General features: G+C 70.6%; 64 protein-coding genes, 1 tRNA gene and 1 pseudogene (2 of these 66 only partly in view). 8 read left to right on the top strand and 58 right to left on the bottom strand.

The features are described from left to right. The 3 genes from ACQFYA_RS05725 to glmS all read right to left on the bottom strand — a co-directional run. A protein-coding gene (locus ACQFYA_RS05725) for a holo-ACP synthase (protein ID WP_499122127.1) crosses the window boundary here: on the bottom strand, window positions 1–71 show its 5' portion. Its footprint begins 280 nt before the window's first position; 71 of the gene's 351 nt are visible here — the first part of the coding sequence; the start codon lies at window positions 69–71; its stop codon lies beyond the left edge, outside the window. A gap of 112 nt (window positions 72–183) precedes the next feature. After that, entirely contained in the window at window positions 184–531 is a 348-nt protein-coding gene (locus tag ACQFYA_RS05720) for a pyrophosphatase (protein ID WP_499122125.1), read from the bottom strand. 41 nt (window positions 532–572) lie between these two features. Further along, window positions 573–2,468 carry a glutamine--fructose-6-phosphate transaminase (isomerizing) gene (gene glmS / locus ACQFYA_RS05715; protein ID WP_499122123.1) on the bottom strand — a complete coding sequence of 632 codons (1,896 nt, stop codon included), beginning with the start codon at window positions 2,466–2,468 and terminating at the stop codon, window positions 573–575. A gap of 171 nt (window positions 2,469–2,639) precedes the next feature. On the opposite strand from glmS, the gene coaA reads away from it, so the two are divergent. After that, window positions 2,640–3,605 (top strand): type I pantothenate kinase, encoded by a 966-nt coding sequence (coaA, locus tag ACQFYA_RS05710; RefSeq protein WP_499127449.1) that lies wholly within the window; start codon window positions 2,640–2,642, stop codon window positions 3,603–3,605. A 25-nt stretch (window positions 3,606–3,630) separates the two neighbouring features. Here coaA and ACQFYA_RS05705 read toward each other — a convergent pair whose 3' ends face one another. The 5 genes from ACQFYA_RS05705 to rplM form a co-directional block, all read right to left on the bottom strand. Continuing rightward, complete coding sequence (locus tag ACQFYA_RS05705) at window positions 3,631–4,317, bottom strand: DedA family protein (RefSeq protein WP_499122121.1); 687 nt, start codon at window positions 4,315–4,317, stop codon at window positions 3,631–3,633. Window positions 4,318–4,461: 144 nt separating this feature from the next. Then, a complete protein-coding gene (locus tag ACQFYA_RS05700; RefSeq protein WP_499122120.1) occupies window positions 4,462–5,115 on the bottom strand; it encodes a peptide deformylase in 654 nt (217 codons plus the stop codon). After that, complete coding sequence (gene glmM / locus ACQFYA_RS05695; RefSeq protein WP_499127447.1) at window positions 5,112–6,476, bottom strand: phosphoglucosamine mutase; 1,365 nt, start codon at window positions 6,474–6,476, stop codon at window positions 5,112–5,114. The genes ACQFYA_RS05700 and glmM overlap by 4 nt, the downstream gene beginning before the upstream one ends. Window positions 6,477–6,634: 158 nt before the next feature. Continuing rightward, complete coding sequence (gene rpsI, locus ACQFYA_RS05690; protein ID WP_499122118.1) at window positions 6,635–7,123, bottom strand: 30S ribosomal protein S9; 489 nt, start codon at window positions 7,121–7,123, stop codon at window positions 6,635–6,637. Between the two features lie 32 nt (window positions 7,124–7,155). After that, window positions 7,156–7,605 carry a 50S ribosomal protein L13 gene (gene rplM / locus ACQFYA_RS05685; protein WP_499122116.1) on the bottom strand — a complete coding sequence of 150 codons (450 nt, stop codon included), beginning with the start codon at window positions 7,603–7,605 and terminating at the stop codon, window positions 7,156–7,158. Between the two features lie 297 nt (window positions 7,606–7,902). Between rplM and ACQFYA_RS05680 the strand changes: the two genes are divergently transcribed. Next, window positions 7,903–8,319 carry a DUF5709 domain-containing protein gene (locus ACQFYA_RS05680; protein WP_499122115.1) on the top strand — a complete coding sequence of 139 codons (417 nt, stop codon included), beginning with the start codon at window positions 7,903–7,905 and terminating at the stop codon, window positions 8,317–8,319. 16 nt (window positions 8,320–8,335) lie between these two features. Here ACQFYA_RS05680 and truA read toward each other — a convergent pair whose 3' ends face one another. Then, window positions 8,336–9,253 carry a tRNA pseudouridine(38-40) synthase TruA gene (truA, locus tag ACQFYA_RS05675; protein ID WP_499122114.1) on the bottom strand — a complete coding sequence of 306 codons (918 nt, stop codon included), beginning with the start codon at window positions 9,251–9,253 and terminating at the stop codon, window positions 8,336–8,338. A gap of 30 nt (window positions 9,254–9,283) precedes the next feature. On the opposite strand from truA, the gene ACQFYA_RS05670 reads away from it, so the two are divergent. Beyond that, window positions 9,284–10,117: an ROK family protein gene (locus tag ACQFYA_RS05670; protein ID WP_499122112.1), complete on the top strand. Its 834-nt coding sequence runs from the start codon at window positions 9,284–9,286 to the stop codon at window positions 10,115–10,117. A gap of 111 nt (window positions 10,118–10,228) precedes the next feature. On the opposite strand, the pseudogene ACQFYA_RS05665 reads toward ACQFYA_RS05670, so the two are convergent. The 44 genes and pseudogenes from ACQFYA_RS05665 to ACQFYA_RS05450 form a co-directional block, all read right to left on the bottom strand. Beyond that, a pseudogene (locus ACQFYA_RS05665) lies at window positions 10,229–10,798 on the bottom strand (alpha/beta fold hydrolase); the annotation flags it as partial. A 152-nt stretch (window positions 10,799–10,950) separates the two neighbouring features. Continuing rightward, entirely contained in the window at window positions 10,951–11,490 is a 540-nt protein-coding gene (gene rplQ / locus ACQFYA_RS05660) for a 50S ribosomal protein L17 (RefSeq protein WP_499122111.1), read from the bottom strand. Between the two features lie 76 nt (window positions 11,491–11,566). After that, window positions 11,567–12,583 carry a DNA-directed RNA polymerase subunit alpha gene (locus ACQFYA_RS05655; protein ID WP_499122110.1) on the bottom strand — a complete coding sequence of 339 codons (1,017 nt, stop codon included), beginning with the start codon at window positions 12,581–12,583 and terminating at the stop codon, window positions 11,567–11,569. 158 nt (window positions 12,584–12,741) lie between these two features. After that, a complete protein-coding gene (gene rpsK, locus ACQFYA_RS05650; RefSeq protein ID WP_225564409.1) occupies window positions 12,742–13,146 on the bottom strand; it encodes a 30S ribosomal protein S11 in 405 nt (134 codons plus the stop codon). Window positions 13,147–13,226: 80 nt separating this feature from the next. Next, a complete protein-coding gene (rpsM, locus tag ACQFYA_RS05645) occupies window positions 13,227–13,601 on the bottom strand; it encodes a 30S ribosomal protein S13 (RefSeq protein WP_499122109.1) in 375 nt (124 codons plus the stop codon). A 193-nt stretch (window positions 13,602–13,794) separates the two neighbouring features. Then, window positions 13,795–13,908, bottom strand: a complete 114-nt coding sequence (gene rpmJ / locus ACQFYA_RS05640; RefSeq protein ID WP_009740505.1) for a 50S ribosomal protein L36 — start codon at window positions 13,906–13,908, stop codon at window positions 13,795–13,797. Window positions 13,909–13,978: 70 nt separating this feature from the next. Further along, on the bottom strand, window positions 13,979–14,200 hold the full coding sequence (gene infA, locus ACQFYA_RS05635) for a translation initiation factor IF-1 (RefSeq protein ID WP_012867920.1): 222 nt from the start codon (window positions 14,198–14,200) through the stop codon (window positions 13,979–13,981). 242 nt (window positions 14,201–14,442) lie between these two features. Further along, window positions 14,443–15,339, bottom strand: coding sequence for a type I methionyl aminopeptidase (locus tag ACQFYA_RS05630; protein ID WP_499122108.1), 897 nt, complete (start codon window positions 15,337–15,339; stop codon window positions 14,443–14,445). 11 nt (window positions 15,340–15,350) lie between these two features. Then, window positions 15,351–15,908: an adenylate kinase gene (locus ACQFYA_RS05625; protein ID WP_499127445.1), complete on the bottom strand. Its 558-nt coding sequence runs from the start codon at window positions 15,906–15,908 to the stop codon at window positions 15,351–15,353. A gap of 101 nt (window positions 15,909–16,009) precedes the next feature. Then, on the bottom strand, window positions 16,010–17,308 hold the full coding sequence (gene secY, locus ACQFYA_RS05620; RefSeq protein ID WP_499122107.1) for a preprotein translocase subunit SecY: 1,299 nt from the start codon (window positions 17,306–17,308) through the stop codon (window positions 16,010–16,012). A 306-nt stretch (window positions 17,309–17,614) separates the two neighbouring features. Next, window positions 17,615–18,079, bottom strand: a complete 465-nt coding sequence (gene rplO, locus ACQFYA_RS05615) for a 50S ribosomal protein L15 (protein ID WP_499122106.1) — start codon at window positions 18,077–18,079, stop codon at window positions 17,615–17,617. Window positions 18,080–18,081: 2 nt separating this feature from the next. After that, window positions 18,082–18,264 carry a 50S ribosomal protein L30 gene (rpmD, locus tag ACQFYA_RS05610; protein WP_079573239.1) on the bottom strand — a complete coding sequence of 61 codons (183 nt, stop codon included), beginning with the start codon at window positions 18,262–18,264 and terminating at the stop codon, window positions 18,082–18,084. Further along, window positions 18,264–18,938 carry a 30S ribosomal protein S5 gene (gene rpsE / locus ACQFYA_RS05605; protein ID WP_499122105.1) on the bottom strand — a complete coding sequence of 225 codons (675 nt, stop codon included), beginning with the start codon at window positions 18,936–18,938 and terminating at the stop codon, window positions 18,264–18,266. The genes rpmD and rpsE overlap by 1 nt, the downstream gene beginning before the upstream one ends. Window positions 18,939–18,981: 43 nt before the next feature. Beyond that, window positions 18,982–19,353, bottom strand: coding sequence for a 50S ribosomal protein L18 (rplR, locus tag ACQFYA_RS05600; RefSeq protein ID WP_499122104.1), 372 nt, complete (start codon window positions 19,351–19,353; stop codon window positions 18,982–18,984). After that, window positions 19,353–19,889, bottom strand: coding sequence for a 50S ribosomal protein L6 (rplF, locus tag ACQFYA_RS05595; protein ID WP_499122103.1), 537 nt, complete (start codon window positions 19,887–19,889; stop codon window positions 19,353–19,355). Before rplF ends, rplR begins: the two co-directional genes overlap by 1 nt. Before the next feature lie 20 nt (window positions 19,890–19,909). Then, window positions 19,910–20,308: a 30S ribosomal protein S8 gene (gene rpsH / locus ACQFYA_RS05590; protein WP_499122102.1), complete on the bottom strand. Its 399-nt coding sequence runs from the start codon at window positions 20,306–20,308 to the stop codon at window positions 19,910–19,912. A 72-nt stretch (window positions 20,309–20,380) separates the two neighbouring features. Next, a complete protein-coding gene (locus ACQFYA_RS05585; protein ID WP_079572442.1) occupies window positions 20,381–20,566 on the bottom strand; it encodes a type Z 30S ribosomal protein S14 in 186 nt (61 codons plus the stop codon). Window position 20,567: 1 nt separating this feature from the next. Continuing rightward, complete coding sequence (gene rplE, locus ACQFYA_RS05580; RefSeq protein WP_499122101.1) at window positions 20,568–21,140, bottom strand: 50S ribosomal protein L5; 573 nt, start codon at window positions 21,138–21,140, stop codon at window positions 20,568–20,570. Next, a complete protein-coding gene (gene rplX / locus ACQFYA_RS05575) occupies window positions 21,140–21,481 on the bottom strand; it encodes a 50S ribosomal protein L24 (RefSeq protein WP_429764760.1) in 342 nt (113 codons plus the stop codon). Before rplX ends, rplE begins: the two co-directional genes overlap by 1 nt. 2 nt (window positions 21,482–21,483) lie before the next feature. Then, window positions 21,484–21,852 (bottom strand): 50S ribosomal protein L14, encoded by a 369-nt coding sequence (rplN, locus tag ACQFYA_RS05570; protein WP_380321634.1) that lies wholly within the window; start codon window positions 21,850–21,852, stop codon window positions 21,484–21,486. A 145-nt stretch (window positions 21,853–21,997) separates the two neighbouring features. Further along, window positions 21,998–22,288 (bottom strand): 30S ribosomal protein S17, encoded by a 291-nt coding sequence (gene rpsQ / locus ACQFYA_RS05565; RefSeq protein ID WP_499122100.1) that lies wholly within the window; start codon window positions 22,286–22,288, stop codon window positions 21,998–22,000. Window positions 22,289–22,295: 7 nt separating this feature from the next. Beyond that, window positions 22,296–22,535 (bottom strand): 50S ribosomal protein L29, encoded by a 240-nt coding sequence (rpmC, locus tag ACQFYA_RS05560; protein ID WP_079572432.1) that lies wholly within the window; start codon window positions 22,533–22,535, stop codon window positions 22,296–22,298. Next, window positions 22,535–22,954, bottom strand: a complete 420-nt coding sequence (gene rplP / locus ACQFYA_RS05555; RefSeq protein WP_499122099.1) for a 50S ribosomal protein L16 — start codon at window positions 22,952–22,954, stop codon at window positions 22,535–22,537. Before rplP ends, rpmC begins: the two co-directional genes overlap by 1 nt. 3 nt (window positions 22,955–22,957) lie before the next feature. Next, window positions 22,958–23,794, bottom strand: a complete 837-nt coding sequence (rpsC, locus tag ACQFYA_RS05550) for a 30S ribosomal protein S3 (protein ID WP_499122097.1) — start codon at window positions 23,792–23,794, stop codon at window positions 22,958–22,960. Next, on the bottom strand, window positions 23,794–24,162 hold the full coding sequence (rplV, locus tag ACQFYA_RS05545) for a 50S ribosomal protein L22 (RefSeq protein ID WP_079572426.1): 369 nt from the start codon (window positions 24,160–24,162) through the stop codon (window positions 23,794–23,796). Before rplV ends, rpsC begins: the two co-directional genes overlap by 1 nt. 55 nt (window positions 24,163–24,217) lie before the next feature. Continuing rightward, the gene (gene rpsS, locus ACQFYA_RS05540; protein WP_075829208.1) at window positions 24,218–24,499 is read right to left on the bottom strand and encodes a 30S ribosomal protein S19; all 282 of its coding nucleotides are present in this window, start codon (window positions 24,497–24,499) and stop codon (window positions 24,218–24,220) included. 15 nt (window positions 24,500–24,514) lie between these two features. Then, window positions 24,515–25,351 carry a 50S ribosomal protein L2 gene (gene rplB, locus ACQFYA_RS05535; protein WP_499122096.1) on the bottom strand — a complete coding sequence of 279 codons (837 nt, stop codon included), beginning with the start codon at window positions 25,349–25,351 and terminating at the stop codon, window positions 24,515–24,517. Window positions 25,352–25,380: 29 nt separating this feature from the next. Then, entirely contained in the window at window positions 25,381–25,683 is a 303-nt protein-coding gene (gene rplW / locus ACQFYA_RS05530) for a 50S ribosomal protein L23 (protein ID WP_079572420.1), read from the bottom strand. Continuing rightward, window positions 25,680–26,378, bottom strand: coding sequence for a 50S ribosomal protein L4 (rplD, locus tag ACQFYA_RS05525; protein WP_499127444.1), 699 nt, complete (start codon window positions 26,376–26,378; stop codon window positions 25,680–25,682). Before rplD ends, rplW begins: the two co-directional genes overlap by 4 nt. Window positions 26,379–26,383: 5 nt before the next feature. Continuing rightward, entirely contained in the window at window positions 26,384–27,037 is a 654-nt protein-coding gene (gene rplC, locus ACQFYA_RS05520) for a 50S ribosomal protein L3 (protein WP_499122095.1), read from the bottom strand. A gap of 14 nt (window positions 27,038–27,051) precedes the next feature. Next, window positions 27,052–27,360 (bottom strand): 30S ribosomal protein S10, encoded by a 309-nt coding sequence (gene rpsJ / locus ACQFYA_RS05515; RefSeq protein ID WP_013837837.1) that lies wholly within the window; start codon window positions 27,358–27,360, stop codon window positions 27,052–27,054. Between the two features lie 493 nt (window positions 27,361–27,853). Then, window positions 27,854–29,050: an elongation factor Tu gene (tuf, locus tag ACQFYA_RS05510; protein WP_499122094.1), complete on the bottom strand. Its 1,197-nt coding sequence runs from the start codon at window positions 29,048–29,050 to the stop codon at window positions 27,854–27,856. A 127-nt stretch (window positions 29,051–29,177) separates the two neighbouring features. Beyond that, complete coding sequence (gene fusA / locus ACQFYA_RS05505; RefSeq protein ID WP_499122093.1) at window positions 29,178–31,280, bottom strand: elongation factor G; 2,103 nt, start codon at window positions 31,278–31,280, stop codon at window positions 29,178–29,180. Between the two features lie 113 nt (window positions 31,281–31,393). Next, window positions 31,394–31,864, bottom strand: coding sequence for a 30S ribosomal protein S7 (gene rpsG / locus ACQFYA_RS05500; protein ID WP_429764774.1), 471 nt, complete (start codon window positions 31,862–31,864; stop codon window positions 31,394–31,396). Then, a complete protein-coding gene (rpsL, locus tag ACQFYA_RS05495; protein ID WP_079572407.1) occupies window positions 31,864–32,238 on the bottom strand; it encodes a 30S ribosomal protein S12 in 375 nt (124 codons plus the stop codon). Before rpsL ends, rpsG begins: the two co-directional genes overlap by 1 nt. Before the next feature lie 404 nt (window positions 32,239–32,642). Continuing rightward, the gene (locus ACQFYA_RS05490) at window positions 32,643–36,524 is read right to left on the bottom strand and encodes a DNA-directed RNA polymerase subunit beta' (protein ID WP_499122091.1); all 3,882 of its coding nucleotides are present in this window, start codon (window positions 36,522–36,524) and stop codon (window positions 32,643–32,645) included. A gap of 57 nt (window positions 36,525–36,581) precedes the next feature. Then, window positions 36,582–40,094: a DNA-directed RNA polymerase subunit beta gene (gene rpoB, locus ACQFYA_RS05485; protein WP_499122090.1), complete on the bottom strand. Its 3,513-nt coding sequence runs from the start codon at window positions 40,092–40,094 to the stop codon at window positions 36,582–36,584. A gap of 471 nt (window positions 40,095–40,565) precedes the next feature. Further along, window positions 40,566–40,958 carry a 50S ribosomal protein L7/L12 gene (gene rplL, locus ACQFYA_RS05480; protein ID WP_499122089.1) on the bottom strand — a complete coding sequence of 131 codons (393 nt, stop codon included), beginning with the start codon at window positions 40,956–40,958 and terminating at the stop codon, window positions 40,566–40,568. An 83-nt stretch (window positions 40,959–41,041) separates the two neighbouring features. Further along, the gene (gene rplJ / locus ACQFYA_RS05475) at window positions 41,042–41,572 is read right to left on the bottom strand and encodes a 50S ribosomal protein L10 (protein WP_499122088.1); all 531 of its coding nucleotides are present in this window, start codon (window positions 41,570–41,572) and stop codon (window positions 41,042–41,044) included. Between the two features lie 296 nt (window positions 41,573–41,868). After that, window positions 41,869–41,991: a hypothetical protein gene (locus ACQFYA_RS05470; RefSeq protein WP_499122086.1), complete on the bottom strand. Its 123-nt coding sequence runs from the start codon at window positions 41,989–41,991 to the stop codon at window positions 41,869–41,871. Window positions 41,992–42,095: 104 nt separating this feature from the next. Further along, on the bottom strand, window positions 42,096–44,651 hold the full coding sequence (locus tag ACQFYA_RS05465) for a CHAT domain-containing protein (protein WP_499122085.1): 2,556 nt from the start codon (window positions 44,649–44,651) through the stop codon (window positions 42,096–42,098). Window positions 44,652–44,723: 72 nt separating this feature from the next. Further along, window positions 44,724–46,535 carry a S8/S53 family peptidase gene (locus ACQFYA_RS05460; protein WP_499122084.1) on the bottom strand — a complete coding sequence of 604 codons (1,812 nt, stop codon included), beginning with the start codon at window positions 46,533–46,535 and terminating at the stop codon, window positions 44,724–44,726. 69 nt (window positions 46,536–46,604) lie between these two features. Further along, entirely contained in the window at window positions 46,605–47,126 is a 522-nt protein-coding gene (locus ACQFYA_RS05455; protein ID WP_499122083.1) for a peptidase associated/transthyretin-like domain-containing protein, read from the bottom strand. Beyond that, entirely contained in the window at window positions 47,117–47,752 is a 636-nt protein-coding gene (locus ACQFYA_RS05450; RefSeq protein ID WP_499122081.1) for an RNA polymerase sigma factor, read from the bottom strand. Before ACQFYA_RS05450 ends, ACQFYA_RS05455 begins: the two co-directional genes overlap by 10 nt. A gap of 318 nt (window positions 47,753–48,070) precedes the next feature. Between ACQFYA_RS05450 and ACQFYA_RS05445 the strand changes: the two genes are divergently transcribed. Together ACQFYA_RS05445 and ACQFYA_RS05440 are read left to right on the top strand one after the other, a co-directional pair. After that, the gene (locus ACQFYA_RS05445) at window positions 48,071–48,478 is read left to right on the top strand and encodes a DUF4383 domain-containing protein (RefSeq protein ID WP_499122080.1); all 408 of its coding nucleotides are present in this window, start codon (window positions 48,071–48,073) and stop codon (window positions 48,476–48,478) included. A 14-nt stretch (window positions 48,479–48,492) separates the two neighbouring features. After that, window positions 48,493–49,053 (top strand): hypothetical protein, encoded by a 561-nt coding sequence (locus ACQFYA_RS05440; RefSeq protein WP_499122078.1) that lies wholly within the window; start codon window positions 48,493–48,495, stop codon window positions 49,051–49,053. 111 nt (window positions 49,054–49,164) lie between these two features. Here the strand turns inward: ACQFYA_RS05440 and rplA are convergent, their stop codons facing one another. From rplA to ACQFYA_RS05415, 5 genes are all read right to left on the bottom strand, one after another. Next, window positions 49,165–49,875 (bottom strand): 50S ribosomal protein L1, encoded by a 711-nt coding sequence (gene rplA, locus ACQFYA_RS05435; RefSeq protein WP_499122076.1) that lies wholly within the window; start codon window positions 49,873–49,875, stop codon window positions 49,165–49,167. Between the two features lie 130 nt (window positions 49,876–50,005). After that, window positions 50,006–50,440, bottom strand: coding sequence for a 50S ribosomal protein L11 (gene rplK / locus ACQFYA_RS05430; RefSeq protein ID WP_499122074.1), 435 nt, complete (start codon window positions 50,438–50,440; stop codon window positions 50,006–50,008). Window positions 50,441–50,541: 101 nt separating this feature from the next. Further along, complete coding sequence (nusG, locus tag ACQFYA_RS05425; protein WP_499122073.1) at window positions 50,542–51,399, bottom strand: transcription termination/antitermination protein NusG; 858 nt, start codon at window positions 51,397–51,399, stop codon at window positions 50,542–50,544. Between the two features lie 62 nt (window positions 51,400–51,461). Then, on the bottom strand, window positions 51,462–51,722 hold the full coding sequence (gene secE, locus ACQFYA_RS05420; RefSeq protein ID WP_499122072.1) for a preprotein translocase subunit SecE: 261 nt from the start codon (window positions 51,720–51,722) through the stop codon (window positions 51,462–51,464). Between the two features lie 127 nt (window positions 51,723–51,849). Further along, a tRNA-Trp gene (locus tag ACQFYA_RS05415) sits at window positions 51,850–51,925 on the bottom strand. Window positions 51,926–52,123: 198 nt separating this feature from the next. Between ACQFYA_RS05415 and ACQFYA_RS05410 the strand changes: the two genes are divergently transcribed. The 3 genes in view from ACQFYA_RS05410 to ACQFYA_RS05400 are tightly spaced (each overlapping or abutting the next) and all read left to right on the top strand, a layout consistent with a single transcriptional unit that may run on beyond the window. After that, complete coding sequence (locus ACQFYA_RS05410; RefSeq protein WP_499122071.1) at window positions 52,124–53,062, top strand: ABC transporter ATP-binding protein; 939 nt, start codon at window positions 52,124–52,126, stop codon at window positions 53,060–53,062. Beyond that, entirely contained in the window at window positions 53,059–53,922 is an 864-nt protein-coding gene (locus ACQFYA_RS05405) for an ABC transporter permease (RefSeq protein ID WP_499122070.1), read from the top strand. Before ACQFYA_RS05410 ends, ACQFYA_RS05405 begins: the two co-directional genes overlap by 4 nt. After that, window positions 53,909–54,380, top strand: the 5' portion of a protein-coding gene (locus ACQFYA_RS05400) for a sensor histidine kinase (protein ID WP_499122069.1). 779 nt of this gene lie beyond the right edge of the window; the window shows 472 of its 1,251 coding nt (coding positions 1–472); its start codon is at window positions 53,909–53,911; its stop codon lies beyond the right edge, outside the window. Before ACQFYA_RS05405 ends, ACQFYA_RS05400 begins: the two co-directional genes overlap by 14 nt.

The following is a 54,380-nucleotide window of genomic DNA, read 5'->3' as shown; positions in this document are numbered from 1 at the left end:
CGCGGCACCCGCTCGACGGTCGCCATGAACCGGGCGACGTCCACCACGTCGATGCCCACGCCGATGATCATGGGCACAGCCTAGGTGCGTCGGCGGACCCGGGTGCTGGTCCGCGACGCCGGCCTCGTGCGCGACGTCGGGTCGGTCGCCCTCGACGCGGACGCACGCGCGTAGGCGGTCCGCTCAGCCCGGCGACCGCACCCCGGCCTCGTCCTCCGGCTCCACCAGGTGCCGCCAGCGGAACCACTTGCGCTCCAGCTCCGCCTCGAGGTCGACGTCGAACCGGCGCGCCACGAGCAGCAGCTGCGCGAGCACGTCGGCGAGCTCGGCGCGGAAGGCGGCGTCCACCTCGCCGGCGCCCTCGCCCCGGTCGCGCGACCTGCCCGAGCGGGCGAGGTAGGCCTGGGTCAGCTCGCCGACCTCCTCGTGCAGCTTGAGCACCAGCCAGTCGTCGGTGCGCGGGACGCCGAAGCGCCGCTCGTACACGCGCGAGATGATCTCCAGCTCGTCGCCCAGCGCCCTCAGCTCCACGCCCCCACCCTAGGGTCCCGCGGGGCTCCGGGGCCGGCGCCTCACTCGACCGTGACGGACTTCGCGAGGTTGCGCGGCTGGTCGACGTCGAGCCCCTTGGCCCCGGCGAGCGCCATGGCGAAGACCTGCAGCGGCACGACCGCGAGGAGCGGCTGCAGCAGCGACGGCGCCTGCGGGATCCAGAAGATCTCGTCCGCGTACCGGCGCACCTCGTCGTCGCCGTCCTCCGCGATCACCAGGGTGCGGGCGCCGCGGGCCCGGATCTCCTGGATGTTGGACACGATCTTCGAGTGCAGCTGGGCCCGCCCGCGCGGGGACGGCACGACGACGAACACGGGCTGGCCCTCGTCGATCAGCGCGATCGGGCCGTGCTTGAGCTCGCCCGCCGCGAAGCCCTCCGCGTGGATGTACGCGAGCTCCTTGAGCTTGAGCGCGCCCTCGAGCGCCACCGGGTAGCCCACGTGCCGGCCGAGGAACAGGACCTTGTCCGCGGCCGACATCGAGCGGGCCGTGGCGCGCACGTACTCGCTGCGCTCGAGCACCGTCTGCACCTTGCGGGGCATGTCGCGCAGCTCGTCCAGCAGGACGGCGATCTCGTCGGGGAACTTGTTGCCGCGCAGCTGCGCCAGGTAGAGGCCGAGCAGGTAGGCGGCGGTGATCTGCGACAGGAACGCCTTGGTGGACGCGACGGCGATCTCCGGGCCGGCGTGCGTGTACAGGACGGCGTCGGACTCGCGCGGGATGGTCGAGCCGTTCGTGTTGACGATCGACAGCACGGTGGCGCCCTGCTCCCGCGCGTGCCGCACGGCCATGAGGGTGTCCATGGTCTCGCCGGACTGCGAGATCGCGACCACCAGCGTCTTCGCGTCGACGATCGGGTCGCGGTAGCGGAACTCGTGCGCCAGCTCGATCTCGACGGGGATGCGGCACCAGTGCTCGATGGCGTACTTCGCGACGTGCCCCGCGTACGCGGCGGTGCCGCACGCGATCACGATGATCTTGTCGACGGCCCGCAGCACCGACTCGTCGATGCGCAGGTCGTCGAGCACCAGCCGGCCCTGGGCGTCGGAGCGGCCGAGCAGCGTGTCGGCGATGGCCTGCGGCTGGTCGTGGATCTCCTTGTCCATGAAGGACGGGAAGCCGCCCTTCTCGGCGGCGGCCGCGTCCCAGTCGACCGTGAACCGCTTGCCCTCGGCCGGTGCGCCGGCGAAGTCGGTGACCGCGACCGACGTCGGCCGGATGGTCACGACCTGGTCCTGGCCGAGCTCCAGCGCCTCCTTCGTGTGCGCCACGAACGCGGCGACGTCGGAGCCGAGGAAGTTCTCGCCCTCCCCCAGGCCCACGACGAGCGGCGAGTCGTGCCGCGCGCCGACGACGACGTCCGGGGCGTCGGCGTGCACGGCCAGGAGCGTGAAGGTGCCGTCGAGGCGGCGCGCGGTGGCCGCCATCGCGGCGGTGAGGTCGCCGGCGGCGCGGTACTCCGCGGCGAGCAGCTGGGCGGCGACCTCGGTGTCGGTCTCGGAGTCGAAGGTGGCGCCGGCCGCGAGCAGCTCGGCCCGCAGCACGGCGAAGTTCTCGACGATGCCGTTGTGGATCACGGCCAGCCGGCCGTCGTCCGCCAGGTGCGGGTGGGCGTTGACGTCGGTCGGGCCGCCGTGCGTCGCCCACCGCGTGTGCCCGATGGCGGCGGTGGCCGCGGGCAGGGGGTGTGCCGCGATCTCGTCGACGAGGTTGCCCAGCTTGCCCGACTTCTTGGCCGAGCGGACCCGCTCCTGGTCCGGGGAGACCAGCGCCACCCCGGCGGAGTCGTACCCCCGGTACTCCAGGCGCCGCAGCCCCTCCAGGGCCACGTCGAGGGGGCGCCCGCTGGGGGTCGCTGACGCTCCCGCGGCGTTCTCGGAACGCCCCGGGCCGGTGTATCCGACGATGCCGCACATGGCCGCGAGTGTACCGACGAGGCGTCCGCTCCCCGGCACCGAGTTGCGGGACGAACCGGGGACTCGGGCAGAATCGTGCAGGTGGCACCGCAGTCCCCTGAACCCGTACCCGGCGCAGCGCCGCCCGGCCCCGTCAGCCCGGCGTCGGCCGGCGCCGGCGCGCCCGCACCGCTGCCTCTCGGCGAGCACCTCACCCGGCTCGCTCCGGCGTCCCCGTACGTCGACCTCGACCGGGCCGCGTGGAGCCGCCTGTCGGCGTCGACGCCCCTGCCCCTGACGGACGCCGACGTCGAGCGGCTGCGCGGCCTGGGCGACCCGATCGACCTCGCCGAGGTGGACGCCGTCTTCCGCCCGCTGTCCCGCCTGCTCAACCTGTACGTGGCCGCCAGCGCCGGCCTGCACCGCGCCACGTCGACGTTCCTGCACGAGGACCCGCCGCGCACCCCGTACGTCATCGGGGTCGCGGGCTCGGTCGCGGTCGGCAAGTCGACGACGGCGCGCATCCTGCGCGAGATGATGGCCCGCTGGCCGGACACCCCGCACGTCGAGCTGATCACCACCGACGGCTTCCTGTACCCGAACGCGGAGCTGCAGCGCCGCGGGATCATGGACCGCAAGGGCTTCCCGGAGTCGTACGACCGGCGCGCCCTGATCCGGTTCCTGTCCCGGGTGAAGGCCGGGCAGGCCGAGGTGCGGGCGCCCGTCTACTCGCACGTCACGTACGACATCGTGCCGGGCGACGAGGTCGTGGTCCGCAAGCCCGACGTCCTCATCGTCGAGGGCCTCAACGTGCTCCAGCCGGCGCGGCCGTCCGCGATCGACGAGTCGACGGTGGCGGTGAGCGACTTCTTCGACTTCTCGATCTACGTCGACGCGCGCACGCGCAACGTCCGCCAGTGGTACGTGGAGCGCTTCCTGCAGCTGCGCCGGACGGCGTTCAGCAGGCCCGAGTCGTACTTCCGGCGCTACGCCGACCTGTCCGACGCCGAGGCGACGGAACGGGCGCTGTCGATCTGGGAGTCCATCAACGCGCCCAACCTGGAGCACAACGTGCTGCCCACGCGCGGCCGGGCGACGCTCGTGCTCACGAAGGGGTCGGACCACTCCGTCCAGCGGGTGCGCCTGCGCAAGCTCTGACGCGGGGAACCGGTGCTCCGGCGGCTCAGGCCGCCCGGCTCGTCGGCTCGGTGTCGGCCTCGTCCTCGTCCGCCTCGTCGGCGGGCACGGGCTCCGCCTTCGCCGGCCCGGCGATGCGCTGCACCACCTGGTCCACGAGGACGCCGAGCAGGATGCCTGCCGCCACCCCGACCACCATGGCGAGCAGCGTGTTGTGACCGAGCCACGACGCCGCCGCGAGCCCGATGAGCATCGAGTAGATGCCCCAGGTGACCGCGCCGATCGCGGAGTAGGTCATGAAGCGGCGCCGCGGGTAGCCCACCGCGCCGGCGGTCATGTTGACCGCGACGCGGCCGATCGGCACGTACCGGGCCGCGAGGATGAACGACGCCCCGCGGTGGTCGAGGGCGTGCCGCGCCCACGCGACGGACTTGCGGCCGCGCGCGGAGCGCAGGAAGGCGAAGCGCTCCGTGCCGACGGAGCGGCCGATCTGGTAGGCGATCTGGTCGCCCGTCCAGGCCCCGGCGATCGCGAGGGCGAGGATCCCCGGCAACCACGGCTCTCCCTGCGAGTGCGCGAGCACGGTGAGGGTGATGACCACGGACTCGCTGGGGATCGGGGGGAAGAACCCGTCGATCGTCGCGAAGACGTACATGGCGGGGTAGATCCACAGAGACGCGCCCAGGTCGAGGATCCAGCCCTCCAGCTGTGCCAGCATCGTCGACAGGTTCACCAGGTCGGTCCCTCGGTTCGTCGGCCGGGAGGCGGGGCTCCGGCGGTCGCTCGACGCCGGGCGGCGTCATGGCACCAGCCTAGGCAGAACCAGGGCACCGGCTGCATGGGGAATTCCCCCGGTTCCACCCTGAGTGCCGAATGTTCACCCGAGGTCCACGAACCCCGGGTCCGCGACCTGGCCGTAGCGCAGGAGGTTCTCGTTCGAGGTGAGCGTGCGCAGCCGCGCGTGGTCCAGGTACAGCTCCCCCGCCAGGTGGTCCGTCTCGTGCTGCACGATGCGGGCCGGCCAGCCGGCGAGGACCTCGTCGATCGGCGCGCCGTGCTCGTCGCGCCCGGTCAGCCGCACCCGCCGGGGCCGCGCCACCACCGCCTGCCAGCCGCTCACCGACAGGCAGCCCTCGTGGAACTCCACGCGCTCCGGCTCGCCGCCCGGCCCGGGCAGCGGCTCGTACCGCGGGTCGATCAGGACCCGGAACGGCAGGGGCGTCCGCTCGCGCGGGTCGTCGGGCCCGGCGCCGGCGTCCTCGACGACCGCGATCGCCAGCCCGATGCCGACCTGCGGCGCCGCCAGGCCGACTCCCGGCGCCGCGTGCATCGTGCGCCGCATCGCGTCGAGGAGGCGCGGCAGGGCGTCGCCGAGCTGACCCGTGTAGGGGGCGGCCGGGGCGCGCAGCACCGGCATCCCAGCCTGCACGATCGACAGGAGGCCCGTGCCCGGCCCGTCCGCGGCGGCGTCGGTCCGGTCCAGCAGGTCGACGACGGCGGCGCGGAGGGCGTCGTCCACGCCGTCGGTCACAGCGCCAGCCGGTCGCGCACGACCGCGGCGAGGGTGTCCGCCACGCTGTCGGCCTGCGCCTGGGTGGCCGCCTCGACCATGACCCGCACCAGCGGCTCGGTGCCGGACGGGCGCAGCAGCACGCGGCCCGTGTCGCCGAGCCGCGCCTCCGCGCTCTCGACGGCCACGCGCACGCCCTCGTCGTCGCCCGCGCGCGCCTTGTCCACGCCCTTGACGTTGACGAGGGTCTGCGGCAGGCGCGGCACGTCGCCGGCGAGGTCGGCCAGGCGCCGCCCGGTCGACTTCACGCGGGCGGCGAGGTGCAGCGCCGTGAGGACGCCGTCGCCGGTGGTGGCGTGGTCGGCCAGGATGATGTGGCCGGACTGCTCGCCCCCGAGCCCGTACCCGTGCGCGCGCATCTCCTCGAGCACGTACCGGTCGCCGACGCCCGTCTGGACGGTCGCGATGCCCGCCTCCCGCATGGCGAGCAGCAGCCCCAGGTTGCTCATCACCGTCACGACCAGCGTGTCCGACGGGAGCCGGCCCTCGTCCTGGAGCGCGCGGGCGAGGATGCCGAGGATCTGGTCGCCGTCCACGAGGACGCCGCCGTGGTCGACCGCGAGGCAGCGGTCCGCGTCGCCGTCGAACGCCACGCCGAAGTCGGCCTCGGCGGCCACGACCACGGCCTGCAGCTGCTCCGGGTGGGTGGAGCCGGCCTTCTCGTTGATGTTGCGGCCGTCGGGGCTGGCGTTGATGACGACGACGTCGGCGCCGGCCTCGCGCAGGGCCTCCGGCCCCACCTGGCTCGCCGCGCCGTTGGCCGCGTCGACCGCGATTCGCAGGCCCTCCAGGGGCCGCACGTCGGGGGACGTGCCGATGCTCGCCACGAGGTGCTCCACGTACTGCTGCGCGGCGATGCCGGTGTCCGAGCGCATGCGCCCGACGTCCGCGCCGACGGGGCGCTCCCAGTCCTGCCCGAGCCGCGCCTCGATCTCGTCCTCCACGTGGTCGGCCAGCTTGTAGCCGCCGCGCGCGAAGAACTTGATGCCGTTGTCGGGCATCGCGTTGTGGGACGCCGAGATCATGACGCCGAGATCCATGTCCATGGCCCCGACGAGGTGGGCGAGCGCCGGGGTGGGCAGCACGCCGAGGTTGACCACGTCCACCCCGGAGCTGGCCAGGCCCGCGCCGACCGCTGCGGACAGGAACTCGCCCGACGCCCGCGGGTCACGCCCGACGACCGCCCGCGGGCGGTGCCCGGCGAAGTCGCCGGAGGTGCCGAGCACGTGCGCCGCAGCGCTCCCGAGCCCCAGGGCCAGGTCTGCCGTGACGTCCCGGTTGGCCAGGCCACGGACCCCGTCCGTGCCGAACAGTCGCACGATGTCTCCTCCTCCGGGCCCGGCGGAAGCTCCGCACTGGCACCCCACGGACGCCCCCTCGGGCGCCGCACCGATCGTAGCCGGACGTGCGGACGGCCCCGCCGGAGAGTTCCGACGGGGCCGTCCGTGGCGCTGACGCTCCTGTCGACAGGAGCGCTCGATCAGCGCTTCGAGTACTGCGGCGCCTTGCGCGCCTTCTTGAGTCCGGCCTTCTTGGACTCGACCGCACGCGGGTCACGCGTGAGGTAGCCGGCCTTCTTCAGCGCGGCGCGGTTCGCCTCGGAGTCGATCCCGTTGAGCGCGCGGGCGATGCCCAGGCGCACAGCACCGGCCTGGCCCGAGGGGCCACCACCGGTGATGCGGACGATGACGTCGAAGCGACCCTCGACCTCGACCAGCTTCAGGGGCGAGTTCACGAGCTGCTGGTGCACCTTGTTCGGGAAGTAGTCCTCGAGGGTGCGCCCGTTGATCTTCCACTGCCCGGTGCCGGGGACGAGGCGCACGCGCGCCACGGCCTCCTTGCGGCGGCCGACGGCCGCCCCGGGAGCGGTGATGGACTGGCCGCCGTCCGCGACGGGCGCGGCGGACTCAGAGGTGTAGGTGCTGGGCGTGTTCTCGTCCAGCTCGGTGTCGACGGTGGTCTCGGCCACTGTGAATCCTTCGCTTTGCATCCGGCAGCGGCTCAGGCCTGCTGCGAAACCTGGGTGATCTCGAACGGCTTGGGCTGCTGTGCCGCGTGCGGGTGCTCCGCGCCACGGTAGACCTTCAGCTTGCCCAGCTGCTCACGACCGAGGGTGGTCTTCGGGATCATGCCGCGAACGGCCTTCTCCACGGCCCGCTCGGGGTTCTTCTCGAGGAGCTCGCCGTAGGCCACGGAGCGCAGACCGCCCGGGTAGCCGGAGTGGCGGTAGGCCAGCTTGGTCTCCCGCTTGTTGCCGCTCAGGGCGACCTTGTCCGCGTTGATGACGATGACGAAGTCACCGCCGTCGACGTGCGGGGCGAAGGTCGGCTTGTGCTTCCCGCGCAGGAGGGTGGCGACCTGGCTCGCCAGGCGGCCGAGGACGACGTCGGTCGCGTCGACGACGATCCAGTCGCGCTGGACGTCGCCGGGCTTGGGGGTGTACGTACGCACGGTTGCGTCACCTTTTCGTGTTCGGTGTCGTCGGGCGAGAAGCGGCGCCCGATGAGTCAGGTGTTGTGCGCGGGTGCTCCAGGGTGGCGTCCTGGCCGTGGCGTCGTCGGTGCGAGTGGGCGCGCTGACGACGCGGGACGCCGGAGACAAAGCACAACGACTCGCCAGTCTACCGGCGAGCGACGCGAAGGGTCAAAGCGACCGTGGTCACTCTTCGTCACACCCCTGCCACGGGCCTCCGGGACGGGCCCCGGCCACCTCGTTGCAGCCGCGCCGCTCCGGGTGCACCGTAGTGACATGACCCAGGAGACACCCGGCACCTCCCCCGACCCGCTCACCGGCGCGGAGGGGGACGAGGACCAGCTTCCCCAGGAGGACACCCTCCTCGACCCGGACCTCGACGACGTCCTCGACGAGGGCTACTCGCCGCTGGAGCGGTCCCGGTCCAACCACTGGGGCGAGACCGCCTGGGAGGAGTCCGCCGGCGAGCCCCTCGACCGGCGGTTGGCGGAGGAGCAGCCGGACGTGTGGGAGCAGGACCCCCTGGACCGGCCGGACACCACCCGTGCGGGCCGCCTCGCGGAAGACCGCGACGCCGACCCGAACGAGGAGGGCGGCGGCCGGGACAACGACGTCTACGGCGAGGACGCCGGCATCGACGGCGCGGGCGCCAGCGCCGAGGAGGCCGCCGTGCACTGGGTCGAGGAGCCCTGAGCCGGCAGACCTCCTGTCAGTCCACCTCGCCCGGGTCCCGCCGGGCGCGGACCCGATCGGCCCTCGCGGCCAGCGCGTCGTCGTCCGGGTAGGCCACGTGCTCGAGGACGAGCCCGCGCGCCGCGACGACGCCCGCGGCGGCCGACCGCGACCGCCCCGCCAGGACCGCCGCGGGCGCGTCGGCGTCCCGGCGCCCCTCCCCCACCGCCAACGACATCCCGACCAGCGCGCGCACCATCGAGTGGCAGAACGCGTCCGCCTGCACGGTGGCGACGGCGAGCCCGGCGTCCGGCCCGGCGTCCGGCCGGTCCCACGCGAGGTGCGTGAGCTCGCGGATCGTCGTGGCTCCCTCCCGCGGCTTGCAGAAGGCCGCGAAGTCGTGCAGCCCGACCAGCGGCTGCATCGCGCGGTGCATCGCCTCGACGTCGAGCGGCCGCCGGTGCCACAGCACCCAGTCGCGGCGCAGCGGGTCGCGCAGCGCGGGGCGGTCGGCCACGCGGTAGGCGTAGCGGCGGTGCAGCGCGGAGAACCGGGCGTCGAACCCTGCGGGCGCCTCGGCGGCCCGGTGCACGACCACGTCGGGCGGCAGCACCCCCGCCAGACGGTCGGCGAGGGCGACGCCCGGCTCCCGGTCGGAGCGACCGGGCAGCACGTCCCACCGCTCGCGCGGGACGTCGACGTGCGCGACCTGTCCCCGCGCGTGCACGCCCGCGTCGGTGCGGCCGGCGACCGTCAGCCGCGGGCGGGGCAGGCCGAGCGGTCCCGTGCGCAGCACGGTGGCCAGGGCGTCCTCGAGCACCCCCTGCACGGTGCGCAGCCGGGGCTGGGTGGCCCAGCCGGCGAACCGGGTGCCGTCGTAGGCGAGGTCGAGGCGCACCCGGAGGGTGTCGGCGGGCGGTCCCGGGGTCGTGGCGGGGGGTGTCGGCGTGCTCACCGCCCCATTGTGGCCGGATGATGTCTCCTGATGGTCCACGCAGGCGCCACGGCGCACACCCCCGAACCCCGGCCCGGCGACCAGGTCGCCACCCCGGCGCCCGTGCGCGCCGACGTGCTGACCCTCGCCGTCGACTGCGGCGGCGGAGGCATCAAGGCCGCCGTGCTGGACTCCGCGGGCACCGCGCACGCGGCCCCCGTGCGGGTGCCCACCCCGTACCCGCTGCCCCCGCAGCTGCTGCTGGACACCGTGGCGGGGATCGCCGACCGGCTGCCCCCGGCGCACCGCGCGACGCTCGGGATGCCGGGCATGATCCGCCACGGCGTCGTGGTGCACACCCCGCACTACATCACCCGGTCCGGCCCCCGCTCGCGGGTGCTGCCGGAGCTGGTGGCGGCGTGGGAGAGCTTCGACGTCCGCGGCGCGCTCGCCCGGCGGCTCGGGGTGCCGGCGATGGTGCTCAACGACGCGGAGGCGCACGGCGCGGGCGTCGTCGCCGGCTCCGGCCTCGAGCTGGTGCTCACGCTCGGCACGGGTCTCGGGTCGGCGCTCTTCGACGGCGGCCGCCTCGCCCCGCACCTCGAGTGGTCGCACGCGCCCGTGCGTCGCGGCGCCACCTACGACCAGTACATCGGCGAGCCGGAGCGGCGGCGCCTCGGCGACGGCTTGTGGTCGCGGCGGGTGGTCGCCATGGTCGACGGGCTACGGCCGGTCTTCCGCTGGGACCGGCTCTACCTGGGCGGCGGCAACTCCCGCCGCATCACCCCGGCCGCGCTCGACCGCCTGGGCGACGACGTCGTCGTCGTGCCGAACACCGCCGCCCTCGTCGGCGGCGCGCGCGCCTGGGACCTGCTGCCCGCCTGACCCGGCCCCGGACCGGGCGGCCACGGCGGCGGCCTCGAGGAGCACCCGCGTGAACGCGACGGGCGCGTCCAGGCTCACGAGGTGCCGGGCGTGCGGCACGACGACGAGCCGCACCGGCACCCCTCCTGCCGCGGCCGCGGCGACGAACGCGCGCTCCCGGGTGCGGAAGTGGTCGTACCGGCCGTTGACGACCCACACGGGACTGCGCCCCGCGGCCAGCGCGCCGAGCGTGTCGGTGAGCTCCAGCTCGCGCAGCACCTGGCTCATCACCTGCAGCGCGAAGCCGCCCGCCCCCATGTCCCGCGCGCTCTCGGCGTCGAGCGCGGCGCGCACGAAGGCGCCGTTGAGCCGCGCCCCCTGATCGGGCCAGCCCTCGATCCACCGGGCGAGCCGCAGCCAGGCCGGGCGCACCCCGGACGACGTCGGGGTGCTGCACGAGGCCGCGACGAGCCCCGCACTCTCCTCGGGGAAGCGCGCGCGGTGCTCGACGGCCAGGTACCCGCCCAGGGACAGCCCGGCCACCAGGGCAGGGCCGCCGACCGCGTCGACGGCCTCACGGATCGTCGTGAGGGCGGCGTCCAGCGTGAACGCCTCGTCGCGGCGCCCGCCGTGGCCGGGCAGGTCGACGGCGCGGGCGGGGACCCCGGCCGCATCCAGCGCGGCCAGCTGCCGGCGCCACATCGTGGACGACGTCCGGGACCCGTGGACGAGCACGACGGGGACGGTGCGAGCAGCCATGCACCCACCGTGCCATGCACCGCCCCCGGGGACGACGCAGCCCCGCGCCACCTCGGGTGGCGCGGGGCTGCGTCGTGAGCAGGAGCTGCGGGAGGTCAGGCCTCCTTGGAGCCCTCGGACTTCTCCTCGGCGGGCGCCTCGGCCGGAGCCTCGGCCGCCTCCGCGGCGGGGGCCTCGGTGGTCTCCTCGGTCGCCTCGACGGCGGCCTCGTCCTCGACCTTGGCAGCCTTCTCGGCGGCCTTCGTGGCCTCCTTGACGACGGCCTGCTTCGGGCTCACGGGCTCGGTGACGAGCTCGATGACCGCCATGGGCGCGTTGTCGCCCTTGCGGTTGCCGATCTTGGTGATGCGCGTGTAGCCACCGTTGCGCTCGGCCATGGCCGGGGCGATCTCGGTGAACAGCGTGTGCACCACGGACTTGTCGCGGACGACGGTCAGCACCCGGCGACGGGCGTGCAGGTCACCGCGCTTGGCGAAGGTGATCAGGCGCTCGGCCAGGGGGCGCAGGCGCTTCGCCTTCGTCTCGGTGGTGGTGATGCGGCCGTGCTCGAAGAGCGAGGTCGACAGGTTCGCGAGGATCAGTCGCTCGTGAGCCGGGCTGCCACCGAGCCGCGGACCCTTGGTGGGGGTAGGCATTTCTGGTTCTCCTTGAGGGTGGTTCCGCACCGCGCGGCCCGGTCAGGTCGAGCGGGCTGCTGCGGGCGCGGAGACGTCAGTACGACTGCTCGTCGGTGTACGTGGCCTCGTCGTCCCCACCGCTGAAGTACGCGGCGCTGGACGGGTCGAAGTCGAGCGGCGAGTCCTTCAGCGAGAGGCCCAGCTCGGCGAGCTTCTCCTTGACCTCGTTGATGGACTTCGCACCGAAGTTGCGGATGTCGAGCAGATCGGCCTCGCTGCGCGCGACCAGCTCACCCACCTGGTGGATGCCCTCGCGCTTGAGGCAGTTGTACGACCGGATCGTGAGGTTGAGCTCCTCGATCGGCAGCGCCAGGTCCGCGGCCAGCGCGGAGTCCGTCGGCGACGGGCCGATCTCGATGCCCTCGGCCTCGACGTTCAGCTCGCGGGCGAGACCGAACAGCTCGACGAGCGTCTTGCCGGCCGAGGCGAGCGCGTCGCGGGGAGCGATCGCGGCCTTCGACTCGACGTCGACGATCAGCTTGTCGAAGTCCGTGCGCTGCTCGACACGGGTGGCCTCGACCTTGTAGGTGACCTTGAGGACCGGCGAGTAGATCGAGTCGACGGGGATGCGGCCGATCTCGGCCTCGTCGTTCTTGTTCTGCGCCGCCGACACGTAGCCACGACCGCGCTCGACGGTGAGCTCGATCTCGAGCTTGCCCTTGTCGTTGAGCGTGGCGACGTGCAGGTCCGGGTTGTGCACCTCGACGCCCGCCGGCGGCACGATGTCCGCGGCGGTGACCACGCCCGCACCCGTCTTGCGCAGGTACATCACGACGGGCTCGTCGTTCTCGGAGGAGACGACGAGGTTCTTGATGTTGAGGATGATCTCGGTGACGTCCTCCTTCACACCCGGCACGGTGGAGAACTCGTGGAGCACTCCGTCGATGCGGATGGAGGTGACGGCCGCGCCCGGGATGGACGACAGCAGGGTGCGGCGCAGCGAGTTGCCGAGCGTGTAGCCGAAGCCAGGCTCGAGCGGCTCGATGGAAAAGCGCGAGCGGTACTCCGAGATGACCTCTTCGGTCAGGGAGGGGCGCTGTGCGATGAGCACGGTCAGGTCCTTTCAGTGTGCGTCCGCCATATGACGCATCACGGATCCGCGAGAGAGCTCGCGGCCCCGGGGCGGGACTCGGTCCACCCGCCCGGGCAGCCTGCGGCGTCGTCGGGCCGGGCCGATCTCTCGGCCCGGGCCCGACGACGTCGGAAGGGTCAGACGCGGCGGCGCTTCGGGGGACGGCAGCCGTTGTGCGCCTGGGGGGTCACGTCCTGGATCGAACCGACCTCGAGGCCGGTCGCCTGCAGGGAGCGGATCGCGGTCTCACGACCGGAACCCGGGCCCTTGACGAAGACGTCGACCTTCTTGACACCGTGCTCCTGGGCGCGGCGGGCAGCCGACTCGGCAGCGAGCTGCGCGGCGTACGGCGTGGACTTGCGGGAGCCCTTGAAGCCGACGTGGCCGGCGGACGCCCACGAGATCACGGCGCCCGAGGGGTCGGTGATCGAGACGATCGTGTTGTTGAAGGTGCTCTTGATGTGCGCCTGGCCGAGCGGGACGTTCTTCTTGTCCTTGCGGCGCGGCTTGCGCCCGGCCGTGGCGCGGGTCTTGGGAGGCATGTGCTCGTTCTCTCCTGGTCTGAGGTCGTCGGACCGGTGCTGGCGTCAGCGAGGTGCGCCTGCGTGCCGGACTGCTGGCGTCAGCGGGCCTTCTTCTTGCCCGCCACGGTGCGCTTCGGACCCTTGCGGGTGCGCGCGTTGGTCTTGGTGCGCTGACCGCGCACCGGAAGGCCGCGGCGGTGACGCAGGCCCTGGTAGGTGCCGATCTCCACCTTGCGGCGGATGTCGGCGGCGACCTCGCGGCGGAGGTCACCCTCGAGCTGGAAGTTCGACTCGAGGTGGTCGCGGAGGGCGACCAGCTGGTCGTCGCCGAGGTCCTTGACGCGCAGGTCCGGGTTGATCCCGGTAGCGGCCAGCGTCTGCTGGGCGCGGGTACGGCCGACGCCGTAGATGTAGGTGAGCGCAACCTCGAGCCGCTTGTCGCGGGGGAGGTCGACGCCGATCAGACGTGCCATGTGCCTTCCGGCTCCTGTACTTCTTCCAGAGGTCTGCCGCACCGCCCTCCCGCGAGTACCGCGGGCCCCGGCCCCTGGACCGGAGGTTCCCCTCGACTTCCCGCGGGAGCTTCGCTCCGAAAGCGGGGGGTCGAGGTTCGTGGTGGTGCGCTGTGTCCGACGGCGAGCGTGTGCCGTCAGCAGGTGGCTGCGATCAGCCCTGGCGCTGCTTGTGGCGCAGGTTCTCGCAGATCACCATGACGCGACCGTGCCGGCGGATCACCTTGCACTTGTCGCAGATCTTCTTGACGCTCGGCTTGACCTTCATCAGTGTTCCTCCGCCGCCGTACGCACGCCGGCAGGTGCCGGCGCCCCGACGGCGCTCGATGGGATGGGGGTTACTTGTAGCGGTAGACGATCCGACCGCGGGACAGGTCGTACGGGCTGAGCTCGACCACGACACGGTCCTCCGGGAGGATCCGGATGTAGTGCTGACGCATCTTGCCCGAGATGTGCGCGAGGACCTTGTGGCCGTTCGCGAGCTCCACACGGAACATCGCGTTCGGCAGGGCCTCGACCACGCTGCCCTCGATCTCGATGACGCCGTCCTTCTTTGCCATGTCCTCCGCTAACTCTCGTCTGGCCCCGGGCGCCCGCCATCGACATGACGTGTGCTCGGATGTCGTGCGTGCCGCCTGCTCATCCTCGGCCGCACCGACCGGCGCTCAGGCCGGTGCGGTGCTGATCTGCAAGCGCCACTGTCGAGCGGCTGCATCGAGGAACTGCCGAACGGACTACACCCGACGGATCATCGTACTCCATGAGACCAGCAGCTGCGAACCGGCGCCCAGGTGGTCGTTGGTCACACGTCGAGGGTCACGGGCTCGACCTCGAACGGGGCGAGCCCCGCCCGCCCGCCGTCGGGGGCGGTCAGCACGCTGATGCCGTCCTCGAGGAGCGCCACCGTGTGCTCCCAGTGCGCGGCGCGCGCGCCGTCCTGGGTCACGACCGTCCAGTCGTCCTCCAGCACCCGGGTGTCGCCGCTCCCCCGCGTGACCATCGGCTCCACCGCGAGGCACATGCCCGGGCGGAGCCGCGGCCCGCGATCCGAGGTGCGGAAGTTCACGACGTCCGGCGGCTGGTGCATCGCGGTGCCGATGCCGTGCCCGACGTAGTCCTCGACGATGCCGTACTCCACGTCGGTGGCACCGCCCGCCAGCTCGACGGCGGCCTCCACCGCCGTCCCGACGTCGTTCAGCCGCTTGCCGCCGGCGAGGGCGGCGATCCCGGCCCACATCGCGGTCCGCGTGGCGCGGACCAGGTCGAGGTCGGCCCTGTCCGCACCGTCCGCACCGTCCGCACCGTCCGAGGGTGCGTCGACGTCGAGCGCGCCGTCCGGGCCGAGCACGAGGCTCAATGCCGAGTCGCCGTGCCAGCCGTCCACGATCGCGCCGCAGTCCACGGACACGACGTCCCCGACCTCCAGCACGCGCGCCCCGGGGATGCCGTGGATGACCTCGTCACCCACGGAGACGCAGATCGTCGCCGGGTAGCCCATGTAGCCGAGGAACGAGGGCTTCGCCCCGGCGGCGGCGATGGTCCGTGCGGCGACCTCGTCGAGGTCCGCCGTCGTCATGCCGGGCCGCGCGGCCGTGCGGACGGCGTCCAGCGCCGACGCGACGACCAGCCCGGCGCGCCGCATGACGCGCACCTGGTCGAGCGTCTTGAGCTCGACGCGCTCGCGCGACCCGAAGATCATGTCGACGAACCTCAGCCCAGCTCGGCGGCCAGCGCCTGGACCACGCGCTCGGTGACCTCGGAGACCTCGCCGATGCCGTCCACCTGCGCCAGCAGGCCTCGCTCGGCGTACGCCGCGGTCAGGGGCGCCGTCTGCTCGTCGTAGATGTCGAGCCGGCGGGCGATCGCGTCCGGGGTGTCGTCCTCGCGGCCCTCGATCTCGGCGCGCTTGGCGATCCGCGCGAGCAGCTCCTCGCGCGCGGCGGTGAGCTCGATGACGCCGTCCAGCTCCCAGCCGAGGTCGGCCAGGATGGCGTCGAGCGCCTCGACCTGGTGCGCGTTGCGCGGGTAGCCGTCGAGCAGGAAGCCGGACCTCGCGTCGTCCTCGCCGAGGCGCGAGCGCACCATCTGGTCCGTGACCTCGTCGGGCACGAGCTCGCCCTTGGCGCTGTACTCCTGCGCGAGCCTGCCGAGCTCCGTGCCGCCCTTGATGTTGGCGCGGAAGATGTCGCCCGTCGAGATCGCGGGGATGTCGAACAGCTCGGCGAGGCGGGCGGCCTGCGTGCCCTTGCCGGCGCCCTGCGGCCCCATGATCACCAGGCGCGTCACCCGCGCCTCGGCGCTGCGGGCGCCGTGGAGCTCGCGGCGGGTGGTCGGCGTGGCACCCGTGGTGCCGCCTTCGTTCGTCTCGGTCAACGGAGGAACCCTTCGTAATGACGCTGCTGGAGCTGGGAGTCGATCTGCTTCACGGTCTCGAGGCCGACACCGACGATGATGAGGATCGAGGTACCACCGAACGGGATGTTCGTGGTCACCCCCAGGACCACGAGCACGATCGTGGGGATGAGCGCCACGATCGCCAGGTAGATCGAGCCCGCGGACGTGATGCGTGTGATCACGTAGTCGAGGTACTCGGCGGTGGGCCGGCCCGCACGGATGCCCGGGATGAACCCGCCGTACTTCTTCATGTTGTCCGCGACCTCGTCCGGGTTGAACGTGATCGACGTGTAGAAGAACGCGAAGAAGATGACCATCAGCACGTACAGCACGATGTACAGCGGGTCGGACTGCTGGACCAGGTTGTTGGAGATCCACACCACCCAGTCCGCGGTCTGGTCGCCGAACTGGGCGATCAGGCCGGGGATCGCGAGGATCGACGCCGCGAAGATGACCGGGATGACGCCGGCCATGTTGATCTTGATCGGGATGTACGTGCTGGTGCCGCCGTACATGCGGCGGCCCACCATGCGCTTCGCGTACTGCACCGGGATGCGGCGCTGCGACTGCTCGACGAAGACGACCAGCCCGACGACGAGCACGATGACCGCGATCATCACGATGAAGTTCAGCGGGCCGTTGGCGCCGCCCGCGATCGACCACAGGGCGGACGGGAAGCTCGCCGCGATCGACGTGAAGATGAGGAGCGACATGCCGTTGCCGACGCCGCGCTCCGTGATCATCTCGCCCAGCCACATGACCAGGCCCGTGCCGGCCGTCATCGTGATGACCATCAGCGTGGCGGTCACGAAGCTGTCGTCCGCGATGACGTCGACGTTGCAGCCCGGGAACAGCATCCCCGTGCGAGCGGTCGTGATGATCGTGGTCGACTGCAGGATCGCGAGGGCGATCGTCAGGTAGCGCGTGTACTGCGTGAGCTTGGACTGCCCCGACTGGCCCTCCTTGTGCAGGGCCTCGAAGCGCGGGATGACCACGCGGAGCAGCTGCACGATGATGCTCGCGGTGATGTACGGCATGATGCCGAGCGCGAAGATCGACAGCTGCAGGAGCGCCCCGCCGCTGAACACGTTGACGAGCCCCAGCAGCGACGTGCTGCCCTCGAGGTCGGCCACGCACTGCTGCACGTTGCCGTAGTCGACACCGGGCGAGGGCACGAGCGACCCCACCCGGAAGAGCGCCATGATCGCGATCGTGAACAGCAGCTTGCGCCGCAGGTCCGGTGTCCGGAAAGCCCGGCCGAATGCGCTGAGCACCTATCCTCCTGGCCCGCCGCGGCGGGTTGTCGTGTCGCCGGGGACCGGCGAGGTGTGGCGCGAGCTCCCGGCACCGCGACCCGTGGGTCACGCCGCCGTCACGCCGACTCGGTCGTCGGTCCGGCCGGGTGCCCCGGGCTCGCCGACCGCCGGAACTCCGGAGGCGCGGCGCGGACCGTGACGGATTCTACGTGCCCCGGACCAGTGAGCCAGACCACACGCCGTCGCGGGGGCCTGACCTGCCGGAGCACGCCGGGAGCACACAGGGCCGGCAGCGCGTGTGCGCCGCCGGCCCTGATGCGGATGTCAGTCCTCGGAGACCGTGCCGCCGGCCGCCAGGATCTTGTCCTTGGCGGAGCCGGAGACGCGGTCGACCGTGACGTCCAGCTTGACGGTGATCTCGCCCGTGCCGAGCACCTTCACCGGCTGGCCCTTGCGGACCGCGCCCTTGGCGACGAGGCCCTCGACGGTGACGGAGCCACCCTCGGGGTACAGCGCGGCGAGCTTGTCCAGGTTGACGACCTGGTACTCGACGCGGAACGGGTTCTTGAACCCGCGCAGCTTCGGGAGGCGCATGTGCAGAGGCATCTGCCCACCCTCGAAGCGCTCGGGAACCTGGTAGCGAGCCTTCGTACCCTTGGTACCGCGACCTGCCGTCTTGCCCTTCGACGCCTCACCACGACCCACACGGGTGCGGGCGGTCTTGGCGCCGTCGGCCGGACGAAGGTGGTGCACCTTGAGCGGCTGCGACTTCTCGGTGTTGTCGGCCATGATCACTCGACCTCCTCGACGGTGACGAGGTGCGCCACCGTGGTGACCATGCCACGGATCTCCGGACGGTCCTCCTTCACGGCGGTGTCGCCGATCCGCTTGAGGCCGAGGGTCCGCAGCGTGTCACGCTGGTTCTGCTTGCCGCCGATGGCGGACTTGACCTGGGTGACCTTCAGGCGAGGCATCACGCACCCACCTTCTCGTCAGCCTTGGCGGCCTTGTCCGCGAGCCCGGCAGCCTGCGCACGCAGGAGCGCGGCCGGGGCCACGTCCTCGAGCGGCAGACCACGGCGGGCGGCCACGGCGGCCGGCTCCTCGAGGCCCTTGAGGGCCGCGACGGTGGCGTGCACGATGTTGATCGAGTTCGACGAGCCGAGCGACTTGCTCAGCACGTCGTGGATGCCGGCGCACTCCAGCACGGCGCGCACCGGACCACCGGCGATCACACCGGTACCCGGCGAGGCCGGACGCAGGAACACGACGCCGGCGGCCTCCTCACCCGTGACGGGGTGCGGGATGGTGCCCTGGATGCGCGGGACGCGGAAGAAGCTCTTCTTCGCCTCCTCGACACCCTTGGCGATCGCCGCGGGCACCTCCTTGGCCTTGCCGTAGCCGACACCGACGGTGCCGTCGCCGTCGCCCACCACGACCAGCGCGGTGAAGCTGAAGCGGCGACCGCCCTTGACGACCTTCGAGACGCGGTTGATCGTCACCACGCGCTCGACGAAGGCGTTCTTGTCGGCCGCGTCGCCACGACCGCCGCCACGGCGGTCGTCGCGACGGCCGCCGCCACGGCGGCCGTCGTTCTTGTTGGACTCGTTGGCGCCCTGGGGGGCGCCGGTGCGCTGCCCTGCAGCCATCAGAGGATCCTCATCTTCCGTGCGAACTCGCGGACGTCGGCCATCACAGCTCCAGCCCCGCTTCCCGGGCGCCGTCGGCGACCGCAGCCACCCGACCGTGGTACTTGTTGCCACCGCGGTCGAAGACCACGGTCTCGACGCCGGCGGCCTTGGCACGCGCGGCGACGAGCTCGCCGACCTTGCGTGCCTTCGCCGTCTTGTCGCCGTCGAGGGCACGCAGGTCCGCCTCGAGAGTCGAGGCGGAGGCGACGGTCTTGCCGACCGTGTCGTCCACGACCTGCGCCACCATGTGGCGCGACGAACGGGTCACGACGAGGCGCGGACGCGACGCGGTGCCCTTGATCTTCTTGCGCAGGCGCAGGTGACGGCGCTGACGAGCGACGGCCTTGCCCTTGCCCAGAACCTTGAGAGCCATCACTTACCAGCCTTTCCGACCTTGCGGCGGACGACCTCGCCGGCGTAGCGCACGCCCTTGCCCTTGTAGGGCTCGGGCTTGCGGATCTTGCGGATGTTCGCTGCGACCTCGCCGACCTGCTGCTTGTCGATGCCCGCGACCGAGAACTTCGTCGGGCTCTCCACCGCGAAGGTGATGCCCTCCGGAGCGGCGACGGTGACCGGGTGCGAGAAGCCGAGAGCGAACTCCAGGCTCTGACCCTTGGCGGCCACGCGGTAACCGGTACCGACGATCTCGAGCTTCTTCTCATAGCCCTGGGTCACACCGGTGACGATGTTGGCCAGGAGGGTGCGGGTCAGGCCGTGCAGCGCACGGGACTGCCGCTCGTCGTCCGGGCGCGACACCACGAGGGTGCCGTCGTCCTGAGCGACCGTGATGGGGGTGGGCACCGTGTGCTCCAGGGTCCCCTTGGGGCCCTTGACGGTCACGAGCGCACCGCTGATGGTGACGTCCACGCCGGCGGGGACCGGAACGGGAAGCTTGCCGATTCGAGACATGGCGATCTCTCCTTTCCGGATTACCAGACGTAGGCGAGGACTTCGCCGCCGACGCCCTTGGCCTGTGCCTGACGGTCCGTCAGCAGGCCAGAGGACGTGGACAGGATCGCCACGCCGAGGCCGCCGAGGACCTGGGGCAGGTTGGTGGACTTCGCGTACACGCGCAGACCGGGCTTCGACACGCGGCGAACGCCGGTGAGGGCGCGCTCGCGGCTCGGACCGTACTTGAGGGTGAGGGTGAGGGACTTGCCCACCTTCGCGTCCTCGACGTTCCAACCGGTGATGTAACCCTGCGCCTGCAGGATCTCCGCGATGTTCGACTTCAGCTTCGAGTGCGGCATGGTGACCGACTCGTGGTGCGCCGAGTTCGCGTTACGCAGACGCGTGAGCATGTCTGCGATGGGGTCTGTCATGGTCATTGGGCTCCAGCCCTTCCTCGCCGGGGTATCCAGGGGTGCCTTCGCACCGCCCGGACCTTCGGCGTAGTGGTTTTACCAGCTGCTCTTGGTGACGCCGGGGAGCTCGCCGCGGTGGGCCATCTCCCGCACGCAGATCCGGCACAGGCCGAACTTGCGGTAGACCGAGTGCGGACGGCCGCAGCGCTGGCACCGGGTGTAGGCGCGGACGGCGAACTTCGGCTTGGCGTTCGCCTTGTTGATCAGGGCCTTCTTCGCCATGTCAGTTCTCCTTGAAGGGGAAGCCGAGACGGCGCAGCAGGGAGCGGCCCTCGTCATCGGTCGTCGCCGTGGTCACGACCGTGATGTCCATGCCGCGGACGCGGTCGATCTTGTCCTGGTCGATCTCGTGGAACATCGACTGCTCCGTGAGACCGAAGGTGTAGTTGCCGTGCCCGTCGAACTGCTTCGGGCTCAGGCCGCGGAAGTCGCGGATACGCGGCAGCGCGATCGACAGCAGGCGGTCGAGGAACTCCCACATGCGGTCGCCGCGCAGCGTGACGTGCGCGCCGATCGGCATGCCCTCGCGCAGCTTGAACTGCGCGATCGACTTCTTGGCCCGGGTCACCTGGGGCTTCTGCCCCGTGATCGCCGTGAGGTCGCGGATCGCGCCCTCGATGAGCTTGGAGTCCTTCGCGGCGTCACCGACACCCATGTTGACGACGATCTTGGTGAGACCGGCGACCTGCTGGATGTTCTGGTGGCCGAACTCCTCGAGCAGCGCCGCGACGATGTCCTCGCGGTACTTCTGCTTGAGGCGCGGGTTGGCCGGGGCCTCGAGAGTGGTCTCGGTCATCAGATGTCCTTCCCGGAACGCTTGGCGACGCGCACGCGAACGGTGCGGGTACGGCCGTCGCGCTCGACCTGCTCGGTACGGAACCCGACGCGCGTGCCCTTCTTGGTCTCCGGGTCGACGACCATCACGTTCGAGACGTGGATCGGCGCCTCGACGGTCTCGATGCCACCCGTGCGGGTGCCGCGAGCCGTCTGGCCGGCCTTGACGTGCTTGGTGACACGCTGCACGCCCTCGACCACGATGCGGTCGGAGTCCTTGAGGACCTCGAGCACGCGGCCCGTCTTGCCCTTGTCGCGACCGGCGATGACGATCACCTGGTCGCCCTTCTTGATCTTCGCCATGGTCAGAGCACCTCCGGCGCCAGCGAGACGATCTTCATGAACCGCTTGTCGCGCAGCTCGCGCCCGACCGGGCCGAAGATGCGAGTACCACGGGGCTCCCCGTCGTTCTTGAGGATCACGGCGGCGTTCTCGTCGAACTTGATGTAGGAACCGTCGGGACGACGGCGCTCCTTGGCGGTCCGGACGACGACGGCCTTGACCACGTCGCCCTTCTTCACGTTGCCGCCGGGGATCGCGTCCTTGACGGTGGCGACGATCGTGTCGCCGATACCGGCGTAGCGACGGCCGGATCCACCGAGAACACGGATGCAGAGAATCTCCTTGGCACCCGTGTTGTCGGCGACCCGCAGTCGCGACTCCTGCTGGATCATCGATTGATCTCCTGTCGTCGAGCTGGTTCTCGTCCCAGGACGTCCCGGGCGAGCCTTGCCGAACGGATAGTTGCTGTGGTGGTCGGGGCGGGCCGCATACGTGTGTCACGGCCCGCCCCGGCCGAAGGTCAGAAGACCTTCTGGATCACTTGGCCTTCTCGAGGATCTCCGTCAGGCGCCACCGCTTGGTCGCGGACAGCGGACGGGTCTCCATGATCTCGACCAGGTCGCCGATACCGGCGGAGTTCTGCTCGTCGTGCGCCTTCACCTTGGTGGTGGTGCGCAGGACCTTGCCGTACAGGGGGTGCTTCTTGCGGTCCTCGACCTCGACGACGATGGTCTTCTCCATCTTGTCGCTGACGACGTAACCACGACGCACCTTGCGCGTGCTGCGCTCAGTGGCGTCGGCGGCCACCGCGTTGGTGTTCTCGCTCATCGATGCCTCACTCACTCACGCTCGGGGCCGTGCGGATACCGAGCTCGCGCTCGTGCAGGACCGTGTAGATCCGCGCGATGTCGCGCTTGACGGCCTTGATCCGACCGTGGGACTCCAGCTGGCCGGTGGCCGACTGGAAACGGAGGTTGAAGAGCTCCTCCTTGGCCTTCTTCAGCTCGGCGACGAGCTTCTCGTCGTCGAAGCCGTCCAGGTCAGCGGGGGCCATGCCCTTGGTTCCGACTGCCATCAGTTCGCACCACCCTCGCGCACCACGAAACGGCACTTCATCGGGAGCTTGTGGATCGCGCGGCGCATGGCCTCACGAGCCAGCTCCTCCTCGACACCGGCCAGCTCGAAGACGATCCGGCCCGGCTTGACGTTGGCGACCCACCACTCGGGCGAGCCCTTGCCGGAACCCATGCGGGTCTCGGCGGGCTTCTTGGTCAGGGGACGGTCCGGGTAGATGTTGATCCAGACCTTGCCGCCACGCTTGATGTGGCGGGTCATCGCGATACGAGCAGCCTCGATCTGCCGGTTGGTGACGTAGGCGGGCTCGAGAGCCTGGATGCCGTAGTCGCCGAAGGCGATCGTGGTGCCACCCTTCGCCGCGCCGGAGCGCTTCGGGTGGTGCTGCTTGCGGTGCTTGAGCCTGCGGGGGATCAGCATGACTCAGGCCTCCGTTCCGGACTCGGGGGCCGCAGCCTGCTCCGCCGGTGCCTGGGCCGCGTCGGACGCGGGGGCGGACTCGGCGGCCGGCTGGGCCTGACGCTCGGGGCGACGAGGGCCACCGCGGCGCTCCCCACGCTCGCCACCACGGCCACGACCCTGACGGGGCGCGGCGGTGGCCTGCTGCGCGGCGAACTCCTTCTCGGTGATGTCGCCCTTGTAGATCCACACCTTCACGCCGATGCGGCCGAAGGTGGTGCGGGCCTCGAAGAAGCCGTAGTCGATGTACGCGCGCAGCGTGTGCAGCGGCACACGACCCTCGCGGTAGAACTCCGACCGGCTCATCTCGGCGCCGCCGAGACGACCCGAGACCTGCACGCGGATCCCCTTGGCGCCGGCGCGCTGCGCGGACTGGATGCCCTTGCGCATGGCGCGGCGGAACGAGACGCGGCTCGCGAGCTGCTCGGCGATGCCCTGCGCGACCAGCTGCGCGTCGATCTCCGCGTTCTTGACCTCGAGGATGTTGAGCTGGACCTGCTTGCCCGTGAGCTTCTCGAGCTCGCCGCGGATGCGGTCGGCCTCGGCACCCCGGCGACCGATGACGATGCCCGGACGCGCCGTGTGGATGTCCACGCGGACGCGGTCGCGGGTGCGCTCGACCTCGACCTTGGAGATGCCGGCCCGCTCGAGACCGGTGCTCATGAGCTTGCGGATCGCCACGTCCTCGCGAACGTAGTCGCGGTACCGCTGACCAGGCTTGGTGCTGTCGGCGAACCAGCGCGACCGGTGGTCGGTGGTGATGCCGAGGCGGTACCCGTGCGGGTGAACCTTCTGCCCCACTATCGGGCCCCTTCCTTCTGCTCACGCGGTGCGACGACCACGGTGATGTGGCTGGTGCGCTTGAGGATCTGGCTCGCACGCCCCTGCGCCCGCGGACGGAACCGCTTGAGCGTCGGCCCCTCGTCGACGAACGCCGCCGAGACGAAGAGTTCCGTCTCGTCGAAGCGCTCGCTGGCGCGGTCGGCCTTCACCCGGGCGTTCGCGACGGCGCTCTCCACAACCTTGCGGATGGGCTCGCTCGCTGCCTGCGGCGCGAACTTCAGCACCGCGACGGCCTCGGCGGCCTGCTTGCCACGGATGAGGTCCACGACGCGCCGGGCCTTCTGGGGCGTGACACGGACGAACCGCGCCTGCGCCTTGGCTTCCATTGCTGTCCTGCTTCCTTTTCTCAGACCGTCGGGGTCTCCACCTGGCTGACCGGAGTCAGCGGCGGCGACCCTTCTTGTCGTCCTTCACGTGGCCGCGGAAGGTTCGCGTGGGAGCGAACTCGCCGAGCTTGTGGCCGACCATCGCCTCGGTGACGAAGACCGGAGTGTGCTTCCGGCCGTCGTGCACGGCGAAGGTGTGGCCGAGGAAGTCGGGCGTGATGACCGACCGACGGGACCAGGTCTTGATGACGTTCTTGGTCCCCTTCTCGTTCTGAGCGTCCACCTTCTTCTGCAGGTGGTCGTCGACGAAGGGGCCCTTCTTCAGGCTACGAGGCATCTGTCAGGCTCCTTTTCAGCGCTTCTTGCCAGTGCGGCGACGGCGGACGATCAGCTTGTCGCTCGGCTTGTTCGGGCGGCGGGTCCGGCCCTCGGGCTGGCCCCACGGGCTGACCGGGTGGCGACCACCGGAGGTCTTGCCCTCACCACCACCGTGCGGGTGGTCGACCGGGTTCATGACCACGCCACGGACGGTCGGGCGGACGCCCTTCCACCGCATGCGGCCGGCCTTGCCCCAGTTGATGTTCGACTGCTCGGCGTTGCCCACCTCGCCGACCGTCGCGCGGCAGCGCAGGTCGACGTTGCGGATCTCGCCGGACGGCATACGCAGCTGGGCGTACGGGCCGTCCTTTGCGACGAGCTGCACGGACGCACCGGCCGAACGGGCGATCTTCGCGCCGCCACCGGGCCGGAGCTCGACGGCGTGGATGACCGTACCGGTCGGGATGTTGCGCAGCGGCAGGTTGTTGCCGGGCTTGATGTCGGCGCCGGCACCGGCCTCGACGACGTCGCCCTGCGACAGCTTGTTCGGCGCGAGGATGTAGCGCTTCGTGCCGTCCGCGTAGTGCAGGAGCGCGATCCGAGCCGTGCGGTTCGGGTCGTACTCGATGTGCGCGACCTTGGCGGGCACGCCGTCCTTGTCGTGGCGACGGAAGTCGATCACGCGGTAGGCACGCTTGTGGCCACCGCCCTTGTGCCGGGTGGTGATGCGACCGGAGTTGTTGCGCCCACCCGTCTTGGACAGCGGACGGACCAGAGACTTCTCCGGCTGCGAGCGCGTGATCTCGACGAAGTCGGCGACGCTGGAGCCGCGGCGTCCGGGCGTCGTCGGCTTGTACTTACGGATTCCCATGGGTTAGTCCTCGATCTGCTCTCTGCGCCTCAGGAAGCCGGACCGCCGAAGATGTCGATCGTGCCCTCACGGAGGGTCACGATCGCGCGCTTCGTGTCCTTGCGCTTGCCCAGGCCGAAGCGCGTGCGACGCGCCTTGCCCTTGCGGTTGATCGTGTTGACCGAGTCGACCTTGACACCGAAGACCTGCTCGACCGCGATCTTGATCTCGGTCTTGTTGGCCCGCGGGTCCACGACGAAGGTGTACTTGCCCTCGTCGAGGAGGTTGTAGGACTTCTCGGAGACGACCGGCGCGATCAGGATGTCGCGCGGGTCCTTCGTCACGGCGGTCACTTCGTGGCCTCCTCGGTCTCGGCCGCCTCGGACTCCGTCGCGACAGCCTTCACGGACTTGCCCGTGGACGGGCCGGCGAGGAACGCGGCGAGCGCACCCTCCGTGAAGACGACGTCGTCGGAGACGAGAACGTCGTAGGTGTTGAGCTGGTCCGCGGTCAGCAGGTGGACCTGCTCGACGTTGCGGAGCGACTTGATCGTCAGCTCGTCCGAACGCTCGGTGACCACGAGGACGTGGGTGCGCTCGGTGAGCGCTGCGAGCGTCTTGACCGCGGTCCGGGTCGACGGCGCACCGTCGATACCGAAGCCGGAGACCACGTGGACGCGGCCGGCGCGAGCCCGGTCGGAGAGCGCGCCGCGGAGGGCGGCGGCCTTCATCTTCTTCGGGGTCCGCTGGTCGTACTTGCGCGGCTGCGGGCCGTGGACGGTGCCACCACCGGCGAACTGCGGGGCGCGGGTCGAACCCTGACGGGCGCGGCCGGTGCCCTTCTGCTTGTACGGCTTGCGGCCACCGCCGCGGACCTCGCCGCGGGTCTTGGTCGCGTGGGTCCCCTGGCGGGCGGCGGCGCGCTGCGCCACGACCACCTGGTGGATCAGCGGGACGTTGGCGGCGACGTCGAACACCTCAGCGGGGAGGTCGGCCTTGCCGGCCTTCTTGCCCTGGGCGTCGAGCACGTCGACGGTCTGGTTGGCCATGGAGGTCACGCACCCTTCGCAGCGGTACGCACGACGACGACGCCGCCCTTGGGGCCGGGAACCGCGCCCTTGACGAGCAGCAGACCCTTCTCGGCGTCGACCGCGTGGACGGTCAGGTTCTGGACGGTCTGGCGGGCGTGGCCCATGCGACCGGCCATCCGCAGGCCCTTGAAGACTCGCGACGGCGTCGAGGCGCCACCGATCGAGCCGGCCTTGCGGTGGTTGCGGTGGGCACCGTGCGAGGCGCCGACGCCGGAGAAGCCGTGGCGCTTCATGACACCGGCGGTGCCCTTGCCCTTGGTGGTGCCGACGACGTCGACCACGACGCCCGCCTCGAAGGCGGCGGCGGTGATCTCCTGACCGAGCGTGTACTCGGCAGCGTCCTCGGTGCGGACCTCGGCGACGTGACGACGCGGCGTGACGCCGGCCTTCTCGAAGTGGCCCTTGAGCGGCTTGGTGACCTTGCGCGGGTCGATCTGGCCGGCGGCGAGCTGGACGGCGGCGTAGCCGTCGCCCTCAGCGGCGCGGACCTGCGTCACGACGTTGGTCGGGACGGCCACGACGGTGACGGGGACGAGGCGACCCTCGTCGTCCCACAGCTGCGTCATACCGAGCTTGGTGCCGAGCACCGCGGTCACGTTCTTCTGCTGGTTGGTCATGATGTATCCCAGCCTCAGAGCTTGATCTCGATGTTCACGTCGGCAGGCAGGTCGATACGCATGAGCGAGTCGACGGCCTTCGGCGTGGGATCGATGATGTCGATGAGCCGCTTGTGCGTACGCATCTCGAAGTGCTCGCGGCTGTCCTTGTACTTGTGAGGCGACCGGATGACGGTGAAGACGTTCTTCTCCGTCGGCAGCGGCACCGGACCCACGACCGTCGCACCAGCGCGCGTCACCGTGTCGACGATCTTGCGCGCCGAGCTGTCGATGACCTCGTGGTCGTAGGACTTGAGCCGGATGCGGATCTTCTGTCCCGCCATGGCGTCGTCTGACTCTCTCTCTCGAACCGCTACTGTCCGACCCCCGCGCTCGGGCGTGTCGCACTAAGTGGCAAACCAGTGCGACACGCTCGGGCACACACCTGATCGGCGTGGGGCCGTTGATTGTGGTCCGCGGGGCGGACCACGACGTTTGTCGGGCCTGTCGAGACATGTGTCCCGCGGGGCGCTCACGCGCGTCGACAGCCGGCAACCCCGCGACCCCTCTCCGGGAGGGGATCCGCTCCAGGCGACGCGAACCGCTCCGGAGATCCGGACCGTCGCGCACCGTGGTGCTACACACTGTTCGACACGAGAAAGAACGCGCCCGTGACAGGCAACCTGAACATCTTGCCACAGGGAACCCTAGTATTCCAAGCCGGAACGAGGTTCGACCGCTGTGACGCCGGACGCATCGACCGCCCTGCACGCAGGAGGCCCGGACCCTCGACGGGCCCGGGCCTCCTGCTCAGGCGATCAGCTGGTGATCAGCAGATCACTTGATGATCTTGGTGACACGGCCGGACCCGACCGTACGGCCACCCTCACGGATGGCGAAGCCGAGGCCCTCCTCCATGGCGATCGGCTGGATCAGCGCGACCGTCATCTCGGTGTTGTCGCCGGGCATGACCATCTCGGTGCCCTGGGGCAGCGTGATGACGCCGGTGACGTCCGTGGTACGGAAGTAGAACTGCGGACGGTAGTTCGAGTAGAACGGGTTGTGACGCCCACCCTCGTCCTTGCCCAGGATGTAGACCTGAGCCTCGAAGTCGGTGTGCGGGGTGATCGAACCCGGCTTCACGACGACCTGGCCGCGCTCGACGTCCTCGCGCTTGATGCCACGCAGGAGCAGACCGGTGTTGTCGCCGGCCTGGGCCTGGTCCATCTGCTTGTGGAACGTCTCGATACCGGTGACCGTGGTCTTCTGCGGCTGGCGGATACCGACGATCTCGACCTCGGAGTTGACGTCGAGCGTGCCACGCTCCACCTTGCCGGTCACGACGGTGCCGCGGCCGGTGATGGTGAAGACGTCCTCGATCGGCATGAGGAACGGCTTGTCGAGCTCGCGCACGGGGTCGGGGACGTTCTCGTCCACGGCCTCCATGAGCTCCAGGACCTTCTTGGTCCACTCGGCGTCGCCCTCGAGGGCCTTGAGGCCGGAGACACGCACGACCGGAGCGTTGTCGCCGTCGAACTCCTGCGACGACAGCAGCTCGCGGACCTCCATCTCGACGAGCTCGAGGATCTCCTCGTCGTCGACCATGTCGGCCTTGTTCAGCGCGACGAGCAGGTAGGGCACGCCGACCTGGCGGGCCAGGAGCACGTGCTCGCGCGTCTGGGCCATCGGACCGTCGGTCGCCGCGACCACCAGGATCGCGCCGTCCATCTGGGCGGCACCGGTGATCATGTTCTTGATGTAGTCGGCGTGACCCGGAGCATCGACGTGCGCGTAGTGACGCTTGGGCGTCTCGTACTCGATGTGCGCGATGTTGATCGTGATGCCGCGCTGCTTCTCCTCCGGCGCGGCGTCGATCTCGTCGAAGTTGCGCTGCGTGTTCGCCGGAAGGTCGGGGTACGTGTCCGCAAGCGTCTTCGAGATCGCAGCCGTCAGCGTCGTCTTGCCGTGGTCGACGTGCCCGATCGTGCCGATGTTGACGTGCGGCTTGGTCCGCTCGAACTTGGCCTTAGCCACTGGGGTCCTCCTGGGACTTGGGTAGATGTTCCGAACGTTGCGGGTGTTGGCCGATCAAGCCTAGACCCGCGGGGCGTTGCGGCTTCCTACAGGTTGATGGTTGTGCTGGTCGTCGACCTGTGGGGGCTCACTCGCCCCGGGTCTTCTTGATGATCTCGTCAGCAACGTTGCGAGGAACCTCGGCGTAGCTGTCGAACTGCATCGAGTACACCGCGCGGCCCTGCGTCTTGGAACGCAGGTCACCGATGTACCCGAACATCTCGCTCAACGGTACCTGGGCGCGCACGACCTTGACACCGGTCGCGTCCTCCATGGACTGGATCATCCCACGACGCGAGTTGAGGTCGCCGATCACCTCGCCCATGTACTCCTCGGGCGTCCGGACCTCGACGGCCATGACGGGCTCGAGCAGCACCGGGTCGGCCCGCTTGATGCCCTCCTTGAAGACCATCGAGCCGGCGATCTTGAACGCCATCTCCGAGGAGTCGACGTCGTGGTAGGCACCGTCGAGCAGCGTGGCCTTGACCCCGACCACGGGGAACCCGGCCAGCACGCCCTGCTGCATCGCCGACTGGATGCCGGCGTCGACGGAGGGGATGTACTCGCGCGGGATACGGCCACCGGTCACGGAGTTGTCGAACTCGTAGAGCTCGCCCTCGGACGTGTCGAGCGGCTCGAAGGTCACCTGGACCTTCGCGAACTGGCCCGAGCCACCGGTCTGCTTCTTGTGCGTGTAGTCGATCTTCTCCGCCGCACGGCGGATCGTCTCGCGGTACGCGACCTGCGGCTTGCCGACGTTGGCCTCGACCTTGAACTCGCGCCGCATGCGGTCGACGAGAATGTCGAGGTGGAGCTCGCCCATGCCGCCGATGACGGTCTGGCCGGTCTCCTCGTCCAGGCTGACGCGGTACGTCGGGTCCTCGGCCAGGAGCTTCTGGATCGCGGTCGACATCTTCTCCTGGTCGGCCTTCGTCTTCGGCTCGATGGCGACGTCGATGACCGGCTCGGGGAAGGACATGGCCTCGAGGATGACCGGGTTTCCCGGGTCGCTCAGGGTGTCACCCGTGGTGACGTCCTTGAGCCCGATGAACGCGTAGATGTGCCCGGCCTGAGCCTCGTCGACCGGGTTCTCCTTGTTGGAGTGCATCTGGAAGAGCTTTCCGATGCGCTCCTTCTTGCCCTTGGTCGTGTTGAGCACCTGGGCGCCCTGGTCGACCTTGCCGGAGTACACGCGCACGTAGGTGAGCTTGCCGAAGAACGGGTGGGTCGCGACCTTGAACGCCAGACCCGAGAACGGCTCCGAAGCGTCCGCGTGACGCTCGACGACCTTCTCCGCGTCCTTGACGTCGTGTCCCTCGATGGCAGGCACGTCGAGCGGGGACGGCAGGTAGTCGATGACGGCGTCGAGCATGGGCTGCACGCCCTTGTTCTTGTACGCCGAGCCGCACAGCACCGGGAAGGCCTCGGAGCGCACGACGAGCTTGCGGATGCCCGACTTGATCTCGGCGATGGTGAGCTCCTCGCCACCGAGGAACTTCTCGAGCAGGTCGTCGTCCGCCTCGGCGACGGCCTCGACGAGCTCGGCCCGGTACTGCTCGGCCTTCTCCTGCAGGTCGGCGGGGATCTCCTCGACCTCGTAGGTCTCGCCGAGCTTGGTCTCGCCGTGCCAGACCAGCGCCTTCATCTCGAGCAGGTCGACGACGCCGGTGAAGTCGTTCTCGGCACCGATCGGCAGCTGGATGACCAGCGGCCTCGCCTTGAGGCGGTTGATGATGGTGTCGACCGTGAAGTAGAAGTCGGCGCCCAGCTTGTCCATCTTGTTGACGAAGCAGATGCGCGGGACGTCGTACTTGTCGGCCTGACGCCACACGGTCTCCGACTGGGGCTCCACGCCCTCCTTGCCGTCGAACACCGCGACCGCGCCGTCGAGCACGCGCAGGGAGCGCTCCACCTCGACCGTGAAGTCGACGTGACCCGGGGTGTCGATGATGTTGATCTGGTTGTCCTTCCAGTAGCAGGTCGTCGCGGCGGACGTGATCGTGATGCCGCGCTCCTGCTCCTGCTCCATCCAGTCCATCGTCGACGCACCGTCGTGCGTCTCACCGATCTTGTAGTTCACACCCGTGTAGAACAGGATGCGCTCGGTGGTGGTGGTCTTGCCGGCATCGATGTGGGCCATGATGCCGATGTTGCGGACCTTGTTCAGGTCGGTCAGCACGTCGAGTGCCACGGTGCGTTACCCCTTGTCGGTGGAAGGTCGGAAGCCGGGCCGGAGGGCCGGCTGCCGGCCGGTTCCGGATCCGCGGACGGCCCCGGGGATCGCCCGGAGCCGTCCTGAGCGCATCACCAGCGGTAGTGCGCGAAGGCCTTGTTCGAGTCGGCCATCTTGTGCATGTCCTCGCGGCGCTTGACCGCGGCACCGAGGCCGTTCGAGGCGTCGAGGATCTCGTTCATCAGACGCTCGGTCATCGTCTTCTCGCGACGGGCGCGCGAGAAGTCGGTGAGCCAGCGCAGCGCGAGCGTGGTCGAACGCACCGGGCGCACCTCGACGGGCACCTGGTAGGTGGCGCCACCGACACGGCGGGAGCGGACCTCGAGCGCGGGGCGGACGTTCTCCAGCGCGCGCTTGAGCACGACGACCGGGTCCTGGTCCGTCTTGGCACGGACACCCTCGAGGGCGCCGTAGACGATCGCCTCGGCGGTGGACTTCTTGCCGTCGAGCAGGACCTTGTTGATCAGCTGCGTCACGACGGGCGACCCGTAGACGGGGTCGACGATGAGCGGCCGCTTGGGGGCCGGACCCTTGCGAGGCATCAGGCCTTCTCCTTCTTCGCGCCGTACTTGCTGCGGCCCTGCTTGCGGTTCTTGACGCCCTGCGTGTCGAGCGCGCCGCGGACGATCTTGTAGCGGACGCCCGGGAGGTCCTTCACACGGCCGCCGCGCACCAGCACGATCGAGTGCTCCTGCAGGTTGTGGCCGACGCCGGGGATGTACGCGGTGACCTCGGTACCGGAGGAGAGCTTCACGCGCGCGACCTTACGGAGCGCGGAGTTCGGCTTCTTGGGGGTGGTGGTGTACACACGGGTGCACACGCCGCGCCGCTGGGGGGAGGCCTTGAGGGCCGGCGTCTTGGACGCCGTGGCCTTCGTGCTCCGGCCCTTGCGGACGAGCTGCTGGATCGTAGGCACTACGTCTCCGTCGTCTTCTCGAGCTCTCGAGGGCCGGCCGGCCCTCGACGGTGGTCTGTCTGGCTTGTGCGTGCCGATCGCATGCGGCACACGCGGCCCTCACGGACCGCAACGCCACTTACCACCGGCTCGATGGCCCGGGTCCGCTCCCCCGTCCTCGCGGACGGTCCGAGCAGTCTTCCGGGGTACCTGTGCGCTGATGTCGGCGACGCCTCCGGCAGCCGGCCCGAGCCGGAGGCTCTGGACTGACAGCGGGATGCGCGCGCGACGGCACGGGCACGGCTTCCAAGATTACCCGCGGAAGCAAGCGGGGTCAAAGGAACGGGAGGGACGCACGCTGTGACGTGCGCCCCTCCCGGACCACTTCGTGCTGAGGATCAGCGGAGCCAGGGCCCCCGTGGGGTCTAGCGGAAGTCGCCGAAGTCCAGGTCCTCCAGCGGGATCGCCTCGCCCGAGCCCATGCCGAGCGTCGGGAAGTCGATCTCGTCGTAGCCGAAGCTCGGGTAGAGCTCCGCCTTCGCCTGCTCGGTCGGCTCGACCTCGATGTTCCCGTAACGGGGCAGGCCCGTGCCGGCGGGGATGAGCTTACCGAGGATGACGTTCTCCTTGAGGCCCAGCAGCGGGTCACGACGACCGCTCATCGCCGCCTCCGTGAGCACGCGGGTCGTCTCCTGGAAGGAGGCGGCCGAGAGCCACGAGTCGGTGGCGAGCGACGCCTTCGTGATGCCCATGAGCTCCGGACGGCCGGAGGCCGGCTGGCCACCCTCCGACACGGCGCGACGGTTCGCGTCCTCGAAGCGGACGCGCTCCGCGAGCTCACCCGGCAGCAGGTGCGAGTCACCCGAGTCGAGCACGGTCACGCGACGCAGCATCTGCCGCACGATGACCTCGATGTGCTTGTCGTGGATGTCCACGCCCTGCGAACGGTAGGTCTCCTGGACCTCGTCCACCAGGTGCTTCTGCGTGGCACGCGGCCCGAGGATGCGCAGCACCTTCTTCGGGTCGACGGCGCCCTGGACCAGCTGGGTGCCGACCTGGACCTGCTGGCCGTCCGTGATCAGGAGGCGCGCACGCTTGGTCACCGGGTAGCGGATCTCCTCGCCACCGTCGGCCGGCGTGAGGACCAGGTGGCGCGTGCGCTCCGTGTCCTCGATGGCCACGGTGCCCGTGTACTCCGCGATCGGCGCCTCACCCTTGGGGGTGCGGGCCTCGAAGAGCTCGGTGACGCGCGGCAGACCCTGCGTGATGTCCTCCGCGGAGGCCACACCACCGGTGTGGAAGGTACGCATGGTCAGCTGCGTGCCCGGCTCACCGATCGACTGCGCCGCGATGATGCCGACGGCCTCGCCGATGTCCACCAGCTTGCCGGTGGCCAGGGAGCGGCCGTAGCACTTGGCGCAGGTGCCGACGCGCGACTCGCAGGTCAGCACGGAGCGGACCTTGACGCTCTCGATGCCGGCGGCGATGACCTTGTCGATCACCACGTCGCCCGCGTCCGAGCCCGCCGTGGCCACGACCGTGCCGTCCTCCGCCACCACGTCCATCGCGAACGTGCGCGAGTAGATGCTCGTCTCGACGCGCGGGTGCGGCACCAGCACGTCACCGATGCGCTCGGCGACGGGCAGCGTGAGGCCGCGCTCGGTGCCGCAGTCCTCCTCGCGGATGATGACGTCCTGCGACACGTCGACGAGACGACGGGTCAGGTAGCCGGAGTCCGCGGTACGCAGCGCCGTGTCGGCCAGACCCTTGCGGGCACCGTGCGAGGCGATGAAGTACTCGAGGACGGACAGGCCCTCGCGGTAGTTGGACTTGATCGGGCGAGGGATGATCTCGCCCTTCGGGTTCGCCACGAGGCCGCGCATACCGGCGATCTGACGGACCTGCATCCAGTTACCACGGGCGCCCGAGGACACCATGCGGTACAGCGTGTTCCGCGAGTTGCTCTCGAGGTTCTCGCGCATGACCGACGCGATCTTGTCGGTGGCCTGCGTCCAGATCTCGATGAGCTCCTGGCGACGCTCGTCGTCGGTGATCAGACCCTTGTCGAACTGGTCCTGCACCTTGAGCGCGCGCTGCTCGTGCTCGTCGAGGATCGTGTTCTTGATCTCGGGCATCGCGACGTCGGAGATCGCGATGGTGACGCCCGAGCGGGTGGCCCACCGGTAGCCGGCGTCCTTCAGCGCGTCGAGCGACGTCGCGACGTCGACCTTGGGGTAGCGCTCCGCCAGGTCGTTGACGATCGTCGAGAGCTCCTTCTTGCCGACGATCCCGTTCTGGAACGGGTAGTCGACCGGGAGGGCCTCGTTGAAGATCGTGCGGCCGAGCGTGGTCTCGAACAGCAGCTGCTGCCCGGGCTCCCAGCCCTCCGGCGCCTCGAAGCCGCTGGTCGGCGGCACGAGGTCGGACATGCGCAGCTTGATCTTCGCGTTGAGGTCGAGCTCGCCGCGGTCGAGGGCCATGATCGCCTCGGCCTGCGAGGAGAACACGCGCCCCTCCCCCTTCGCGTCCGTGCGGTCGGACGTCAGGTGGTGCAGACCGATGATCATGTCCTGCGAGGGCATGGTGACCGGGCGGCCGTCCGACGGCTTGAGGATGTTGTTGCTCGAGAGCATGAGGATGCGGGCCTCGGCCTGCGCCTCGGCGCTCAGGGGCAGGTGGACCGCCATCTGGTCGCCGTCGAAGTCCGCGTTGAACGCGGCGCACACGAGCGGGTGCAGGTGGATGGCCTTGCCCTCGACGAGCTGCGGCTCGAACGCCTGGATTCCGAGACGGTGCAGGGTGGGGGCACGGTTCAGCAGCACCGGGTGCTCCTGGATGACCTCCTCCAGCACGTCCCACACCTCGGCGCGGGTGCGCTCCACCATGCGCTTGGCGCTCTTGATGTTCTGCGCATGGTTGAGCTCGACGAGCCGCTTCATGACGAACGGCTTGAACAGCTCGAGCGCCATCTGCTTCGGCAGGCCGCACTGGTGCAGCTTGAGCTGCGGGCCGACCACGATGACCGAACGGCCCGAGTAGTCGACACGCTTGCCGAGCAGGTTCTGGCGGAACCGGCCCTGCTTGCCCTTGAGCATGTCGGAGATCGACTTGAGCGGGCGGTTGCCCGGCCCGGTGACCGGGCGGCCGCGGCGGCCGTTGTCGAACAGCGAGTCCACGGCCTCCTGGAGCATCCGCTTCTCGTTGTTGACGATGATCTCCGGCGCGCCCAGGTCGAGCAGGCGCTTGAGCCGGTTGTTGCGGTTGATGACGCGGCGGTACAGGTCGTTGAGGTCCGACGTCGCGAACCGGCCACCGTCGAGCTGCACCATCGGGCGCAGGTCCGGCGGGATGACCGGGACGGCGTCGAGCACCATCGCCGTGGGCGAGTTGGTCGTCGTGAGGAACGCGTTGACGACCTTCAGGCGCTTGAGCGCGCGCGTCTTGCGCTGGCCCTTGCCGCTGCGGATGGTCTCGCGCAGCGAGTCCGCCTCGGCGTCCAGGTCGAAGCTCTCGAGGCGCTTCTGGATCGCCGCGGCGCCCATCGAGCCCTCGAAGTACGTGCCGTACCGGTCGACGAGCTGGCGGTACAGCATCTCGTCGCCCTCGAGGTCCGCGACCTTGAGGTTCTTGAACCGGTCCCAGACCTGCTCGAGGCGGTCGAGCTCCGCGTCGGCACGCTTGCGCAGCTGCGCCATCTCGCGCTCGGCGGAGTCGCGCACCTTGCGGCGCGCGTCGGCCTTGGCACCCTCGGCCTCGAGCTCGGCCAGGTCGGCCTCGAGCTTCTGGGCGCGGATGTTGATGTCGTTGTCGCGGCGGTCCGAGATCTCCTTCTTCTCCAGGTCGATCTCGTTCTGGAGGTTCGGGAGGTCCTCGTGGCGCGCCTCGTCGTCGACCCACGTGATCATGTAGGCCGCGAAGTAGATGACCTTCTCCAGGTCCTTCGGCGCCAGGTCCAGCAGGTAGCCGAGACGCGAGGGCACGCCCTTGAAGAACCAGATGTGGGTGACCGGGGCGGCGAGCTCGATGTGGCCCATGCGCTCACGGCGCACCTTCGAGCGCGTCACCTCGACGCCGCAGCGCTCGCAGATGATGCCCTTGAAGCGCACGCGCTTGTACTTGCCGCAGTAGCACTCCCAGTCCCGGGTGGGGCCGAAGATCTTCTCGCAGAAGAGCCCGTCCTTCTCCGGCTTCAGGGTGCGGTAGTTGATGGTCTCGGGCTTCTTGACCTCACCGTGCGACCAGGCGCGGATGTCGTCGGCCGTAGCGAGGCCGATACGCAGCTCGTCGAAGACATTGACGTCGAGCAAGATGTCCTACTTCCTCAAACTCTTGAAATAACCGTGGAGTTCAGCTGGTCGCTGGGATCAGATCTCGTCGACCGTGGCGGCCGAGTTGGGGCGGCGGGAGAGATCGATGCCCAGCTCCTCCGCGGCGCGATACACCTCGTCGTCGGACTCCTTCATCTCGATGGAGGTTCCGTCGCTCGAGAGCACCTCGACGTTCAGGCACAGCGACTGCATCTCCTTGAGGAGCACCTTGAAGGACTCCGGGATGCCCGAGTCGGGGATGTTCTCGCCCTTGACGATCGCCTCGTACACCTTGACGCGGCCGGGGACGTCGTCGGACTTGATGGTGAGCAGCTCCTGCAGCGTGTAGGCCGCGCCGTACGCCTCGAGGGCCCACACCTCCATCTCACCGAAGCGCTGACCGCCGAACTGCGCCTTACCACCCAGCGGCTGCTGCGTGATCATCGAGTACGGGCCGGTCGAGCGCGCGTGGATCTTGTCGTCGACCAGGTGGTGGAGCTTGAGGATGTACATGTAGCCCACGGCCACCGGGTCCGGGAACGGCTCGCCGGAGCGGCCGTCGAAGAGCCGGGCCTTGCCGTCGGTGGCGACCATGCGCTCGCCGTCGCGGTTCGGCAGCGTCGTGGAGAGCAGGCCGCGCAGGCCGGACTCCTCCAGGCCGTCGAACACCGGCGTCGCCACCGGCGTCCCCGGCTGCGACTTCGACGCGACCTCGGGCAGGGTCTCCTTCCAGGAGAGGTCCTTGCCCTCCGCCAGCTCGATGTCCCAGCCGCGGCTGGCGACCCAGCCGAGGTGCGTCTCGAGGACCTGGCCGACGTTCATGCGGCCGGGCACGCCCAGCGGGTTGAGGATGACGTCGACCGGGGTGCCGTCGGGGAGGAACGGCATGTCCTCCTGCGGCAGGATCTTCGAGATGACGCCCTTGTTGCCGTGGCGGCCGGCGAGCTTGTCGCCGACGGTGATCTTGCGGCGCTGGGCGATGTAGACGCGCACCAGCTGGTTCACGCCGGCGGGCAGCTCGTCGCCGTCCTCCCGGTTGAACTCGCGCACGCCGATGACCGTGCCCTGCTCGCCGTGGGGCACCTTGAGCGAGGTGTCGCGCACCTCGCGGGCCTTCTCGCCGAAGATGGCGCGCAGCAGGCGCTCCTCCGGGGTCAGCTCGGTCTCGCCCTTGGGGGTGACCTTGCCGACCAGCACGTCGCCCGCGCCGACCTCGGCACCGATGCGGATCACGCCGCGCTCGTCGAGGTCCGCCAGGACGTCCTCGGAGACGTTCGGGATGTCCCGCGTGATCTCCTCGGGCCCGAGCTTGGTGTCACGGGCGTCGACCTCGTGCTCCTCGATGTGGATCGAGGACAGGACGTCGTCCTCCACGAGGCGCTGCGACAGGATGATCGCGTCCTCGTAGTTGTGGCCCTCCCACGACATGAACGCCACGAGCAGGTTGCGGCCGAGCGCGAGGTCGCCCTCGTCGGTCGCCGGGCCGTCGGCCAGCACGGAGCCGACCTCGACCCGCTGGCCCTCGTCCACGAGCACGCGCTGGTTGTAGCTGGTGCCCTGGTTGGAGCGGCGGAACTTCGCGGCGCGGTACGAGCCGGTGGTGCCGTCGTCGTTCGCGACGAGGACCAGGTCCGCGGACACCTCGGTGACGACGCCGGGCTTGGTGGCCACGATGACGTCGCCCGCGTCGACGGCCGCACGACGCTCCATGCCGGTGCCGACCAGCGGCGCCTCGGAGCGCACCAGCGGCACGGCCTGGCGCTGCATGTTCGCGCCCATGAGCGCGCGGTTCGCGTCGTCGTGCTCGAGGAACGGGATGAGCGCGGTCGCGACGGAGACCATCTGGCGCGGAGAGACGTCCATGTAGTCGATCTCGGCCGGCGGCAGGTCGTCGGTCTCGCCGCCCTTGGTGCGCACCAGCACGCGCTCGTTGAGGAACGTGCCGTCCGCGGCGAGCTCGGTGTTCGCCTGGGCGATGATGTGGCGGTCCTCGTCGTCGGCCGTCAGGTAGACGATCTCGTCCGTGACCTTGCCGTCGGTGACCTTGCGGTACGGCGTCTCGATGAAGCCGAACGGGTTGATGCGACCGAACGACGCGAGCGAGCCGATGAGGCCGATGTTCGGGCCCTCAGGGGTCTCGATCGGGCACATGCGGCCGTAGTGCGACGGGTGGACGTCACGGACCTCCATGCCGGCGCGGTCGCGGGACAGACCACCCGGGCCGAGGGCGTTGAGGCGACGCTTGTGCGTCAGGCCCGCCAGCGGGTTGTTCTGGTCCATGAACTGCGACAGCTGCGAGGTGCCGAAGAACTCGCGGATCGACGCCACCACGGGGCGGATGTTGATCAGCGTCTGCGGCGTGATGGCCTCGACGTCCTGCGTCGTCATGCGCTCGCGGACCACGCGCTCCATGCGGGACAGGCCCGTGCGCACCTGGTTCTGGATGAGCTCGCCGACGGCGCGGATGCGACGGTTGCCGAAGTGGTCGATGTCGTCGGTCTCGACGCGCACCTCGATCTCCTGGCCGTCGCGCGTGCCGGACAGGGCGGCGCGGTCGGCGTGGAGGGCGGCGAGGTACTTGATCGTCGCGACGACGTCGGTCACCGACAGCGTCGAGTCGGACAGCGGGGCGTCCACGCCGAGCTTCTTGCTCACCTTGTAGCGGCCGACCTTCGCCAGGTCGTAGCGCTTCGGGTTGAAGTAGAAGTTCTCGAGCAGCGCGCGACCGGCCTCGACCGTGGGCGGCTCGCCCGGGCGGATCTTGCGGTACAGGTCGACGAGGGCCTCGTCCTGGGTGTGGACGTGGTCCTTCTCGAGGGTGTCGAGGATCGACGGGAAGTCCGCGAACTCCTCGCGGATCTCCGCCTCCGTGAGGCCGAGGGCCTTCAGCAGGACGGTGACGGGCTGCTTGCGCTTGCGGTCGACGCGCACGCCGACGGCGTCGCGCTTGTCGATCTCGAACTCGAGCCAGGCACCGCGCGAGGGGATGACCTTGGCCGAGAAGACGTCCTTGTCGCTGGTCTTGTCGGGCGTGCGCTCGAAGTAGACACCCGGGGAACGGACCAGCTGCGAGACGACGACGCGCTCGGTGCCGTTGATGATGAACGTGCCGCGCCCGGTCATGAGCGGGAAGTCGCCCATGAAGACCGTCTGGCTCTTGATCTCACCGGTCGTGTAGTTGACGAACTCGGCCGTCACGAACAGCGGGGCGGCGAAGGTGAAGTCCTTCTCCTTGCACTCGTCCGCGGTGTACTTCGGCGGCTCGAACCGGTGGTTCGAGAAGGAGAGGGACATCGACTGGCCGAAGTCCTCGATCGGGGAGATCTCCTCGAAGATCTCCTCCAGGCCCGACGTCGCCGGGACGTCCGACCGGCCGGCGGCCGTCGCGGCCTCGACCCGGGCCTGCCAGGCCGGGCTGCCGAGGAGCCAGTCGAAGCTCTCGGTCTGCAGCCCGAGGAGGTCGGGGACCTCGAGCGGCTCGTAGATCTTGGCGAAGGAGACGCGGCGGGAAGCGGTGCGGTTCGCGATGGCGTCGGCGGACGGAACAGAAGGGGTGCGCGAGGCAGCCAAGAGGGGTCCTTCCCTGCAGTTCGATGGCACGCTGTACGCTCAGCGAGGCTGCAGGCGCCGGACCGCGGCGGAACGAACCGTCCCAGGGGTCACGAAGGGGTGACCACGGAGGGCGGGGCTTCGTCGGCAGTGGAGGCGTCGGGGCACAAGCGAGCGCAAAGCGCTAGCGTAGCCAGAACTTCATCGTTTGTCCACTCGCGCGGGCACACGAGCGGACGCCCTCGGTTCTGGGTCTTGAGGACGTTGTCTCGGTGGCCGCCATATGCCGCCCAAGAAACGGTTGTCGGACCAGCCTAACCCGTGCTAGGGAGCCGAGGCCAGGCTTGGCGGCGCGACGTCGGTCACGACACCACACCTCCACAACCGCAGGGACGCACCCGTCGGCGGTCGCGACACGCGTGGACGCAGCGAGGCCCGCACCCCGAAGGGTGCGGGCCTCGCAGGAAGCGATGCGCGGCTAGGCCGCGGCGATCACTTGAGGGTGACGGTGGCGCCGGCGCCCTCGAGGGCAGCCTTGGCCTTGTCGGCCGTCTCCTTGTTCGCGGCCTCCAGGACCGGCTTCGGGGCGCCGTCCACGAGGTCCTTGGCCTCCTTCAGGCCGAGGGACGTGAGCGCGCGCACCTCCTTGATGACCTGGATCTTCTTGTCGCCGGCGGCCTCGAGGATGACGTCGAACTCGTCCTTCTCCTCGGCGGCCTCGGCGCCACCGGCACCGCCGGCGGCGGGGGCGGCGACGGCAGCGGCGACCGGGGCCGCGGCGGTGACGTCGAACTTCTCCTCGAAGGCCTTCACGAACTCGTTGAGCTCGATGAGGGTGAGCTCCTCGAAGGCGGACAGGAGCTCGTCGGTGCTGAGCTTCGCCATGATGGCGTTCCTTTCGGTTTGGTGCGTCCTGGGGCCTCACCGGCCCGGCAGAAGCAGAGGGGGTTGTGCTCGCCGCACCGCCGTCAGGCGGCTGCGGCCTCCGATTCCTGCTTCTGACGCAGGGCATCGATGACGCGAGCGGCCTGGGCCGGCTTCGCGGTGAAGGCGTAGGCAGCCTGGTAGAGCTTGGCCTTCATCGCGCCGACCGTCTTGGCCAGCAGGACCTCGCGGGACTCGAGGTCCGCGAGCTTGGTGACCTCTGCAGCGGTCAGCGGCTTCCCGTCAAGGACACCGCCCTTGATGACCAGTGCAGGGTTCGCCTTGGCGAAGTCACGCAGACCCTTGGCGGCCTCGACCGGGTCGCCGGTCACGAACGCGATCGCGGAAGGACCCTTGAGGTCCGCCTCGAAAGCGTCGATCCCGGCCTCCTTGGCCGCGATGGACGTCAGCGTGTTCTTCACCACGGCGTAGGTTGCGTTGCCGCTGAGCGACCGACGCAGCTCCTTGAGCTGAGCGACGGTGAGCCCGCGGTACTCGGTCAGCACGGCCGCGCCGGAGTCACGGAACTTGTCCGCGACCTCCGCGACGGCGGCTGCCTTGTCCGGCCTCGCCATGGCAATCCTTCCGGTGGTGGTGCCACCGGTACCTGCGAAAGAAAAGAGCCCCGGCGCAGGTGCGCACGGGGCTCGGAGCTCACAGCCAGGCTGTGTGATCGTCGTCGTGTCACCTACGCAGGCCCCCGCTCTCACGGGACTTCGGTCTTCGGCGTCCTGGACGGATCCAGGCAGCGTCGGACGACCGGCGGTCTTGGGTTACCCGAGAACGATACACGAGAAACGGGTGGCGAGCCGACACCTTCCTGGCGCGGCCCGCCTGCCGCCTTCAACCATCGCCGCAACGGCGACGATTCTCAGTGGGTGCTGAACGGGTGTTGCGGGCCCGGGGGCTCCGCCGACGCCGTGGCCGCGGCGCCCACCACGGCCGTGGCGGCGAGCAGCAGACCAGCGATGACGCGGGTGGCACGTGTCTTCATGGAACGTCCTCTCCGTCGGTGACGCATGACCCCCTGGACGGGGTGCCGGCTTCGGCAGCGTCATCACAGCGGCTTTCGGGTCGCTCCACGAGGTGTTGTCCACATCACAGGACGAGCGGGCCGAAGCAGACCAGCGGCACCGGCTCGGGCTCGTCGGCGACAGCGAGCGCGAGCGCCTCGGCCGCGGGCAGCCCTCGCCCGATGCCGCCGTGCAGGGCAGGGGTGACCCGGGCGGCCACGTCGTCACGCAAGGGACCGACGCTCGCGACGACGGCGGTCGCGCCCAGGCGGAGGAGCACGCTCGTCAGCCCCATGGGCTCGCCCCCGATCCGCGACGTCGACCGACCCACCTCGCACGCCGACAGGACGATCGTCGACCCCGACAGCCGCACGCCGTCGAGCTCGTGGGCGAAGAGAGGGCCGTCGACGAGCCGCAGGCTGGAGAACAACGGGTTGTCGGGCTCGTGCGTGCCGTGCGCAGCGAGGTGGACCACGTCCGCCCGCTGCACCTCCTCGACCGTCGCGGCGCAGGTCGCCCGGTCACCGTCCAGCACGCGCGCCTCGCCCCACGCCCCTGCGACCAGCGTCGCCTCGTCCGCCGAGCTCTCCAGGTCGGGGCCGACCACCACGAGAACCCGCTCGGCTCGTCGCGGCTCCTGCCCCGTCCGCAGATCGACCCACGAGTTGACCCAGGTCGCCAGACCCCGCCGCGAGGGCAGCGCGGACCACGGGACCGAGAGCATCAGGTGACGGCCGACCACGTGCAACGGTCCGGTCACGTGTAGCGGCCGCACCAGCCTGTCGTCGAGCCACCCGAGCGCGCGGGTGACCGAGCCACGTGCCACCGCCCTCATCGGCTCCGGGATCATGGCGTTCGCGAGGACCGCGATATCCGCGCGGACGCGATTGATCCGTTCCGCGATCTCGGCCCACCCTCCCAAGGCGACCAACTGCTGCCTCCCGGCCGCGATCCGGGTCGCGTACATCTCGCCCTGAACGACGGCATAGCTCACCAGAGTCGTCGATGACGAGGACGACTCGTCCCTCATCGCCGCCCGCACCGCCCTGGCCGTCGCCGCCCGGGGCGCCTGGACCTCCCCGCCGGACACGCGCCACGATCGCCGGCGCGCCGCCTCCTGGAGACGTCGCGCCGCCTGCACCTTCGCCTCCCGCCCGGTCGGCGAGTCCTCGGACTCCGACGCCTCGAGAGCGCGCCGGGCGCCCGAGAGGAGCGAGGCCGTCTCCTCGTCGCGTGGCGGGGTGACGCGACCTGCGCCCGCGAACGTCGCCCGGCCCCGTTCGACGGCGTCGAAGAACGGCGCGGCGTGCCCCGTGCGCAGGGCCGCGAGAACATCCACGACGGCCAGACGCACGCCGTGCAGCGCAGCAGCGGTCACCACGTCGAGGGACCCCAGCTGCGCCCGATGCGCGCTGAGCTGGTCCAAGCCCCGCCTCACCGCCGCGAGACCCTGTCGCCTGTCTCCGGCCTCGAAGGCAAGGTGCGCGACAGCAGCCTCGAACTGAAGCCGGACGGACAGCGGCTGGGACCTCGTCGAACGCCGGACCTCCACAAGAGCGGCCCGGGCGACGTCCGGCTTCCCACGCCGGATCGCCGCTTCGGCCTCGAGAATTCTCGCGGGGACCGCGACCGGGGGCTGGCGCCAGCGCTGCGACACGCTCCGAGCGCGTTCCTGGACCACGTCGAGAGCGCCGTCACCCGTCATCTCGGTTTCGGCCAGCAGCGCCTCCAGCTCGACCAGTTCCGCGCGAGCTGCCCAGGCATCGTTGGACTGGCTCAGGAACGCGTCGCGAGCCTGTCTTGCGAGGTCGGCAGCGTGATCGAACCTCTCGAGGAGCACCATGCAGCGTGCACCGGCCCACCGGATGTATGCGAGATCCACCTCGGCCCCATGCACTGCGACGACATCGGCCGCGTCCTCCAACATACGTGCGGCCTCGGAGACCAAGCCCGCTTCGTAGAGGACCCGAGCGCGGTCGAGCTTCCCGACGGCGTCGTCCGGATCGTCCTCGAGCTCGCTCGCCAGGTCCATCAGGCGGAGCGCGCGCGGGAGGTCGCCCCGCAGGAACTCCGCGTAGCCGAGGTTGTGCTGCGCCTTGCCCTCGAGTGCTCGCGCACCCACCGAGCGGGCATGCTCGATGCTGGCTGCAAGGTCGGTGATCGCTCGCGAGACGTCCCCCACCTCGAGCCGGAGCGCTCCCCGGTTCAGCAGGAGCACAGCTGCATCACGACTCCGCCCCTGAACGAGCACGGGCTCCGCCGCGTCGAGCTCGCCCAGGGCCTGCTCCGTCTCTCCTGCCCGGAGCAGCAGCAGCCCTCGTTGACCGTGCACGGCAACCGTCTCGACGGCGAGGTGCGCTTCCCGACACCATGCCTCGGCCTCATCGAGGACCGCGAGCGCCTGCCCGAGGTTCCCCCGTGTCTCGTAGAGACAACGTGCCTGCCCGAGCAGCGCCCGCGCCCTGAGCTGGACCGCCTCGTCGTCGACGCCTCCCAGTACTGCCGCGTCAGCCCCGACCTCGCGCCCGAGTCGCTCGTACTCCTCAAGCGCTGCCGCGAATCGGCCGAGCTCGTCGGCCGACTGCGCACGCGCGTAAACCTCGCGGGCACGGGCGAGCCTGCCGGACGGTCCTTCGGTCACGGGCCCAACCTAGCGTCCGGCCACGATGGCCACGCCCCCCGCCGGGTGTCCCGCCGAACAGGCTTGCCCGCCTCAGGCGGTCGGAACGAGCCCGGTCTCTGCCGTGAGCGCGGCCCAGAGCGCTCGGTGCCGCGAGCTCACCTTGTCGAGCGATGGCGCCTCCGGTTCGGGAATCCCAGCCGCCAGGAGTCGAGCGGCGAGCTGACCGGCCAGCACCGGTGCCGCGAACGAGGTCCCGCTCCAGATCGCGAACCCGCTCTGAAACCCCTCGGGGTCGATCGACGCTCGGCTTCCGGTCGAGAACAGCTCCGGCAGGTAATAGGTGGGCGCGAGCGCGCCGTCGATCGTGACCGGGGCCGTGCTGACGAGTGCCGCGCCAGGTCGCAGGCAGGTCACCCAGGGACCGTCGTTGCTGAACAGGGCAGTAGTCCCGTCGGGATTCGTCGCCCCCACAGCTGTGACGGGCGGGGCGTCGAGACGCAGCTCCTCTCCCCTCAGCGGGACCGGAGGAGACGTCCGTCGGTCGAGCAACGGCGCGAACGCCGCCGGGAACGTCTCTCGTACGAGTCCGTCGTTCCCGCTCGAGGCCACCACCAGGACGCCGTGGCGACGAAGCGCCGTCACCACCGCGCCGAGCGGCCCGTCGAACTCTCGGTCCTGCGGCCGCTCGTGGTAGTAGCCCATGGCAAGCACCATGACGTCGACAGGCGCATAGCCCTCGACACCGGCAAGCCCGAGCAGGTGCCACAGCAGCAACCTGCGGAGCGAGCGCAGCAGGTCGCGCTCAGGGACGATCCCCGAACCCCCATAGACACGCGGGGCGAGCAGGACCGCATCCGGGCATTTCTGCACGATCAGCCCCGCTTGGAAGGTGCCGTGGCCCGCGACCGGGTCGAGGGGGCCCGTCAGTGGGTTGATGGAGGCCCCGCCGATCTCCGTGTCCTGGAACCCGACTTCGGGACGAGGACACAGCCCGACCGGGGCACCGAAGACCTCGGGCTCACGGACGACCGCGACTCGACGCACTTCACCGTCGAACTCCATGTCCAGGTCGTCCCACCAGGGGTGCGCGCCGATGCCGGTGTCCATGAGCGCCACGACGGGCCGCCGACGTCCGTCGGCACCCACGTACGGAGTCGGCCCGGGAGCGATTCCCGGCCTCGGCGCCGGACCGACCCACTGCACAGGCTGTCTCCCGCCGGCCCCCGCGAGCGTGTACTCGCCCACACCTTCGACAGGGTGTCCGGCGGTCTTCGGGTGGCCCGCCGTCTTCGGATGGCCGGCCGTCTTCGGATGGCCCGCCGTCTTCGGTTGCGCATTAATTCGTAGGTCGTCGGGGTCCGCTCCCGTCGCGCTGCTTCGACCCACCACGTGGTCCAGTGAGAAGCAGACCCGATCGTCCTCCGCCCCCTCCGGTGCACCGCCTGACCGCTCGTCTTCGTCCAGCCAAGCCCAACCCTCATGAAGCTGCGAGGCGATGTCCCAGCCGTCCGGGAGCCCGCCTGGCTCCGTGCGCGTCAGGCGGACCGTCGTGCCGAACACCCGTCGCAGGTCGGCGGCGACATCATGCGCAATTCCCGCCTGGACGGCTTCGTCGACCAGCTCGAGGTCGTCGTACGTCTCCTGTTCGATCTCGACGCCCAACCCCACACGTGCCGCCGCACGACGCAGGCGCCGCAACCAGCGCGGTTCCTCGCCCTCGCGGGGCGCCTCGACAGCGAGGAGGAGCCGGTCGCCTACGTATGAGGTCGGCTGCGGCGAGGGCTGGGTACCGAACCGGGGCGCGGTCAGCGGGTCGATCGCCCGGGTACGCCACGCCAGTCGATCCGCGCGATCCCCGGGTCGACGTCTGCGCCGGGGGTCAGGCTGGGGCGTCTCGGTCACGTGTCCTCCTCGTCACGGGCGCGCCGGAAGGGCGCGACGTCTCGGGTGGGCGCCGCGCGGCGCCCGGGCTCAGAGCTCGATGACCGGGGTGGCGACGGTGACGTCGTCGGCCAGGCGCACGAGCAGGCTGGTGGGGCCGCGGTCGACGGCGGTGAAGGCGAAGCGCCCGTCGGCGTCGGCCGTGCTGGTGCGCTCGCCGCCGGGCTGGCGCAGCTCCACGACGAGCGTGGCGGCGGGCGCGACCCAGCCGTCGACGCGCACGTGCGCGCCGTCGTCGTCCGGGGACAACGCGATCATCACGGTCAGGCGTTCGTGCGTGAAGGTGATCGTGCGCGCCTCGAGGGGCGGGGCGTCGCCGCGCACCGACCCCACGGGGGCCTCGATCAGCTGCAGCTCCATCGCCTCGGCCTCGAGCTGCGCGAGCGTCATCGCGAACAGCGACCGCTCGACCAGGCCCTCGGGCATCGGGTCGACCACCGGCACGGCACGGCCGAGGCGGTCCAGGACGGCCACGTCGTGCGCGTCCAAGGGCTCGTCCTCGCCGGGCACCGGCGCACCCCATGCGTTCTCGTGCTTCTGGCTCAGGTCCACGAGGCCTCCCCCTGCTCGGTGAGGACGGCGCGCAGCTTGGCCAGGCACCGTCCCCGTGTGGCGCCGATGCTTCCCACCGGCATACCGATCGACGCCGAGATCGCCTTGTAGTCCGGGCGGTCGGCGAGCGAGACGAGTCGCAACAGCTCCTGGCAGCGTTCCGGGAGCCGGCGGAGCGACGACCAGAGGATCCGGTCGCGCTCCTCGTTCAGCACCTCGGCCTCCGGCCCCGGGCCCGCGTCGGGCAGGGCGGCGGAGCCGTCCGTCACGTCGTCGGGGAGCTCGGTGCGGCGACGCAGGTCGGCCCTGCCCTTGCGCACCGTCTCCCAGGCGGCCCGGCGGGCCGTCACCAGCAGCCACTTCAGCACGGCCTTCGGTTCGGCGATCGTGTCAGCGTGCCGGACGAGCGCCGCCCACGTGGACTGCACCACGTCGTCGGCGACGTCCCGGTCGACGCCCTGCGCGCGCACCGTGTGCCACAGCAGCGGGCTGGCCTCGCGGACCAGCTCGGTCAGGGCGTCGGTGCGTCCCTCGCGGAACTCCAGGATCGCCCGCGCCGCCCGGTCGCCCAGGCTCTCGTCGGCGTCGGGAGTCCCACCGAGCGGTTCCTCCGCTGCTCGTGTCATGGCTGTTCGCACCTCGTGGGGGCTCGTCGAGAAGCCGGGGCTGCGGCGCCCCGGAGCCTCCGAGCCTACGGCGTGCGCCGGGGCGGATGAAGGGCGATATTGCATCGTCACGCACACGCTCCCTCGGTCGGCACGGACCCGTGCGGTCTCGTCATCACCGGGGAGGGAGGGCGGTCCGTCCGGCGTGATACACGGTCCGACCGGCGTGGTCGTCCGGTCGAGGCTCTCTCGAGCCGACCCATCCCCGACACACCTCGCTCCGAACCCTGCACAGAGCGCGGGACCGACCCGCGCCCGAGAGAAGAGGGAGTTGCCACCATGGCCTCGTCTGCGAACCGCCTCCTCGCGGCAGTCTTCGGCACCGTGTACCTGCTGGTGGGCATCGCCGGCTTCGTCGTCACGTCGGGTGTCGGGTTCGCCGCGACCGAGGGCACGAACCTGCTGCTGTTCGAAGTGAACCCGCTGCACAACATCGTCCACCTCGGCGTCGGTGCCGCGCTCCTGCTCGCCTCGCGCACGGTCGCCGCGGCCCGCGGGGTCAACGTGACGATCGGGGCCGTGTACCTCCTCGTCGGCGTCCTCGGCCTGTTCCTCATCGGCACGGGCGCCAACATCATCGCGCTCAACGGCGCGGACAACGTGCTCCACCTCGCGAGCGCGATCCTGCTGCTCGGCGTGGGTCTTGGCGCGGACCGCCGTACCGAGACGAGCGCCGCGACGGCATGAGCCGGACCGCGCCCGTGACCCGCATGCTCGTCGCGTTCACCCTGGTGGGCGCGGGCCTGGTCAACCTGGGGCTGGTGCGGGGCGCGTTCCCGCACCCCCAGGGGCTGCTCGCGCTGCTCGCCGGGGCCGCCGAGCTGGTGGCGGCGGTGCTCGTCCTGCGCGGGACCGCGGTCCGGGGCGTGAGCCGGGCCGCCCTCGGCCGGGCGGCCGTCGGCGGGCTCGCGGTGGTGAGCGTGCTGGGGATGGTGCTGGGGGTCGCGCAGGGCGCGCACCTCGGTGCGGCCGCAGCGGTCGCCGCGCTCCAGCTCGCGGCCGCCGCCGTGGTGGGCGCGACGACCCGGCCGCTGCCTGCCGGCGACCCGGCCCCTGACCGGTCACGGGACGAGCGCGCCGGCGGCACCGCGCGACGGCGGCGCCCCGCCGTGTCGCTCGCGATCCTGTTCGCGGGCGCGGTCGCCGTCTCGACGGTCGCGTCCGCGGGCCTCGCCGACACGGAGGCCGGCGACCGGGCGGTGCCGCACAGCGAGCACCACCTGCCCGACCTCCCCGGGCTCGAGGGCCACCACCACGGGTAGTGACCGGCCCGGGACGACGACCCGCACCGACACGACGACGGCCCGGCACCCTCGCGGGTGCCGGGCCGTCGTGCGGTGGTTCAGCGGGTCCCTTGCGGGATCACGCCAGGGTCACGCCTCCTCGAGGAGCCGCGCGGTGCGCGACTGGTCGAGCGGGATGCCCGGGCCCATCGTCGTCGCCATCGTGGCCTTGGTGATGTACCGGCCCTTCGACGACGTCGGCTTGAGACGCAGGACCTCGTCCAGCGCGGCGGCGTAGTTCTCCACCAGCGCGGTCTCGTCGAACGACGCCTTGCCGATGATGAAGTGCAGGTTCGAGTGCTTGTCCACGCGGAACTCGATCTTGCCGCCCTTGATGTCCGTGACGGCCTTGGTCACGTCCATCGTCACGGTGCCGGTCTTCGGGTTCGGCATGAGACCACGGGGGCCCAGCACCTTGCCCAGACGACCGACCTTGCCCATGAGGTCCGGCGTCGCCACGGCGGAGTCGAAGTCGGTGTACCCGGCCGCGACCTTGGCGATCAGCTCGTCGCCGCCGACCTCGTCGGCGCCGGCCGCGATGGCCTCCTCGGCCTTGGCGCCGTTCGCGAAGACGATCACGCGGGCCGTCTTGCCGGTGCCGTGGGGCAGGTTGACCGTGCCGCGGACCATCTGGTCGGCCTTGCGGGGGTCGACGCCCAGGCGGAACGCGACCTCGACGGTCGCGTCGTACTTGACCGTCGCGGTCTCCTTGGCGAGGCGGACCGCCTCGAGGGGGGCGTAGAGCGCGTCGCGGTCGATCTTCTCCGCCGCGGCGCGGTAGGCCTTGCTGCGCGTTGCCATCTGCTTCTCCTTCTGCAGTCGTGGTGAGCGGGTCCGCGCGGACCCTGCCACGTGCCCGGCGTCGGTCGCCGGGGCTTGGTGCGGGCCGCCCGGACCGTGACGGGTCACGACCGGGCGGCTCGCCCTCGGATCACTCCGAGACGGTGATGCCCATCGAACGAGCGGTGCCGGCGACGATCTTCATCGCGGCGTCGATGTCGTTCGCGTTGAGGTCCTGGAGCTTCGTCTGCGCGATCTCGCGGACCTGGTCCGAGGTCAGCTGCGCGACCTTGACCGTGTGCGGGGTCGCGGAGCCCTTGGCCACACCGGCGGCCTTCTTGATGAGCTCGGCGGCCGGCGGCGTCTTGGTGATGAAGGTGAAGGAGCGGTCCTCGTAGACCGTGATCTCCACCGGCACCACGTTGCCGCGCTGCGACTCGGTGGCCGCGTTGTAGGCCTTGCAGAACTCCATGATGTTCACGCCGTGCTGACCGAGCGCGGGGCCGATCGGCGGGGCAGGCGTGGCCGCACCAGCCTTGATCTGCAGCTTGATGAGGCCGGAGACCTTCTTGCTCTTGGGGGGCATAGCTGTCCTTGCTTTCTGTTCGTGGGCCGACGCCGTGGGCGATGACCCGGTTGCAGTGCTGCCGTGGCGGTGGTCGAGACCGGCTCGACCACCGTGGAGGATCAGATCTTGGCGACCTGGTTGAACGACAGCTCGACCGGGGTCTCCCGGCCGAAGATGGAGACGAGGACCTGGAGCTTCTGGGCCTCGGCGTTGATCTCGGAGATCGTGGCGGGCAGCGTGTCGAACGGGCCGTCGGTGACGGTGACGGACTCGCCGACCTCGAAGTCGACCTCGACCGGGGTCTTCGCGGTCGCGCCCGACGCCGCCGCGGCCTTGCCCGACTCGGGCGTCGCCTCGACGAACACCGGCGCGAGCATCGAGAAGACCTCGTCGAGCGTCAGCGGCACGGGCTGGTGCGTGTGACCCACGAAGCCGGTGACGCCCGGCGTGTGGCGCACGGCGCCCCACGACTCGTCGGTGAGGTCCATGCGGACGAGGACGTAACCGGGGATCCGGACGCGGCGGACGGTCTTCTTCTGCGCGTTCTTGATCTCGGTCACCTCTTCCATGGGGACCTCGATCTGGAAGATGTAGTCCTCCATGTTCAGGCTCTGGATGCGGTTCTCCAGGTTGGCCTTCACACGGTTCTCGTACCCGGCGTACGAGTGGATGACGTACCAGTCGCCGAGCTGCGTGCGCAGGGTGCGGCGGAACTCCTCGGCCGGGTCCTCGACGACGTCGCCGTCCTCGTCCGACGGGCGCTCGTCCTCGGCGTCCTCGTCGTCGGTGGCGTCCTCGTCGGTCTCGTCCGTCGTGTCCTCAGCGGACTCGTCGGCGTCCTCAGCGGTCTCGTCGGTGTCCTCGGCGACCGCCTCGGGCTCCGCGTCCGTGGGCACGTCGAGGTCCGCCGCGACGCCGTCGGCGTCGGGCTGGGTGGGGTCGACGTTCTCCGTCTGGTCCAGCGGATCCTGGGACACGAACGAACCTGCTTTCTGAAATCTGCTTGCTTCGGGGGCGGGCGTCCGGCGGCCGGCCGGTGTCAGTCGCCGAAGAGGGCGAGGACGCCCAACCCGATGACGTAGTCGAGGGCCGTCACGAACAGCATGACCACGGTGACGAACACCAGGACGACGATCGTGTAGTTGATCAGCTCCGACCGGGTCGGCGTGACCACCTTGCGGAGCTCCGCCACGACCTGGCGCACGAAGAGCGCGATGCGCGCGAACAGGTGCGGGCGCTTGCCGGTGCCGGACGCGGCACCGCCGGGCGTCCCCACGGCATCGGCCGGTGACTCGCTCACTCGCTCTACCCCGTTTCGCGTTCCCGCCGCGGCCGCGCCACCTGCCGGCGACGCACCCACGGCACTGACTCCTGGCGTTCCGGGGTCATGCTGGCCCCGCTGCGCGCGGCCCCGCGGGGGATCACGCTGGCAGGGTAGACAGGACTCGAACCTGCAACCTGCGGTTTTGGAGACCGCTGCGCTACCAATTGCGCCACTACCCTTCGTGCCCGACGCCCGACCCGTCGCTCCCCACGCACCTGAGAAGGCGCGTTCGAGCATGGCGGGCGTCAACCACCGAGGGACAACTGTACGCGACGCGGGGGCGTGGGTCGAACCGTCCTCCGTCCACCGATCGGTGGACGGAGGTTCCCGTCGTCCGGGCCTCCCGCGGGCGGTGCCCGGCGGACGAGGCTCGGGGCATGACCTCGACGACGACACCCGCCCCGGCCCCGCCGCCCGCCGCGTCGCGCGGCCCTCGGACGGGCGCGCACCGCTCCCCCGGCGACCCCGCCGTCCGCGTGCGCGGGCTGGCCAAGCGGTACGGGGCCAAGCAGGCCGTGGACGGCCTCGACCTCGACCTGGCGACCGGCGAGATCGTCGCCGTCCTGGGCCCGAACGGCGCCGGGAAGACCACCACCGTCGAGATCCTCGAGGGCTTCCGCGACGCCGACGCCGGCGACGTGCGCGTGCTGGGCGAGGACCCCGCCAAGGCCGGACGTGCCTGGCGCGCCCGCATCGGCGTCGTCGCGCAGGACTCCCGCGACCAGGCGGAGCTCACCGTCGCGGAGTCCGTGCGCTCCACCGCGCGCTACTACCCCGCGCCCCGCGACCCGGACGAGGTCGTCGCGGCGGTGGGCCTGACCGCGAAGGGCGGGGCGCGCGTCCGCTCCCTGTCGGGCGGCCAGCGGCGCCGGCTCGACGTCGCGCTCGGCGTCGTCGGCGACCCGGAGCTGCTCTTCCTCGACGAGCCCACCACAGGCTTCGACCCGCAGGCGCGCCGCACGTTCTGGGACCTGGTCCTCGGGCTGCGCGACGCCGGCACGACCATCCTCCTCACCACCCACGACCTCGCCGAGGCCGCGCACCTGGCCGACCGGGTCGCCGTCGTGCGCGACGGGCAGGTCGTGGCCGAGGGGACCCCGGAGACGCTCGGCGGCCCCGACGCCCGCACCCCGCTCGTGTCGTGGACCGTCGACGGCGTCCGTCACGCGGAGCGCACCGACGCGCCGACCGCGCTCGCGGCGCACCTCATGGCGACCGTCGCCGGCGCCGACGGCGAGATCGCCGACCTGTGCATCGCCCGCCCCGGCCTCGAGGACGTCTACCTCGGGCTGCTCGCGAAGGAGACCGACGCATGAGCACCGCCGCACCGCCCCTCGCCCGCGCCGGGACCGGCGCGCGTCCCGCCCGGCTGCCCGGCGTCGCCCGGCTCGCGATCGTGCGGGCCGTCGTGGAGCTGCGCCAGTTCTGGCGCGAGCGCGACGCCGTCGTGTTCGTCTTCGCCTACCCGATCGTGATGCTCGCGATCTTCGCCACCGTGTTCGGGAGCGAGGACCAGGGCACCGCCGTCACCTCGATCGGCTACGCCCAGTACTTCCTGCCCGGCATGGTCGCCACGGGCGTGATGCTCACCAGCTTCCAGTCGCTGGCGATCTCCATCGCCGTGGAGCGCGACGACGGCACGCTGCGCCGCCTGCGCGCCACGCCCCTGCCCGTCACCGCGTACGTCGGCGGCAAGGTGCTGCTCACCCTCGCCACGTCGGTGGCGCAGACGGCCCTGCTCCTGGCCGTCGCGGCCCTCGCCTTCGACGTGCCGATGCCGTCGGGCCCCGACCGGTGGGTCACGTTCGCCTGGGTGTTCGCGCTCGGCACCGCCACCGGCACGGTCTGCGGCGTGGCGTTCTCCTCCCTGCCCCGGTCCGGCCGGTCCGCGAGCGCCGTCGTGACGCCTGTCGTGCTGGTGCTGCAGTTCATCTCCGGGGTGTTCTTCGCGTTCTTCGCCCTGCCGTCGTGGATGCAGACGCTCGCGTCGGTGTTCCCCCTGAGGTGGATCGCGCAGGGCATGCGGTCGGTGTTCCTGCCGGAGGAGATGGCGGCGCTGGAGCCCGGCGGGTCGTGGCAGCACCTCGCCACCGCTGGTGTACTGGTCGCATGGTTGGTCGTGGGGCTGGTCGTCGCGGTGCGCACCTTCCGGTGGCGGCGCCGTGACGACGGCTGACGGCGGCACCGACGCCGAGGTCGCGCGGGTGGCCACCGACCCCTGGGACCGGCAGGTCGTCTGGTGGGACGTGGGGTTCGTCCTCATCGTGCTGCTGACCGCCGCGGCGATGGCGCTCGGCGGCGACGTCGGCACCCGCGAGCTGTGGACGGCGTACGCCGCGATGGCGGCCATGCTCGTCGCCTACGCCGTGTGGGGCGCCCGGGCCGCGCGCACCCGCGACCAGCGGCAGGCCCTGGCCTACGTCGTCGTCCTGGTCGCGGGGACCGCGGTCGCGGTCGCCCAGGGCGGGCTGGCGACGTTCCTGCTCTTCGCCTCGTTCACGCAGCTGTGGATGCTCCTCGAGCCGCCGCGCCGCGCCGTGGTGGCGAGCGTCGTCCTCGGCGTCGCGACTTCGTTCGCGATCGCCGCCCAGCAGGGGTTCGACGTCCCCACGCTGGTCGAGGCCGCGCCGCAGA

This window comes from Promicromonospora sp. Marseille-Q5078, from assembly GCF_050315395.1.
Classification (GTDB): domain Bacteria; phylum Actinomycetota; class Actinomycetes; order Actinomycetales; family Cellulomonadaceae; genus Isoptericola.
This window is presented reverse-complemented; position numbering and strand designations above follow the sequence as displayed.

What these genes read in the sequence shown, in the direction of transcription:
- rplN (WP_380321634.1), bottom strand. Translation starts at nt 21,852, where the DNA reads ATGATCCAGCAGGAGTCGCGACTGCGGGTCGCCGACAACACGGGTGCC.
- rplJ (WP_499122088.1), bottom strand. Translation starts at nt 41,572, where the DNA reads ATGGCGAGGCCGGACAAGGCAGCCGCCGTCGCGGAGGTCGCGGACAAG.
- rplL (WP_499122089.1), bottom strand. Translation starts at nt 40,958, where the DNA reads ATGGCGAAGCTCAGCACCGACGAGCTCCTGTCCGCCTTCGAGGAGCTC.
- rplX (WP_429764760.1), bottom strand. Translation starts at nt 21,481, where the DNA reads ATGGCGAAGATCAAGAAGGGCGACCAGGTGATCGTCATCGCCGGTCGC.
- ACQFYA_RS05410 (WP_499122071.1), top strand. Translation starts at nt 52,124, where the DNA reads ATGACCTCGACGACGACACCCGCCCCGGCCCCGCCGCCCGCCGCGTCG.
- ACQFYA_RS05450 (WP_499122081.1), bottom strand. Translation starts at nt 47,752, where the DNA reads ATGACACGAGCAGCGGAGGAACCGCTCGGTGGGACTCCCGACGCCGAC.
- rplA (WP_499122076.1), bottom strand. Translation starts at nt 49,875, where the DNA reads ATGGCAACGCGCAGCAAGGCCTACCGCGCCGCGGCGGAGAAGATCGAC.
- rplE (WP_499122101.1), bottom strand. Translation starts at nt 21,140, where the DNA reads ATGACCGAGACCACTCTCGAGGCCCCGGCCAACCCGCGCCTCAAGCAG.
- rpsM (WP_499122109.1), bottom strand. Translation starts at nt 13,601, where the DNA reads ATGGCACGTCTGATCGGCGTCGACCTCCCCCGCGACAAGCGGCTCGAG.
- rplC (WP_499122095.1), bottom strand. Translation starts at nt 27,037, where the DNA reads ATGACCAACCAGCAGAAGAACGTGACCGCGGTGCTCGGCACCAAGCTC.
- rpsQ (WP_499122100.1), bottom strand. Translation starts at nt 22,288, where the DNA reads ATGAGCGAGAACACCAACGCGGTGGCCGCCGACGCCACTGAGCGCAGC.
- ACQFYA_RS05630 (WP_499122108.1), bottom strand. Translation starts at nt 15,339, where the DNA reads ATGATCTTCGGGTCGCGCGAGCGCGTCGAGCTCAAGACGCTCGACCAG.
- rplO (WP_499122106.1), bottom strand. Translation starts at nt 18,079, where the DNA reads ATGGCCGACAACACCGAGAAGTCGCAGCCGCTCAAGGTGCACCACCTT.
- rplR (WP_499122104.1), bottom strand. Translation starts at nt 19,353, where the DNA reads ATGGCTCTCAAGGTTCTGGGCAAGGGCAAGGCCGTCGCTCGTCAGCGC.
- ACQFYA_RS05670 (WP_499122112.1), top strand. Translation starts at nt 9,284, where the DNA reads ATGGTCCACGCAGGCGCCACGGCGCACACCCCCGAACCCCGGCCCGGC.
- rpmJ (WP_009740505.1), bottom strand. Translation starts at nt 13,908, where the DNA reads ATGAAGGTCAAGCCGAGCGTCAAGAAGATCTGCGACAAGTGCAAGGTG.
- infA (WP_012867920.1), bottom strand. Translation starts at nt 14,200, where the DNA reads ATGGCAAAGAAGGACGGCGTCATCGAGATCGAGGGCAGCGTGGTCGAG.
- rplF (WP_499122103.1), bottom strand. Translation starts at nt 19,889, where the DNA reads ATGTCTCGAATCGGCAAGCTTCCCGTTCCGGTCCCCGCCGGCGTGGAC.
- rpsK (WP_225564409.1), bottom strand. Translation starts at nt 13,146, where the DNA reads ATGCCTCCCAAGACCCGCGCCACGGCCGGGCGCAAGCCGCGCCGCAAG.
- rplB (WP_499122096.1), bottom strand. Translation starts at nt 25,351, where the DNA reads ATGGGAATCCGTAAGTACAAGCCGACGACGCCCGGACGCCGCGGCTCC.
- rpmC (WP_079572432.1), bottom strand. Translation starts at nt 22,535, where the DNA reads ATGGCAGTCGGAACCAAGGGCATGGCCCCCGCTGACCTGGACGGCTTC.
- rpsG (WP_429764774.1), bottom strand. Translation starts at nt 31,864, where the DNA reads ATGCCTCGCAAGGGTCCGGCCCCCAAGCGGCCGCTCATCGTCGACCCC.
- rpsJ (WP_013837837.1), bottom strand. Translation starts at nt 27,360, where the DNA reads ATGGCGGGACAGAAGATCCGCATCCGGCTCAAGTCCTACGACCACGAG.
- rpsS (WP_075829208.1), bottom strand. Translation starts at nt 24,499, where the DNA reads ATGCCTCGTAGCCTGAAGAAGGGCCCCTTCGTCGACGACCACCTGCAG.
- rplP (WP_499122099.1), bottom strand. Translation starts at nt 22,954, where the DNA reads ATGCTGATCCCCCGCAGGCTCAAGCACCGCAAGCAGCACCACCCGAAG.
- rplD (WP_499127444.1), bottom strand. Translation starts at nt 26,378, where the DNA reads ATGGCCAACCAGACCGTCGACGTGCTCGACGCCCAGGGCAAGAAGGCC.
- glmS (WP_499122123.1), bottom strand. Translation starts at nt 2,468, where the DNA reads ATGTGCGGCATCGTCGGATACACCGGCCCGGGGCGTTCCGAGAACGCC.
- ACQFYA_RS05445 (WP_499122080.1), top strand. Translation starts at nt 48,071, where the DNA reads ATGGCCTCGTCTGCGAACCGCCTCCTCGCGGCAGTCTTCGGCACCGTG.
- ACQFYA_RS05585 (WP_079572442.1), bottom strand. Translation starts at nt 20,566, where the DNA reads ATGGCGAAGAAGGCCCTGATCAACAAGGCGAACGCCAAGCCGAAGTTC.
- ACQFYA_RS05405 (WP_499122070.1), top strand. Translation starts at nt 53,059, where the DNA reads ATGAGCACCGCCGCACCGCCCCTCGCCCGCGCCGGGACCGGCGCGCGT.
- rplK (WP_499122074.1), bottom strand. Translation starts at nt 50,440, where the DNA reads ATGCCCCCCAAGAGCAAGAAGGTCTCCGGCCTCATCAAGCTGCAGATC.
- ACQFYA_RS05470 (WP_499122086.1), bottom strand. Translation starts at nt 41,991, where the DNA reads ATGAAGACACGTGCCACCCGCGTCATCGCTGGTCTGCTGCTCGCCGCC.
- ACQFYA_RS05625 (WP_499127445.1), bottom strand. Translation starts at nt 15,908, where the DNA reads ATGGGGCCGCAGGGCGCCGGCAAGGGCACGCAGGCCGCCCGCCTCGCC.
- rpsE (WP_499122105.1), bottom strand. Translation starts at nt 18,938, where the DNA reads ATGGCTGCAGGGCAGCGCACCGGCGCCCCCCAGGGCGCCAACGAGTCC.
- rpsH (WP_499122102.1), bottom strand. Translation starts at nt 20,308, where the DNA reads ATGACCATGACAGACCCCATCGCAGACATGCTCACGCGTCTGCGTAAC.
- rplQ (WP_499122111.1), bottom strand. Translation starts at nt 11,490, where the DNA reads ATGCCTACCCCCACCAAGGGTCCGCGGCTCGGTGGCAGCCCGGCTCAC.
- rpmD (WP_079573239.1), bottom strand. Translation starts at nt 18,264, where the DNA reads ATGCCTCGCCTGAAGGTCACCCAGGTCAAGTCCGCCATCGGCGGCAAG.
- ACQFYA_RS05680 (WP_499122115.1), top strand. Translation starts at nt 7,903, where the DNA reads ATGACCCAGGAGACACCCGGCACCTCCCCCGACCCGCTCACCGGCGCG.
- rplV (WP_079572426.1), bottom strand. Translation starts at nt 24,162, where the DNA reads ATGGAAGCCAAGGCGCAGGCGCGGTTCGTCCGTGTCACGCCCCAGAAG.